Raw genomic sequence first — 55,168 nt, forward strand, 5'->3', positions numbered from 1 at the left:
GCGATCGCCGGCCAGGCCCTCAGCGCGGTCGCGCCCGGCATCGTGTCGGCGGCGCTCGCACGCGGGATGACGGGGCTGTTCGAGGGGATGCTGTTCGTCGTCGTCGCGTCGGGCGTGTCGCAGCGCGCATCGACCGACCGCCTGTGGGGGCAAATCAACCTGCTCGCGGGCATCGTCAACGGCGGCATCCTCGTGCTGATCTCCGCGCTGCCGGCCGCGTGGCTCGGGCGCTGGGTGTTCGCGCTGCTGGCCGCCGTCGTCGCCGTGCTGGCGCCCGCGATCCGCGGCATCGACGCGTTCGCGAGCGCGCCCGCGCAGGCCCGCTTGCGCGCCGGCACGCTGCCGTGGCGGCCGGTGCTCGCGATCTGGGTCGTGACGGCGCTCGTCTATGGCGTGCAGGCGTCGCAATGGGCGATCGCCGGTTTCGTCGGCGAGCGTGCCGGGCTGTCGCCCACGACGATCGGCGTGCTGCTGTCGGTGTCGTCCCTGCTCGGCTTCGTCGGCGCGGCGATTCCGTCGCATCCGGCCAGCCACCGGCACCGCCTCGCGCTGATCTGGGCCGCGCAGCTCGCGATGATCGCGTCGATCGAATGGTTCTTCGGCGCGCGCGGCGGCAGCGCGTACTTCCTGAGCCAGTTCGTGCTGAACAGTGCGTTCTTCGTGATCGTGCCGTTCCTCACCGGCATGCTGTCCGACGTCGACCCGGACGGCTCGCTGGTCGCGCGCACGCTCGTCATCACGTTCTTCGCGGCGGGCATCGGCACCGCGCTGTCGGGCGCGCTGCTCGGCCGCTTCGGCGGCACGCGCGTCGCCCACGTGCTGTGCGTGGCCGTGCTGGCCGCCGCCCCGTTCGTGCGGCTGGCACTGCGCCGCGCGGCACCCGGTGCCGTGGCCGGCGCGGCGCCCTGACCGCATTGCGCCATGCCGTGGCCGCGACGCACCACGAGAATGGCCGCCGCGGCCTTGGCCCGCGCAAATTTGGCTTTCTACAGTCGTTCCCGACGGCGCGAGCCGTCCATCCCCAGCTCGATGCGGAGTCCAGAAGAATGAATCGTCACGATAGCGTTCGCGCCGCGTGCTGCGCGATGATGGTCCTGGCCGGTACCGGTGCGCACGCGCAAGGCAACGTGACGCTGTACGGCGTGATCGATGCGGGCATCCGCTACGAAACGCACGGCGTGTCCTACGGCGCCGACGGCACGCCGGTGTCGACGGGCCGCAAGATCTCGATGGCCGACGGTGGCGGCCTGACGGAAAGCTACTGGGGGCTCAAGGGCAACGAGGATCTGGGCAGCGGGTTGTCCGCGCAGTTCAACGTCGAAAGCCACTTCGGCCCGAACAGCGGCGCCATCGTGCCGGCCGGCTCGCCGAACTTCTTCCAGGTCGCGTACGTGGGGCTGACGTCCACTACGCTTGGCCAGCTCTCGCTCGGGCGCCAGTACAACGTGCCGTTCGAGATGGCGTCGCTGACCTTCGGCTCGAACCTGTGGGCCGGCCCGCAGGACCCGTACTTCAACCTGTTCAAGCCGGAGCAGACGATGCTCGCGGGCGCGCGCACCAGCAACATGATCCAGTACGGCGCGCAACTCGGCAGCTTCTACCTGCTCGCGCAATATGCGCCGGGCGGCCACGCGGGCGGCGGCGTGCGCGGCGGCCAGCTCGGCGCGGCCGCCGCGTATGCGCCGGACAAGGGGCCGTTCACGGTCGGCGCATCGTTCATGCGCAGCTGGGACGACGTCACGCACGGGAAATTCGACATCTACACGGGCGGCGGCTCGGTGACGATCGGCAACGCGACCGTCAACGCCGGCTACATCGAGAACGCACGCGACAACGACTTCACGTCGTTCGAGAACGGCCCGTTCAGCCCGACCGATCTGGCGGGGCTCGGCATCATCTCGCCCGCGCAGGTGGTCGACCCGACCGTGCCCGGCGGGTTCCGCCGCCGCAAGATGGCGCTCGCGGGGCTGACCTACCGCTTCACGTCGGCGTTCACGGCGGCCGTCAACGCGTGGTGGACGCAACAGTCCGGCTATACGGCGGATTTCGACGGCCGTGCGCGCCAGTTCCAGGTGATCGCCGGCTACAGCCTGTCGAAGCGCAGCATGCTCTATGCGGAAGTCGACTACGCGATCTACCGCGGCGGGCTGGTCGGCGCGCAGCTGGTCGGCGTGAACGGGCAGGCGCCGAGCACCGGCACCACGCAACTCGGTGCGACGGTCGGCCTGCGTCACTACTTCTGAAGCGGGGCCGCGCGGGATGTGGGCGATCGCGGCCGGGGCGGCACTGGGTCTCCGGCCGGGCGGGACGAGTACAATCCATGGAAAAAAATACGGAGCATCCATGGACGATACCGACCGTTATACGACGGCGAATCTGCCGGTCCATCTGTTGCGGTGCCTCGCGGAGACAAGCAAGGAACTGGGCATCGACCCCACGCGGCTGTGCCTCGGGCTCGGCTTCGACGTCGCCGACCTGTCGAATCCGTCGTGCCGGATTTCATTGCGCCAGGCGAGCACGATGATCCGCCGCGCGCTCGAGATGGCGCCGGGGCGGGCGCTCGGCCTCGAACTCGGCACGAGCGAGACGATCGCGTCGATCGGGCTGGTCGGCTATGCGATGCTGACGAGCCCGACGCTGAAGGACGCGATCGTGACCGGTATCGGGCTGCAGCGCCACACGGGGCCGCTGATGCGCTTCGACGTGATGTCGGATGCGCGCACGCTGTCGGTTCGCGCGACCAACGTCTTCCTCGAGCCCGACATCGAGGCGTTCCTCGTCGAGGAGGCGTTCGGCAGCTTCATGAAGATCGGGCGCTCGCTCGTCGGCCCCGCGTTCCAGCCGAAGGTCGTCGATCTCAGCTACCCGCCGCCGGCCTATGCGGAGCAATACGCCCGCGTGTTCCCGTGCCCGGTGCGGTTCGAACAGGAGCAGAACCTGTTTTCGTGCGACGCCGCGCTCGGCAACCGCCCGATCGCGACCCACGATCCGCTCGCGCATCGCCAGGTGCTCGAGTTCCTGCAGGACGCGCTGCCGCCCGAACCCGAAGGCACCGAATTTCTCGAATCGATCGAGCGGATCATGCGGCGCGACCTGCGGCATGCGCCGTCGCTCGCCGAGATCGCCGCGCAGCTGTGCATGAGCGAGCGCACGCTGCGGCGGCGGCTGGCCGATCAGGGCGTGTCGTACCAGACGGTGATCGACACGATCCGCCGCAAGCGCGCGTTCACGCTGCTGAGCAATCCGCGGCTGTCGATCGAGGACGTCGCGCACGAAGTCGGGTTCAGCGACGCGCACAACTTCCGGCGCGCGTTCAAGCGGTGGACGGGGCACGGGCCGAGAGAGGGGCAGCGGGCGGCGGTGTAGCGGCGCGGGGCGCCGGCACGACGCGATGACCGTTCGCGTGCGGCGTGCGACTACGCGTCCACGGCCCCCTGCTGCAACAACACCGCGTCGCGCTTCTCCAGCAGATGCCGCCGCAGGATCGCCGCGAGCGCCTTGCCGTCGCGCGCCTCCAGCGCCTTGATCATCTCCTCGTGATCATGCACCGCGCGATCCCACTTCTCGACGTGCTGGTTCGAGCGGAACCGCATCGACATGATCCGGCGATTGATCGACTGGTACGTGGCGCGCAGCGCCGAGTTGCGCGCGGCCTCGTTGATGCGGTCGTGGATTTCCTGGTTGCGGCTGTAGTAGCCGGGCAGGTCGTTCTGCAGCCGGCACGCGAGCATCGAGTAATGCAGCGCCTTGATCTCCGCGAGCTCAGCGTGCGTGATGCGCTCGCAGGCCAGCTCGCCTGAAAACGCCTCCAGCCCCGACATCAGCTCGAACGTCTCGCGGATCTCCGATTCGCTCATCCGGTACACGCTCGCGCCGCGATTCGGCGACAGCACCAGCAGCCCCTCGGCCGCCAGCACCTTGAACGCCTCGCGCAGCGGCGTGCGCGAGATGCCGAGCGTCTCGCACAGCTCGCGCTCGTTCAGCCGCATGCCCGGCGTGAGCACACCTTCGACGATGAATTTGCGCAGGTGCTCGACGACCGTGTCGTGCAGCCGCTGCCGCTCCAGTTTCGGCAGTGCCGGCGCGCCGCCGGCCTGCTCCAGATCATTCAAATCTTGCATGCAAAATCCTTCCTTCTTGCTTCACGCGATTCTACTTCAACTCGCCCGACCCGAATATCTCCCCGTCAACGCCGGGTAAACACCGGCATTTTCGGTGAAATCAGTGCTTGGGTTTGCCGCGATCGCTCTGCTAAAGTATTTTGCATGCAAAATTCAAAATGCAACCAAGGAGACAGAACGACCATGCTGCAACTCGACTTTCATCCGTCCGGCCGACATTTCCTGCAGATTCCCGGGCCGAGCCCGGTGCCCGACCGCATCCTGCGGGCGATGAGCTATCCGACCATCGACCACCGTGGCCCCGAATTCGGCGCGCTCGGCCTCAAGGTGCTCGCCGGCATCAGGAAGATCTTCAAGACCACGCAGCCGGTGATCATCTATCCGGCGTCGGGTACCGGTGCATGGGAGGCCGCGCTGACCAACACGCTGAGCGCCGGCGACACCGTGCTGATGTACGAGACCGGCCACTTCGCGACGTTGTGGAAGAAGATGGCCGACGCGCTCGGCCTGAAGCCCGAATTCCTCGGGCTGCCGGGCATCGAAGGCTGGCGCCGGGGCGTGCAGCCCGACATGATCGAAGCGCGCCTGCGCGCCGATACCGCGCACGACATCAAGGCGGTGTGCGTGGTGCACAACGAAACCTCCACCGGCGTCACCTCCGACATCGCGGCCGTGCGCCGCGCGATCGACGCGGCCGGCCACCCGGCGCTGCTGATGGTCGACACGATCTCGGGCCTCGCCTCCGCCGACTATCGCCATGACGAATGGGGCGTCGACGTGACGGTGTCGGGTTCGCAGAAGGGGCTGATGCTGCCGCCCGGCATCAGCTTCAACGCGGTGTCGCCGAAGGCGCTCGCGGCGAGCGGGCACGCGACGCTGCCGCGCGCGTTCTGGAGCTGGCACGAGATCATCGAGGCGAACAGGAACGGCTACTGGCCGTACACGCCGAACACCAACCTGCTGTACGGGCTCGCCGAAGCGCTCGACATGATCCTCGGCGAAGGGCTCGACGCGGTGTTCGCGCGCCACCAGCGGCTCGCGGAAGCCACGCGCCGCGCGGTGCGCGCGTGGGGCCTCGAGATCCAGTGCGCGGACCCGGCCGTCTACAGCCCCGTGCTGACCGGCGTGATGATGCCCGACGGCGTCGACGCGGACGCCGTGCGCAAGCTGATCTACGAACGCTTCGACATGTCGCTCGGGCAGGCGCTCGGCAAGATGCGCGGCAAGATGTTCCGCATCGGCCATCTCGGCGACTGCAACGACCTCACGCTGATGGCCACGCTCGCCGGCTGCGAGATGGGGCTGAAGCTCGCCGGCGTGCCGGTTGCCGCGAGCGGCGTCGTCGCGGCGATGGACACCCTCGCATCGAACACGCACGCCCCCGCGCTGCGCGCGGCGGCCTGAGCGCCGGCGGGCGGCGCGCACGTTTCCCGCACGCCGCCTGACGCGCCCTTTCCGCTTCACGGGCGGCCGCGCGGTCGTCGCGACACGCACCGGCCGCTGCCGGCGCCCGCCCCGCTTCATCGGCACGACCACCTCGATGCCGGCCTCGACGCCGGCACGGGCAGCCAGCCAGACAACATCCAGGAGACGAAACATGAAGCTGTTCCGAGCGACCGGCATCGTGCTGGTGATGCTGTGCGTGATGTACTTCATCACGTACCTCGATCGCGTGAACGTGAGCACGGCCGCTGCCGGGTTCGGCAAGGAATTCGGGCTGAACAGGACGGAGATCGGCCTCGTGTTCTCCGCGTTCGCGTATCCGTATCTCGTATTCCAGATCATCGGCGGCTGGGTCAGCGACCGCTTCGGCGCGCGCCGCACGCTGCTCGCCTGCGGGCTGCTGTGGGCCGTCGCGACGCTGCTCACCGGGATGGCCGGCGGCCTCGCGTCGCTGCTCGCCGCGCGCCTGCTGCTCGGGCTCGGCGAAGGCGCGACGTTCCCGGCGGCCACGTCGGCGATGTCGCGCTGGGTGCCGCGCGAGAAACGCGGCTTCGCGCAGGGCGTCACGCACGCGTTCTCGCGCGTCGGCAACGCGGTCGCGCCGGCCGCCGTCGTCGCGGTGATGGCCGTGTACGGGTGGCGCGAATCGTTCTACATCTGCGGCGTGATCAGCATCGTGTGGGTCGCGGTGTGGGCGCTCGTCTATACCGAACACCCGAAGGACCACCCGCGCATCACGCAGGCCGAACTCGACGCGCTGCCGCAACCGAAGCCGAAACCCGCCGCCGTGCCCTGGGGCCCGTTGTTCCGCCGGATGATGCCCGTCACGATCGTGTACTTCTGCTACGGCTGGACGCTGTGGCTGTTCCTGAGCTGGATTCCGCAGTACTTCCTGCACAGCTACGACCTCGACCTGAAGAAATCGGCCGTGTTCGCGTCGGCGGTGTTCTTCGCGGGCGTGATCGGCGACACGCTCGGCGGGATCGTCACCGACCGCATCCTCACGCGCACCGGCAGCCTCAAGCGCGCACGCAGCCGGATGGTGTCGATCTGCATGCTGCTCACGCTGCTGTCGCTGCTGCCGCTGCTGTTCACGCATCACCTGTACGTGTCGATGGCGTGCCTCGCGGCCGGCTTCTTCTTCGCCGAAATGACGATCGGCCCGATGTGGGCCGTGCCGATGGACATCGCGCCGCAATACTCGGGCACCGCGAGCGGGATGATGAATTCCGGCTCCGCGCTCGCGGCGATCCTGTCGCCCGTGATCTCCGGCTTCGTGATCGACCGCTTCGGCAGCTGGGAGCTGCCGTTCATCGGCAGCATGGTGCTGATGGGCGTGGGCGTGCTGCTCGCGTTCCGCATGCAGCCGGAAAGCCGCTTCGCCGACGCACCCGCCGAACAACCGGCCGCCAATCGCTCGCCGGCCTGATGCCAACTGGGCGCTGCCGTTCGCGGCGCCCGCCTTTTCCCCGACTGCAACGATGACCCAGGCTACCCACGACCTCGCCATCCGGCTCGCCGCCGGCTGGCAACACGGCATCGCGTTCGCCGCGCTGCCTTCAGCCCTCGTCCCCGCCGATGCCGACGCCGCCTATGCGGTGCAGGCGCAACTGCTCGCCGAGCGCCGCGCCGCGATCGGCGCGTGGAAGGTCGGCGCGAAACAGCCCGACGGGCCGATCCAGGGCGCGCCGCTGCCGGACGACTGCCGCCATGCGAGCGGCGTCACGCTGCCGCGCGGCGCGTTCCGGCCGCTCGGCCTCGAACTGGAGATCGCGTTCCGCTTCGGCCGCGACTTCGCGCCGCGTGCGCCTGCCTATGCCGACGATGAAGTGTTCGACGGTATCGCGCAGATGGGCGCCGCGATCGAGATCGTTGCGAGCCGCTTCCGCGAATGGCCGGACGTCGCGCCGGCAGCCCAGCTCGCCGACCTGCAGAACCACGGTGCGCTCGTGCTGGGCGAGATGACCGGTTATCGCGCCGATTTCCCGTTCGTCGCGCCGGCCCCGGCGTTCACGTTCGACGGGCACGACATCGCCGGCACCTCACCTGGCACCAACCCGGCCGGCGACCCGCGCCGCCTGCTGCCGTGGCTCGTGAATCACGCGTCGCGACGCGGCATCGCGCTGCCGGCCGGCACCGTCGTCACGACCGGCTCGTACACGGGCATGCATTTTCCGCGGGCCGCGGGCACAGCCGTCGGCCGCATCGCGGGGCTGCCGCCCGTCAGCGTCACGCTCGCCTGATCCCTCACCCGATCCTCGCCCGATCCGTTCCCACCCGATACCGACCGCCGCCATGACATCCGCCGTCTCGCCTTCGCTGGTTCGCCCCGTCCATCTCGTGCCTTCGCAAGGCGCCGCGCTGTCGCCGCTGTTCGAGCGGCTGCGCCGTGAAATGCGCGGCGACGTCTACGCCGATCGTGCGAGCCGCGGTCGTTATGCGACCGACGCGTCGATCTACCAGATCATGCCGCTCGGCGTGGTCGTGCCGCGCGACCAGGACGACCTGCGGATCGCGCTCGACATCGCGCGCGACCGCAAGATTCCCGTGCTCGCGCGCGGCGCCGGCACCAGCCAGTGCGGGCAGACGGTCGGCGAGGCGCTCGTCGTCGACAACAGCAAATGGCTGAACCGGATCGTCGCATTCGATGCGCAGGCGCGCACCGTCGCCGTCGAGCCCGGCATCGTGCTCGATCACCTGAACGCGTGGCTGAAACCGCACGGGCTGTGGTTTCCGGTCGACGTGTCGACGGCCGCGCAATGCACGATCGGCGGGATGGCCGGCAACAACTCGTGCGGGTCGCGCTCGATCGAGTACGGCAACATGGTCCACAACGTGCTCGCGATCGACGCGATCCTCGCCGACGGCAGCGAATGCCGGTTCGGTTCGCTCGCGCAGCCCGTCACCGATCGCCGCACGCTCGACCTGCTGCACGGTGTCGAACGCATCGCGAAGCGCGAGCGCGACGAGATCGTCGAGCGCGTGCCGAAGGTGCTGCGCCGCGTGGCCGGCTACAACCTCGACCTGTTCGACTGCCAGAACCCGCGCGCCTACACCGACGACGGCCATGCGAATCTCGCGCACCTGCTCGTCGGCTCGGAAGGCACGCTCGCCCATAGCCGGCAGATCACGCTGAAGCTCGCGCCGCTGCCCGCGCACAAGACGCTCGGTGTCGTGAACTTCCCGACCTTCTATCAGGCGATGGACACCGCGCAGCACATCGTGAAGCTGAAGCCGGTGGCCGTCGAGCTGGTCGATCGCACGATGATCGATCTGTCGATGGAAAACCCCGCGTTCCGGCCCGTGATCGAACGGGCGCTGGTCGGCCGGCCGCAGGCGATCCTGCTCGTCGAGTTCGCGGGCGAATCGCGCGACGCGCAACACGCGCAGCTCGACCGGCTCGCCGAACTGATGGCCGATCTCGGCCTGCCCGGCAGCGTCGTGAAGATGACCGATGCCGGCGCGCAGAAGGCGCTGTGGGAGGTGCGCAAGGCCGGGCTGAACATCATGATGAGCATGAAGGGCGACGGCAAACCGGTGTCGTTCATCGAGGATTGCGCGGTGCCGCTCGAACACCTCGCCGAATACACGCGCCGCCTGACCGACGTGTTCCACAGGCACGAGACTGAAGGCACGTGGTACGCGCACGCGAGCGTCGGCACGCTGCACGTGCGGCCGATCCTCGACATGCGGCGCGACGGCGCGACGCGCATGCGCGAGATCGCCGAAGAAGCGGCGGCACTCGTGCGCGAGTACAAGGGCGCGTATTCGGGCGAACACGGCGACGGGCTGTGCCGCGGCGAATGGGTCGCGTGGCAGTACGGCCCGCGCCTGAATGCGGCGTTCGCGGAGATCAAGAAGCTGTTCGATCCCGACAACCGCTTCAACCCCGACAAGATCGTCAATCCGCCGAAGATGGATGCGCGCGAGCATTTCCGTTTCGCGCCCGGCTATGCGGCGCTGCCGCTGCGGCCCGCGCTCGACTGGTCGGCATGGAACGTCACGCGCAATCCGCTGACCGGCGAAGAAACCGCCCCCGGCTCGGGCACCGACGTCACGCACGGGCTCGCGTCGGCCGTCGAGATGTGCAACAACAACGGCCACTGCCGCAAGTTCGACGCGGGCACGATGTGCCCGAGCTACCGCGTGACGCGCGACGAGCAGCACGTGACGCGCGGCCGCGCGAACACGCTGCGGCTCGCGGTGACGGGCCAGCTCGGCGCCGACGGCCTCGCCGGCGACGACGTGAAGGCCGCGCTCGACCTGTGCGTGTCGTGCAAGGGCTGCAAACGCGATTGTCCGACGGGCGTCGACATGGCGCGCTTCAAGATCGAGGCGCGGCACGCGTGGAACCGCAAGCACGGCACGACGCTGCGTGAACGGCTCGTCGCGTATCTGCCGCGTTATGCGCCGTGGGCCGCGCGCATGCGCGGCGCGATCGCGTTCGTCAATGGCGTGCCGGTCGTCGCGTCGTCGATCAAGCGATGGATCGGCCTCGCGCCGCAGCGTGCGCTGCCCGGGTTCGCGCGACCGTTTCTGGCGGATGTGGATGCCGGTGCGGGTGCGGGTGCGGGTGCGGGTGCGGGTGCATCAACACCCACGCAAACCGGCTTGGCCACCCGCGAAGTGCTGCTGTTCGTCGATACGTTCAGCAACTACCAGGAGCCGGACAACGCGCGCGCCGCGCAGGCCGTGCTCGAAGCGGCCGGCTACACCGTGCATTTCAACGTGCGCGCAGGCGCGCGGCCACTGTGCTGCGGCCGCACGTTCCTCGCGGCCGGGCTCGTCGACGAAGCGAAATCCGAGGCCAGGCGCACGCTCGACGCGCTGCGGCCGTACCTCGAACGCGGTATCGCGATCGTCGGGCTGGAGCCTTCGTGCCTGCTGTCGATGCGCGACGAGTTTCTTGCCTACGGTTACGGCGACGAAGCCACACGGCTCGCGAGCCACGCGTTCCTGTTCGAGGAGTTTCTCGTGCGCGAACACGAGGCCGGCCGGTTGACGCTGCCGCTGCACGCGATCGACGCGAACGAAGCGCTCGTGCACGGCCACTGCCATCAGAAGGCGTTCGGCGCGTTCACGCCGGTGCAGACGGTGCTGCGCTGGATTCCGGGGTTGAAGGTATCGCCGGTCGAATCGTCGTGCTGCGGAATGGCCGGCAGCTTCGGCTATGAAGCCGAGCATTACGCCGCATCGCAGGCGATGGCCGAGCTGTCGCTGCTGCCTGCCGTGCGTGCGCGGGCGGAAGGCGCGATCGTCGTCGCGGACGGCACGAGTTGCCGGCATCAAATTCAGGACGGCGCGCAAGCGCAGGCCGTGCATGTGGCGAAGGTGCTGGCGCGGGCATTGCGAAGCTGACCGTCGCCGCGTGCGCCTCACCGCGGTTCGCCGATCCCGCCCATCAGCGTCACCAGTTGCTCGCGCAGCCACCGGCTGCCCTGATCCTGATCCGCGCTGCGATGCCAGTAGCAGAAGTACTCGAGCGCCGGCATCTCGAACGGCAGTTCGAGAATCCGCGCCGGATAACGCTGCAGCAGCCGCAGCGGTGCCGTCAGCGCCAGGTCGCCGCGCATCGCGATCAGCGGCGCGACCATGTAGTGCTGCACGCGCATCTGGATGGTGCGGCGCAACCCGAGGCGCGTCAGCTCCGCGTCGACGTGCCCGCTGCCCTTGCGGCGGCTCGACACGTGGATGTGCCCCATCGACAGGTAGTCGTCCATGGTGAGCGTGTCGCCCTTGAACGGGTGATCGTCGCGGATCATGCACGCATAACGATCGCGCACGAGCAGCGCCTGATGCAGGTGCGGATCGCCGATCAGCGGCGCGTCGATCGCGATGTCGACGGAGCCGTTCGCGAGCGCGGTCGCGACTTCGCGGCGGTCCATCGTGTAGCTGCGCACGTGCATGCCGGGCGCATGCTTCTGCAGCAGCTCGCCGAGCGCGGGCAGCAGCAGCGCTTCGGTCAGGTCGCTCATGCTCATCCGGAACACGCGCGTCGACGACGCCGGATCGAACACGTCGCCTTCGTGCGCGCTCGAATCGAGCAGCTGCATCGCCTCGCGCACACGGCCGACGATGTTCTCGGCCAGCGGCGTCGGCATCATCCCGGCCGGCGTGCTGACGAACAGCGGATCGTTCAGGGTCTTGCGCAGCCGCGCCAGCGCGTTGCTGACGGCCGGCTGCGTGAGATTCAGCACCTCGGCCGCGCGCGTCAGGTTGCGCTTGGTGTAGATCGCGTCGAATACGACGAACAGGTTCAGGTCAATCTTCGAAAGGCGCATCGCCGGATCTCCTTGCCGGCATCTTACGGCGTGCGCCACCCGCTCGTCCACGGCCCTGCGCATCCCGGCGCGACGCTCAGGCGCGCAGCGGCGGCGTCAGGTACGGCGCCGTCGAACCCGGCTCGCCGTCCTTGATTTCCATCCGCGCGATCGCCTGCAGGTGCACCTCGTCCGGGCCGTCGGCGAAGCGCAGCGCGCGGCCCCAGGTCCAGAGGTCGGCGAGCGGCGTATCGGGGCTCAACCCCGCCGCGCCGAACACCTGCATCGCGCGGTCGCAGACGTTCGCATAGACGGTCGGCACCAGCGCCTTGATCATCGAGATTTCCTTGCGCGCGGCCTTCGCGCCGACCTTGTCGATCATCCACGCGGCCTTCAGCACGAGCAGGCGCGCCTGCTCGATCTCGATGCGCGAGCGCGCGATCCATTCGCCGACCGTGCCGTGCCGGTTCAGCGGCTTGCCGAACGCGACGCGCGACTGCGCGCGGTCGACCATCAGCTCCAGCGCGAGCTCGGCCGCGCCGATCGACCGCATGCAGTGGTGGATGCGGCCCGGCCCGAGGCGGGCCTGCGCGAGCGCGAAGCCGCTGCCCTCCTCGCCGAGCAGATTGCTCGCCGGCACGCGCACGTTGTCGAACGTGATCTCGCAGTGCCCTTCCGGCGCGTAGTGATTGACCACCGTGATGTTGCGCACGACCGTCACGCCCGGCGTGTCGCGCGGCACGAGAATCATGCTCTGCTGCTGGTGCGACTCGGCATCGGGATCGGTCTTGCCCATCACGATGAAGATCTTGCAGTTCGGATGCGCGGCGTTGGTGATGAACCACTTGCGGCCGTTGATCACGTACTCGTCGCCCACGCGCTCGATGCGCGTCGTGATGTTCGTCGCATCCGACGATGCGACATCGGGCTCCGTCATCGCGAACGCCGAACGGATCTCGCCGCGCAGCAGCGGCTTCAGCCACTGCTCGCGCTGCGCGGGCGTCGCGAACATGTGCAGCAGCTCCATGTTGCCGGTGTCCGGCGCGTTGCAGTTGAACACTTCCGACGCCCAGCCCACGCGCCCCATGATCTCGGCGAGCGGTGCGTATTCGAGGTTCGTCAGGCCCGTGCCGGGCTCGTCGTCCTTCAGGTGCGGCAGGAACAGGTTCCACAGCCCTTCCGTCTTCGCACGCTCCTTCAGTTCCTCCATGAACGACACGGGATACTGGCCCGCGTGCACTTCCTCGTTCCACTGGCGGATGCGCGGCACGATGTGTGCATCCATGAATGCGCGCACGCGGCTGCGCAGTTCTTCCACTTTCGGGGTGTAGCCAAAGTCCATGATCGACTCCTCGATTCCGTTCGTCCGGTTCCGTCAGAAGGCCGAGACACCACCGTCGACGGCGACGGCCTGCCCGGTCAGATAAGTGTTTTCCTTCGCGCACAGCGTCAGCATCGTCGCGACGATTTCCTCGGGCCGGCCGAGCCGCTTCATCGGCGAGCCCTGCGCGAGAAAATCCTGGCGGTCGCCGATATCGCTGTCGGTGACCATCGGCGTCGTGCTGTAGAACGGGCACACCGCATTCACGCGAATGCCGTGGCGCGCGTATTCGATGGCCGCCGTCTTCGTGAGCCCGACCACCGCATGCTTCGACGCCGCGTAGGCGGCCAGCTTCGGCGCGCCGCCGAGCCCGGCCATCGACGCGACGTTCAGGATCACGCCTTCGCGCTGCGCGAGCATCTGGCGGATCTGGTGCTTCATCCCGAAGAACACGCCCTTCGCGTTCACCGCGAAGCTCAGGTCGAGATCGGCTTCGTCGGTGTCGATCAGCGCCTTCATCGGCGGCGCGATGCCCGCGTTGTTGATGCCCACGTCGAGCCGGCCGAAACGCTCGGCCGCCACGTGCACCAGCGCGGCGACGTCCGTTTCGACGCGCACGTCGCAGCGCCGCGCGATCACGTCGGCGCCGGCCGCGCGCAGCGGCGCGGCCACGCGTTCGAGCGCCTCGCCGTTCAGGTCGCCGAGCGCCAGCCGCGCGCCCATCGCGGCGAGTTCGCTCGCGAGCAACGCGCCGAAGCCGCTCGCGGCGCCGGTGATCATCACGGCCTGGCCGGCGTAGCTGTCGATCTTCATCGCGCGCTCAGATCGTCAGGCCGCCGTCGACGACGATGCATTCGCCGTTCGTGTAGCTCGCCGCGTCCGACACGAGGTACAGCACGGTGCCGGCCATTTCGCGCGGTTCCGCGTGGCGGCGCAGCGGGATCTTCGCCTTCCACGTCTCGTAGATGTCCTTGTCGGCGAACAGCGCGCCCGCGAACTTCGTCTTCGTGAGCCCCGGCAGCAACGCGTTCACGCGGATGCCGAACGGCCCGCACTCCTTCGCGAACGCCTTCGTCATGTTGACGACGGCCGCCTTCGTGATCGAGTAGATGCCCTGCCGGTCGCCCGGCTGCAGCGCATTCACCGACGCCGTGTTGACGATCGCGCCGCCGCCGTGTTCCTTCATCAGCTTGCCGGCCTCGACCGACATGAAGAAGTAGCCGCGGATGTTCACGTCGACCGTCTTGTCGTAAGCGGCGAGATCGGTATCGAGGATGTGCCCGAAATACGGGTTCGCGGCCGCGTTGTTCACGAGGATGTCGAGCCGCCCGTGCTTGCCGCGGATATGCTCGAACGTCGCGGCGATGTCTTCCAGGCGCCCGACGTGGCAGGCCAGCGCCTCGGCGCGGCCGCCCGCCGCGACGATCGCGTCGGCCACGGCCTGGCAGTCGTCGAGCTTGCGGCTCGACACGATCACGTGCGCGCCCTGCTCCGCGAGCAGTTTCGCGATTTCCTCGCCGATGCCGCGGCTCGCGCCCGTCACCAGTGCGATCTTGCCCGTCAGGTCGAACAGATTCGTTGCCATGTTGCTGTGCTCCTCCATTGATGTGGTGTCGTGCCCGGCGATGTCAGCGATGCGCGTCGATCACGCCGACGGCCATCTCGGCGAGACGCCCGGCCATCGCGCCGACGCGCAGCGCCTGCTCGCTCGATGCGTTGCCCTGCAGCGCGCGCGCCTTCACGCCCTGCGCGATCGCCGCGAGCCGGAAGAAACTGAATGCGAGGTAGAAATGCCAGTCGCGGATCGGCTCGATGCCGCGCAGCTCGCAATAACGCGCAACGATCGCCGCTTCGTCGGGAATGCCGAGTTCCGCGCGATCCTGGCCCGCGAGCCCGCGCACCTGGCCGCCCGACGGCAGCCTCAGGCACATGCAGAAGTACGCGAGATCGGCGAGCGGGTTGCCGAGCGTCGACAGTTCCCAGTCGAGCACGGCCTGCACGCGATAGCTGTCGCGCGCGAACATCAGGTTGTCGATCCGGAAATCGCCGTGCACCAGAGTCGGCCGGCCCGTGTCGGCCGGGCACGCCTTCGGCAGCCAGTCGATCAGCGTCTCCATCGCGTCGAGGCGCTCCGTTTCCGCCGCGCGGTACTGCTTCGTCCAGACGCCGATCTGGCGTTCGAAGTAGTTGCCGGGGCGGCCGTAGTCGGCGAGGCCCACCGCGTCGACATCGACGTCGTGCAACGCGGCCATCGTCTGCAGCAACGCGTCGTAGCACACCGCGCGATCGGCCTTCGGCAGCTCCGGCAGCGCGGGATCCCAGAAGATCCGGCCGTCCTCGAAGCTCATCACGTAGAACAGGCTGCCGATCACGTCGCGGTCTTCGCAGAGGTGATACGGATGCGCGACCGGCACCGCGGTGCCCGACAGCGCGCTCAGCACGCGGAATTCGCGGTCGACCGCGTGCGCGGATTTCAGCAGTTCGCCCGGCGGCTGGCGGCGCAGCACGTAGCGGCCGCTCTTCGCATGCAGCAGGAAAGTCGGATTCGACTGGCCGCCGGCAAACTTCTCCATGTCGACCGGGCCTTCGAAGCCCGGCACGTGCGCTTCCAGATAGCGCATGAGGCGGGCTACGTCGAGTTGCTGGGTAGGGTTCGTCATCGTCGCGATCGTTCGTGGGTCAGCCGTAGGTTCGCAGCGCGTGTCGTTCGGGATCCTCCAGATGCGGGATGCCGTTGAACGACGCGAGATGGAATGCATCGGCGTTGAAGAAAAACTGCGAAAGGCTGCTGTTGCGGATCTGCAGGTTCAGCGCGATCGCGCTCGACGGCGGGGCGGCCAGCACCTGCTGCACGGTGACCGCGATCGGGCCGCCGGAGCTCACCGTCAGCACGCGCTGGCCGCCGCCGTGGCGGATGGCCGCGCGGGCCTCGGCCACGCGCTGCTGGAAGTGCGCCCAGGTCTCGGGGGCCGAGTCGCCGAGCCTGTCTTCCGACCAGAGCTGCAGCACCTGCCGCAGCGCGCGGAAATGCTCCTTCATCGAGCCGGCCGCGAGGCGGGCGATGTCCGGGTAGTCGTGCGCGGCGGCGGCGAACAGGCCGTGGAAGTCGTATTCGTTCAGGCCGGGATGGCGGTCGATCTCCGCGCCCTCGCGGCCCATCCCGCGCAGGATCGCGTCGACCGTCTGCGCGTGGCGGTTCATCGTGCCGCAGATCACGCGGTCGAACGCCAGGCCTTGCCGCGCAAAGTATTCGCCGAGCCAGACGCCCTGCTGCTCGCCTACCGGGGAAAGCCGGTCGTAGTCGTCCGTGCCGAAGGACGCCTGCCCGTGCCGTACCAGAAAAAGTTCAGCCATCGCATGCCCGCCAGATCAGAAGGATTCAGCATAGGGGGCGGGGATGCATTTTCAAACTTTATTTTCTGAATCGGCGGGTATTCATCGGGTGAATTTCAGGCATGCCAACCGTGCGCTTGCGCCGGCTTTCGGCCGCCCTCGCCGCGGCACGCGAATTGCGGCGGGAGGCACCGTCCATTCACGACGTCAGGAGGGGTGCGATGCTCGGTACGATCCTCATCATCATTCTGATTCTGCTGCTCATCGGGGCATTTCCGGCGTGGCCGCACAGCCGAAGCTGGGGCTACTGGCCGTCGGGCTCGGTCGGGTTGATCGTCGTCATCGTCGTGATACTCGTGCTGCTGGGTCACATCTGAGTCCGGCGCCGTAGCTTCTTTACAAACGCAAGCAAGGGCGGGACATCCGTCGGCCGGGCGCGAATCGCGTCGCGCCGCGCCGTCCCCCCGCCTCCGTTCGATTGCGCCGGCCGTGCGGTAGTATGGCGACCTGATGGAACCCCCTGATGGATCTGAACGAGTGGCCATGCCCGAATCTTCTTCATCGCCCGGCGCCGGCCAGAACGCCCAGGCGCTCGTCCTCATCGCCGAAGACGAACCCGAGATCGCCGAGATCCTGACCGCCTATCTCGCACGCGGCGGGCTGCGTACCGTGCACGCTGCCGACGGCCGCCGCGCGCTGGAGCTGCACCTGCAGCTCAAGCCCGACCTCGTGCTGCTCGACGTGCAGATGCCGCACGTCGACGGCTGGAAAGTGCTCGCCGAAATCCGTCATCGCGGCGACACGCCCGTCATCATGCTGACCGCGCTCGACCAGGACATCGACAAGCTCACCGGCCTGCGCATCGGCGCCGACGACTACGTGGTGAAGCCGTTCAATCCAGCCGAAGTCGTGGCGCGCGCGCAGGCGGTGCTGCGCCGCTCGATGGCCGGCGCGCGCCAGGAAGAACAGCGCGTGCTGCGGGTCGCGCCGTTCGAGATCGATCTCGAACACCACGAAGCCACGCTCGAAGTGGGCAGCGAACGGCACACGCTCGTCCTGACGCTCACCGAATTCAAGCTGCTCGCGCAACTCGCGCGCGCGCCGCGGCGCGTGTTCAGTCGCGCCGAGCTGATGGCCACCTGCCTGCCGGAAGGCGACGCGCTGGAACGCACGGTGGACAGCCACGTCAGCAAGCTGCGCAAGAAGCTGGACGACCTCGGCGTGCAGGGCGTGCCGGTCAGCGTGCGCGGCGTCGGCTACAAGCTCTGGAGCTGAGCATGAAGCTCGAGGGCCTGAGCCGGCAGATCGCGCTGACCATGGCGGGGATGGCGTTCGGCGTGACGCTGCTGATGGTACTCACCGCGTACGTCTTCTACTACTTCGCGTTCAATTACTGGCCCGCACATTTCGACACGAAGAACCTGCTGCCGACCGCGCCGGAATGGGTGTGGCTCGTCTCGACCACGTCGGTCGGCCTCGCGCTGTCGGTCGCGGTCGCGGTCAATCTCGCGCGCCGCATCCTCGTGCCGCTGAACTCGGTCACGGACAGCATTCGCCGCGTCGCGCGCGGCGATCTCGACGCGCGCGCCGTCGCGGGCGACCGCTCGCTGCACGAAGCCGCGCTGCTCGCCGACAACTTCAACGCGCTCGCCAGCGAGCTGCAGCGCGTGACCAACGAGCAGGCGATCTGGAACGCGGCGATCGCGCACGAGCTGCGCACGCCCGTCACGGTGCTGCGCGGGCGCCTGCAGGGGCTCGCCGAAGGCGTGTTCAAGCCCGACGAAGCGCAGTTCCGCAGCCTGCTCGCGCAGGTCGAGGGGCTGACGCGGCTGATCGAGGATCTGCGCGTGGTCAGCCTCGCGGACAGCGGCCACCTGAGCATCGAGATCCGCGACGCCGATCTCGCGTCGGAAGCGCGTGCGGTGGTTGACATGTTCGAGCCGGCGCTGCGTGCCGCCGGCCAGCATCCGGTGCTCGATCTCGACACGCGGCGCATGTGCTGCGACCCGGTGCGCATCCGCCAGGCGCTGCTGGCGCTGCTGGAAAACGCGCGCCGCCATGCGGTGCCCGGCGCGATCCGCATCGAGACGCGCATCGAACAAGGGATGTGCCGGTTGCGCGTCGGAGACGACGGCCCCGGCATCCCGGCCGATTTCGCGCCGCACGTGTTCAAGGCCTTCCGGCGCGCCGACGATACGCAGCCGGGCGGCAGCGGCCTCGGGCTCGCCGTCGTCGCGGCGATCGCCCATGCGCATCATGGCGAAGCTGTCTGCATGCCGAGCCGCACGGGCGGCACGCTGTTCGAAGTGCAGTGGCCCGACAACCTCACGCCGGCGCCGGAACACGCGCGCTTTCCGGCCTGAGACACCGCCTTTGGGTCCGACCTGACGCCCGCCTTTACCGCGCCACGTGCGGTTCGCGCCCGACCTGTTCGAGCGGCGGGTTGAACCCGAGCACCGTGTACTCCAGCACGGACACCGTCCCTTTCCCGGCCGCGCCCTGCACGACGACCGCGCGCACCGCGCCGGCCCGGTCGAATTTCAGGCGGGTGCCGACGGTCGCGTTGCGCAGCGCCTCCAGTTCCTCGATCCGCGCGATCGCCAGCTTGCGCACCGCGCCGGACACGTACACCGGCAGGAACACCAGCGCGATGAAGATCGACACGGCATCCTTCGATACGCTGTCCAGCACCGCCTGCCCCGACATCACGAGCGACAGCGACGTCGCCGCGACGAAGATCGCGAGCACGGTCGCGCCCACGCCGAGCGACGAGAACCGCTCGGCCGCCTTCTTCATGCGTGCCTTCACGAGCGCGCGCGTGGTCGCGGACGGCACCAGCCATTCGCGCAACGCGCCATGGTATCCGGCGAAACCGAGGAACAGCGTCGCGATCGCGCTGATGCCGATGCTGGTGTACAGCGCATCGAAGATCATGCAGAGGAATTCGAGCACGAACACGATCACCGGCGGCCACAGCAGCAGCCGGAACGAATAGCCGTCGCGGCCGTGCCCGCGAATCCACCATTTCACCGGCGCAAGCTGCCAGAAGCGGCTCTCCTGGTGGAGCGAAAGTTCTTCGTTGTCGGTCAATTTCCCACCTGTCGGATCCTGCGCCGTGTCGGCGCCGGCCGTGAATCGGCACGGCCGCAGCCGCATTCTCCCAGATGCGCGGCGCGGCGCGAAAGGCGCCGCCGCCGGCCTCCGGTTCCCGGTCGACCGACACATCGTGTGTATCGCACACGCACGCTCGCTTGACCCGGCCCTTGGGATCGCCTTTATGCTGGGCGCAACGAATCGACAGCAAGGAGAGTGACGGATGAGCACGTCCACGCCCCGTTTGAACGCGTCGGCCGCCGCCGCGCGGCTCGGCGTCTCGATCAAGGCGCTGCGGCTGTACGAGCGGCACGGCCTCGTCACGCCGGAACGCACGCCGGCCGGGTACCGTGCGTACGGCCCGGACGATCTCGCCCGCGCGGCCGACATCGCCGCGCTGCGCGCACTCGGCCTCGGTCTCGCGCAGGTGGCGAGCGTGCTCGACGGCGACGCGCGCAGCCTGGACGACGCACTGGCCGCTCACGAAGCGGCGCTGGATCACGGCATTCAGGATCTCGTGCGCAAGGTCGATCGCGTACACGCAATCCGCGCCGGCCTCGCGCGCGGCCGGATGCCGGCCGACGGCGAACTGACCCGGCTCGTCGACGACAGCAGCGCCGGCGTGGCATTCAGCCTGCCGTGGCCGTGGGGCGGCGAGTGGTTCGAGTGTCGCGATATCCGGCCGCTGAACTACATCATCGGCCCGCTCGGCAGCGGCAAGACGCGGCTGGCGCTTCGGCTCGCCGACGCACTGCCTGGCGCCGCGTTCGTCGGCCTCGACCGGCTGGAGAACGACGGTGCGGCGACGCACGACGTGCTGCGTGCCCATCCTGCATTGAAGTCGCGCGTCGACCGTGCATCGGCAGCGCTCGCCGCCCGAGGCGCGACGCCGTCGGCGGCGCTGGCCGCGCTGCTCGTCGCCCTCGAAGCCGAAGGCCCGCGCACACGGGTCATCGACATGATCGAACAGGATCTCGATCGCCCCACGCAACAGGCACTGATTGCCCGTCTGCGCGAACAGGCCGCCGCCGGGATGCGGCCGCTGTTCCTGCTGACGCGTTCGTCGGCGATCCTCGACCTGTCGGCGGTCGGCCCGCATGAAGCGATCATCCTGTGCCCGGCCAATCACAGTCCGCCTTCGCGCGTGGCGCCTTACCCGGGCTCGCCCGGCTACGAAGCGGTTGCCACGTGTCTTGCGTCGCCCGAGATCCGGGCGCGGATCGCGCATCCCCCGGAAGCGGCGTAAGCCGTCGTCACGGCGCCATCCGCCCCATCCTGCGCGCCATCGCCGGGCTGACCGCATGCACCGGATCGAACCCGAAGAATTCGAGCACGTGGCGCGCGACGTCGTCGCGATCGTTGTCCGCGCAGATCATGTGGTAGCTGTTCTCCAGCACGATCCCGCGTGCGTCGGGCATCTTCTCGAGCAGGAAATCGGCCGAGCGCAGGCTCGTCAGCTCGTCCTCGCGCGCATGCAGCACGAGCGTCGCGCACGGCGTGCTGGCAGCAGCCTCGAGCGCCCAGTCGCGCATCCGGTCGACCTGGCGCACGCACGCGAGCGGCACCCACGCATAGTGGAAACTGTCCTCGCGCTCGAACTTCTTCTTCACGATCGCGCGGATCGTCGCGTTCTTGATGCCGAACGGATCGCCTTCCTCGACGCGCATCCGCTCCGCGACACCCGGCACGCGATACAGCACATGCCGCAACGCCCGGTACCACGGCGTCGACCAGCCGTCGATGAACACCGGCGTGGCCAGCAGCGCGAGCCGGCCGCGCGCATGCTGCACGCGATGGCACAGCAGCAGCGCGACCAGCGCGCCCATGCACATGCCCGCGACATGCACGGTGTCGTACTCGTTCTCCAGCGCGCGATACTGCTCGGTCACCGCGTCGAGCCATGCCTCCGCGCGCACGCCGACCAGATCCTCGGGGCGCGTGCCGTGCCCCGGCAGCGTGATCATGTGCGGTTCGCCGCCCGCGCGCCGCACCGCCTTGTGCAGCGAACCGAGATCGTATTGCGTGCCGCCGAGCCCGTGGATCAGCAGGACGCCCGTGCGGCCCGTCATGACGCGTCCCCGCTCATTCGTCCGCCGGCCACACGCGCTCGAGCTGCCAGACCCCTGCCACCACCGTCACGTCGACATTCGAGTCGAGCAACGGCGCGCCGTGATCGGTGATCGTCCGCGTGCCGCCGTCGCGCTGCACGATACGCAGCGACAGCGACGCACGATCCTCGCCGGCGATCTCCGCGTTCCAGTAGTCGCTCAACGCATCGCGGTCGCCCGGCTGCACACGTTCGAGCACGAGCGACACGCTCGCGATCTGCGCCGCGTCGACGCCGACACCGAACACGCGCTCGACGTCGCCGCTCCACTCGATCCGCCCCGATTCCGGATCGAGCACGTACGCGATCTGGCCGGCGCTCGCGAGCGCGAGCTCCATGTTGTTCTGAAGGACCGCCGCATGCTCGTGCACGCGCTCGCGCGTCGTCTTCAGCGTGCTCACCGTCAGCACCAGCAGCGACGCGACCGCCAGGTAAAGCTGCGCCTCGAGCAGCGAACTGCCGTAGTGCTCATGGAACGACGCGAACGGGCCGTCGCCCTGCGCGGTCTGCTCGATCACGATCAGCGCGAGCACCAGCACCGACGACGAACCCGCGCGGCCGCCGAGCAGCAGCGTCACCGCGACGGTCAGGAACAGCGGGATATACGTCAGCGCAAAGCCGGCGCCCGTGCCGAATTTCTTCGCCGTGTCGCCGTCGAAGATCACCAGCGCGCCGATCACGAGCAGCGCGAACGCGACGATGCCGAGTACCAGGTCGAAGCGCTCGTGGTCGCCCGAGCGGTGCGCGCGAAAGCGCGACCATGACGCGAGCACCGGCGTGACCAGCAGCACGCCGACGAAATCGGACGCGGCCCACACCGACCACACGTCGAGGAACGGCGCGCCCTTGACCGCCGTGTACCACGCCGCGCCGCCGATCGCGCCGATCACGCCCGCGATCAGGCCGGCGAGGATCACCGAGCGGAGGAAATACAGCCCTTCGAGCGAGAACCGCACGCGCTGGACGAGCCACACAGCGAGCGCGGCGGCGCCGACCTCGTCGACCGTGAACAGCACCGCGTTGACCAGGCTGCCGTGTTCGATGCCGGTCAGCGCGAGTTGCCCGGCCAGGAACGCGCCGGCCAGCGTCAGCCATTCGCGCATCGGCCGCAGCATGAACGCGCCGACCGTCACGCCGGCCGGCAGCCAGATGTAGCCCGTCAGCCGGACGGGGCCGTTGAACTCGTGCGAGATATAGCCGGTCGCGAGATACAGCGCCGCCCAGAGCAGCGCGGCGACGAGGCCCGGCCGCGATCGTTTGGTGTCCATCGAGAATCCCTGTGTGCTGCGCCGTGCAGGCAGACGCACCGCCGCGTCGGAAGCGGCGGCGCCTGCGGCCGGCAGGTGCGCGATGTGCGAATGATATGCGGACAGGGCAGACGGAGGAATACCGGTGGGGAGGCACGGGAAGCCGCGGCCTTTGATCCGGCTCGCCGGGCCGGCGGCGGCGGCTTGCGCGGGCCGGCGGAAATCGCGTGTGGCGCCGGCTACCCGGCGCGTGCCGGAACGGCCGCGATCACGGCCTCACGGCCGCATGCGTCACGGATCGAACGGCCTCCCGGTTCACTCCTTTCGCCGCCACACCGAGATCGGAATGTCGCCGTTGGCACGCGGCGGAACGCGGTAGCTCAGCTCGCCGTCCTTCAACCGATAGGTTCGCGTCTGCGTTTGCCCGGCCCAGTTCGGGTACGACGCATTGCTGATGTGAAACGCCAGCGTGTGGTTCGCGGGATCGACGCTCAGCGTGCCGTAGTGGGTACTCGAGCCGAGCACGGCGTCACGGAATTCCTCCGGCGTGCCGGTCGCCTTGTCGTTCGACGCGAAGCGCGGGCGTTCCGACTTGAAGATCTGCAGCGAATAGTTCCCGTGCGCGTCGATCATCAGCAGGCCCGCCGGATCGGCACCGTAGTCGCGGCCGATCGTGCCGTCGGGATGTTGGACGTCCGCCGCGACCAGCGTCCACGTCCCCGCGAGCGACGGCGCGGCCGATGCGTCACCGGGAATCATCGACGCGGCCAGCAGCATGCCGGGAAAGCCTTGGCGGAATATCGAGCCGATTTTCATTCAATGTCCTTGTCGGAAAGAAAAGAAGCCACCTCACGGACATCCGCAGCCGCGTATCCAGCCGCTTATCCAGCCGCATATCGCGCGCATCCCCGTGAACCGAAACGACCGGTTCACTCGATGGTAGCGACGGGAATCTGCAATCAATACGATAATTCGAAATCGACTTATAAGAAAAACCGAATCATGACGCTTCCGAATCTCGACATGGATGCGCTGCGCACGCTGATTGCCGCGGATCGGCTCGGCAGCCTCAACCGCGCCGCCGACCGGATCGGCCGCTCGCAGTCGGCGGTCAGCCAGCAGATGCGCAAGCTCGAAACGCAGATCGGCCAGCCGCTGTTTCGCCGCCAGGGGCGCGGCCTCGTGCCGACCGAAGCCGGCGAGCTGATGCTGTCCTATGCGCGCCGCATCCTCGAACTGAACGACGAGGCGATCGGCGCGATCCGCGGCGCGGCAGTCGACGGCGCCGTGCGATTCGGACTGCCGGGCGATTTCGCCGAATCGTGGCTGCCCGTCGCGCTCGGCCGGTTCAAGCGCACGCATCCGGGCGTGCGCGTCGACATCGTCGTCGACGGCAACGGCGCGTTGCTCGACCGGCTCGATGGCGGCGAACTCGACATCGTGCTCGCGATGGGGCGCGGGCATCGCGCCGACGCCGAACACCTGGTCACGCTGCCGATGGCGTGGATCGGGCCGCAAGACATCGACGTGCGTCCGCGTGCCGGCGCACCGCTCGATCTTGCGCTGTACAAGCCGCCGTGCCTGTTCCGCAAGGCGGGCACCGACGCGCTCGACAAGGCCGGCATCCCGTGGCGGCTCGCGTACACGACCGGCAGCCTGCAAAGCCTGTGGGCCGGCGTCGCCGGCGGCCTGGGCATTACCTCGAGAACGATGGCGGGTGTGCCGCCGGCGCTGCGGCAGCTCGGCGAGCGCGACGGCCTGCCGCCGCTGCCGTCCGTCGACGTGTGCCTTCATGCGGGCGCAAGCGATGCGCCTTCGGCGCTCGTGAGCCTGAAGCGCGTCGTGATCGACACGCTGATCGCCAATCTCGCCGATGTGCACCCGCACTCGGGCCGGCGCGCCGGATGATCGGCCACGCATGCGCGCCGGATTCGGCGTTGCGCCCTTTGACCGGCTTCCCGTCATCGCGGATGATGCGCTGCGGGGTGCGACCTTCCCGTCGGCGCTCCCGTCCCGAACGAACGTACGAGTCCGCACGATGACACCCGCAATCCGCCTGCGTCCGGCATGCGCCGCCGACCTGCCGTTCCTGCTGACTCTGCGTCGGCTCACGATGACCGTGCACCTGCAGCGCGTCGGCGCGCCCACCGACGACGAAGCGCACGACCGGCGCATTCGCGCGAACTTCGACGATGCGATGATCGTCTGCGACGTCGACGACGCCATCGGCTTGCTGAAGGTGACACGCGCCGCCGACGAGTGGCACGTTCACCAGATCCAGATCCTCCCCGATCACCAGGGCCGGGGCATCGGCGAAGCCGTACTGAACGCGTTGCTGGCCGACGCGGCGCGCGCGCACGTGCCGGTATCGCTCAGCGTGCTGCACGGCAACCCGGCGCGGCGGCTCTACGAACGGCTCGGCTTTCGCGTCGAATCGGCAACCGACACGAGCGCGAGCATGATCTGGCGCGCGTGACGCGCGGCGTTGCGACGCTGCCGCGTTACTGCGTGATCTTCGCGTCCTTCAGCAGGTTGCCGATCATCTGCGCGCTCGCCTTCTCCACGGCGGCCGCCTGCAGTTGCTGCTGCAGCGCCGGCTTCGCGGTCGCGAAACCCGGCACCTGCGTCGGCCGCTTCGCATCCAGCTTCACGATCGCCCGCACGCCGTCGACCGGGATCGAATCCTTCGTCGCGGCGCCGACCGTCAGTTTCTCGAGCGCCTGCGCGACCGGCAGCGGCAAGCCGGACGTCTTGCCTTCCGCCGCCGGCGTGTGGAAGCTCACCCACGGCAACTCGCCGCCGCTGTCGCGGCTCGGCGCGATGCTGTACTGGCGCGCCAGCCCGTCGAACGACTTGCCCGCCTTCAGCTCGCTCAGCACCGTCGCGGCCGTCACCGGATCCTGGACGACGATCAGGCGCGGCTTGTACTCGTTCTTGCCAAGCGACGCCACGAGCTCGTCGTAGCGCGCCTTGACCTGCTCGTCGGTCACCGGCTCGGGCTTCACGTTGTCGCGCAGGTAAAGCTGCACTTCGGCATTCGCCTTCGCCTGCTGCACCGCCGCCTTGACCTCGGGCTTGTCGGCATAGTTCGCCTTCTCGGCGGCCTGCTGGACCAGCACGCGCGTAATCAGCTGATTCTTGATCGCCTGGCGGACCTGCGGCGAGTCGGGTTGCCCGGACGCGCGCAGCAACGTGTCGACGTCGGCCTGCGTGATCGGCGTGCCGTTGACCGTCGCAACGGTCGCGGCGGCCGCCGGCGTCTCTGCGTGGACTGGGCCGCTCATCGCGCCGGCCAGTGCGGCGATCAGGAACAGGCGGTTCGGTGTCGTTTTCATCTTCATCGTTTCGTCACTTCGGCATAAAAAACGCGGCATGGGGCATGCCGCGCGAGTTCACCGGCGCTGCAATGCGCCGGCGCAACCCATCAGTCGATCCGGTTCATCGTCGTGGGCACGCGCAGTGCCTGCCGGTGCCGCTGTCATTGTGCCCGGAACCGCTTTTCCGCGTCGTGAGGTTTGGACGGCCGCCCGGCGGGCGGTGAGGCGCGCGTTGCGCACGCCGCTCATGACGAACGCGTGATGTGGAAATTGCGTGGATGCGCGGTGGAAATCCCGCGAAATCGCGACGAATACGGTGAGGCGTTCGCGAGCGCGGCCGCCGGTCGACGCGGCCGCGCGTTCATCAAGGCGTCCACCGGTACACGGTGATGCTGTTGCCTTTCACGTTGTTCTTCATCACCACGTACTCGCCGTTCGAGCGGCGGTACGCGCGAATGCTGTACATCGCATCGATCGCACTGCTGGTATCCACGGTCGCGGGGCTCGCGTTCACCAGCGTCGTGTCGAGAGTGCCGGTCGTCAGGTTGAACGCGTCGACGTTCGGCCACAGCGGCCCGCTGCTGCTGAACCAGTAGCCGACGAACAGATGGTTGCCCACCGCGTCGATCGATTTCGCGCCGCTGTGCGGCAGCGTGATCACCGGGTCCGGCTTCGTCGTATTGCCCGCGCTCCAGCCGTGATACACCTCGATGCGCGTGCCGATCGACGTCCAGTCGTTGGTCCCGATCGCGCCTTGCGCGAGCACCATCGTGTCGCTGTCCGCGAGATAGACGATGCGCGTGAGCGGCTGGATGCTGTCGGGCACGCGGGTCGCGACACCCGGCCCCCACGACGGCTTGCCGCTCGCGTCGAAGGCGGTCAGCGGGTAGTGGGTAATCGCGCCGGTCTTGTCGAGGCCGGCCCACACGCCGCCGTTGCTGTCGATGCTGAAGCCGCCCGTCACGCGCCGCGTCGTGTTGAACGCGGGGCCCGGGATCGCGCCGTCCGGAATCGCGACATAGCCGTTCGCCGCGTTGAAGTGGAAGAAGTAGAAGACCGGCGGGTTCTGGCCGGCCGCGACGAAAATCCGGTTCGCGCCCACCGACGTGAGCAGGCCGAAATGCTCGTCGCGCTGCGTGTCGTTCATGTCGATGCGCGGATCGGCCGGGTACGTGAACGGATCGACCGTGTTCGCGATGAACCTGCCGCCCGCGCTGCCGCCGTACACGTGCGTGCCGCCGTAGAACAGCGCACCGTCCGTGACCGGGTCCGGCGCGGCGATGCCTTCGAAGTTCAGCGACTGCAGCGTCCACCGCAGGCTGCCGGTGCTGCTGTACGCATGAATGTCGGTCGCGCCGTTGCGGCCGAGATCCCAGCTGCCGCCCCATGGATTGTTGAGCACGTAGAGATTGCCGCCGGTGTCCTTGCCGATCCCGACGATGCGCGTGAAGCGCTGCGCACCGACCTGCCCCTTGACGCCCGTCGTCGTGTCGAGATAGCCGCCGCGCACGCCGAAGGTGCCGGCCAGCGCGGGCCGGCCCGACACCGTATAGCGCTTGATGTTCTGGTCCGGGCCTTCGTCGCCCACCAGCAGTTGCCCGGCCGCCGCATCGAAATACAGCGCCGACGGCTGCGACCCGGACGGCATCCGGATCGTGTTCAGCAGCGCACCGGCCGGGCTGAAGCCGACGATCGAGCCTGCGCGCTTCTGCGCCACCCATACGTTGCCCGCTGCGTCCAGCGCGAGCGCGCCCGGCTCCGATACGCCGATATCCCGCTGCCACACGCCGTCGGTGGTGAACACGCGCACGCGATTGCCGTAGAAGTCGCTCGCATAAAGCAGCGAGCCGGCCGTCGCGAGCCCGGTGACGACGTCGATGCGCGGCTGGTTGGTGGCCGCGCTGACCTGGATCACGCGGTCGCGATACTTCGTCGCGCGGTTGTAGCGCCCCACCGCGCCGCTGCCGTACGTCTTGCCGGGCTGCAGCGCGACGAACAGCGAGGTCGCGTTGCCCGTGATCGCGCTGCCCTGGAACTCCGAGTGCGTGCCGATCGAGCCGACGCTCTTGCCGTTCTGGTAAATCGCGACACCGCCTTCGTCCTCGTCCCACATCGACGCCGTATAGATCACGCCTTCAGGCGCGACCCACATCGCACGCGCGACGTTGCCGACGTGGGCCGCGAGCGTGCCGTACGTGTTCGCCAGCCAGTCGGTGGTGTTGCTTGCTTGAACGGGCGGGGTAATCGCGGCGATCGCCGCGGCGAGCAGTGCGGCCTGGAACCGTTGTCTGGCGACCATGACGGATGCACTCCTGAATGGTGCGAACACTCATATGAAGGGCCGGCCGGACGGCTGAAAACCGCAATACGTCAATTCTTCCGCTGAAGCATCCGGCGCAGTCGGTATTACGTACGGCATGCGTTCGATCATGCGCAGCGCGAGAATAGCGTTATATAAATCGAAAAAAATTGCGGATCGCGCGCCATTGCGCTTTTCGCAGATGCGGTTTCGACCGCGTCGCCCGTGGCGCCCCTGCGTGCCGGCGGCACGCGTGACTGCGCGACAGTGAATGGTCACTTACGCGTCGAATCGGGGATCGGGAAATTCAGGCTCATGCCTGCGGGAATATCGCCGCCGGTTCAGCGACGATCGATTGAAACGGCGAGTGCCTGTTTCAGAGAATCGGGAAAAACCGCCGCATTCAACGCGGCTTCATTGCACCCGGCAAATCGCCGGCCTGAATCCATTGCGAATCCAGGCCGGCGATCGTCCGTTACCGCGGGGCAGGCAACGCGCCACTGACGCCGCGCTGCCGCACCGCGGCACTGCCACGCGTCAAGCCGATGCCGAAGTCTCCGGCACCTTCACCTTCATCACGCGTCCGTTGTCCGGATCGTTGTCGTCGCGCGGGGCGTCGAGTTGCCCTTCCCACTTCGCGACCACGGCAGCCGCGATCGAGTTGCCGACGGCGTTGGTGGCCGAGCGCCCCATGTCGAGGAACATGTCGACCCCCATGATCAGCAGCAACCCGGCTTCGGGCATGTTGAACTGGTTGAGCGTCGCCGCGATCACGACCAGCGACGCACGCGGCACGCCCGCCATCCCCTTCGACGTGACCATCAGCATCAGCAGCATCGTGATCTGCGTGCCCAGCGGCAGATGGATGCCGTACACCTGCGCGATGAACAGCACCGCGAACGTGCAGTACATCATCGAGCCGTCGAGGTTGAACGAATAGCCGATCGGCAGCACGAAGCTCGAGATCTTGCGGTTTACGCCGAAGCGGTCGAGCGCATCCAGCAGCTTCGGATAGGCGGCCTCGGAACTCGCCGTCGCGAACGACAGCAGGAACGGCTCGCGGATCAGCCGGATCAGCGTGAACGCGCGCTTGCCGAGGAACGTCACGCCGGCGAGCGTCAGCACGCCCCACAGCAGCGCCAGTGCCAGGTAGAAGCTCGCCATGAACTTCGCGAACGTGAGCAGGATGCCGAGCCCCTGGGTGGTGATCGTCGACGCCAGCGCCGCGAACACCGCGACCGGCGCGAACCACATCACGGCGCCCGTGACTTTCAGCATCACCTGCGCGAGATCGTCGATCACGCCGGTCAGGCGCTTGCCCGATTCGCCGAGCGCCGACAGCGCGGTGCCGAAGAAGATCGAGAAGACGACGATCTGCAGGATTTCGTTGTTCGCCATCGCTTCCGCGATCGACTTCGGCACCAGGTGGACCACGAAATCCTTCAGCGTGAAGGCGCCCGTCTTCAGGTTGAGGGCTGCGTCGGATGCCGGCAGCGGCAGGCTCAGATGGCTGCCCGGTTGCAGGATCGTTGCGGTCAGCAGGCCGAGCAGCAACGACGTAAACGAAGCGATGAAGAACCAGCCGAACGCCTTGACGCCGACACGGCCTACCGCGCTGCCGTCGCCCATCTGCGCGATGCCGACGGTCAGCGTCGCAAATACCAGCGGCGCGATGATCATCTTGATCAGGCGCAGGAACACGTCGGACAGCAACGACACGTACCCGGCGACTTCCTTCGCCATGGCCGGGTCGGGAAATGCGCTATGGCAGGCGTAACCCACGGCGATACCAAGAATCATCGCGACAACGATGTACTTGGTGATGTTGTGCTTCTTCTTCATTAGTATTCCAAATCACAAAGCGTATGTTGCTAACGGCTGGCTAACTTTCGCGCCCGGCTACGAATCGAAACCCACGTCTCTCTGGGTGCGACGAGTCCGCCTTTGGCGGTCACCATGGCGGACAAGGGGGGGCATTCTAACGCAAATGGCCCCTCGGCTTTCAAATCTGAAAGTCAGCCGGCTTGATTTGCGTCCGGATGTCGTCGAAAAACCGGGTTTTGTCGCGATCCTGCCCGCTTTCTGCCCGCTTCCTGATCGCTTCCTGCCTGCTTCCTGCCCGCTTCGGGCGTGTTTTCCGGCCCGGTCGGCGAAGGTACCCGGGCCACACCACCGTTCGCGCCGGAATTCCCCCTCCCCCACTGCGCCGTCGCACGATGTGACGACACTGCAAACGATCGCGACACATCCTCACAAAGATGCGCAGACCTCGACACTACGGCACGTAATGCGTCTGTAATATTTCGAAACGTTTCGCGGTGCCCCCTTCCGGGCATCGGTGCGCAATCACGCACCGGCAATGCGGAACCGGGTTCGAGCCATTGCTTTCAACACGTTGAGGCATTCATTTTCTCAGCAGTCCTGCCAAATGAATGATCGAGGAAAGGCAGCATCGTGATGAACATTCTGTATACCAACTTCCACGGCGACTACGGCGGCGGCCAGGACACCTACGTCCGCGACCTCGCCGCCGCGATGAGCCGGCACCATCGCGTGACCGTCGCGTCGCCTGAAGGGAGCCGCCTGTCGCGACTGCTGAAGGACAGTCCCGACGTGGCGATCTTCGACATGGAATTCAAGCCGCGCTGGAACCGGCTGTGCCAGGAAATCGTCCGGCTGCGCCAGCGGATCCGCGCCGAGCGCTTCGACATCATCCACGTCAACGGGTCCGCCGATCACCGGCAGGTGATGCTCGCGCTGCTCGGCTGCCGGTATCGGCCCGCGGTCGTGCTCACCAAGCACAACACCTATCGCGCCGACAGCTTCGGCAACGTGCTGCGCGCCCGGCTGGCAACCGACCACACCATCGCGGTCAGCGACTACGTGGCGAGCATGCTCGCGCTCCGGTCGCCGTACGGCAACGTCACGGTCGTCAAGCACGGCGTGCGCCGGCAGGCCGCGGAACAGCTGGCCGGCGACGAAATCCGCCGCCGCAAGATCGCGCTGTTCGGGCCGTCGGGCGCGGATGCGATCGTGCTGGGCAGCAGCGCCGGCACCGCGCCGGAGAAAGGCTGGATGGACCTGATCGCGGCGCTGGGCCGCTTGCCCGAACACGAGCGCGAGCGGTTTCGCGTGCTGCTGGTCGGCGCGGAACCGTCCGGCGAGCAACGCGAGCAGATCGAGCGGCACCACATGGCGTCACGCACCGCCTTCACCGGGCGCCTCGACGATGTGCGCGCGCCGTTCTCGATCATCGACGTGTCGTTCGTGCTGTCGTATCACGAGAGCCTGTCGTATGCGTGCCGCGAGGCGATGTCGCTCGGCTGCCCCGCGATCGTGACGCGCGTGGGCGGGCTGCCCGAGAACGTCGAGCCGGGCGTGGACGGCTGGGTCGTCCCGCCGCGCGAGCCCGAGGCGATCGAGGCCATCCTGCGCGAGATCGTGCGCGAGCCCGCGTGCGTGCGCGCGATGGGGCGCAGCGCGCGGCTGAAGGGCAAGCGCGAGTTCTCGTTCGAACGGTTCGTCGATGCAACGTTGTCCGTCTATCAGAAATCGATTCGACACAACCCCTATCGCAGGGTGACATCCATGAGGTCCGTTTAATGGCTATGAACATCTGGAAGAAGTACTGGGACCTGCGCACGCAGGAGTGCCCGTGCGACGTGCACTTCGTCGAATGGCTGGAATCCGCTCGTCTCAACGGCATCCGCATCTATCACTTCGGCACCGGCGGCCACCACCACGTCGGCGTGGAATGCGCGCGGCCGCACCTGAACAACACCGTCTTCGGCGTGACGGCGTCGCCGAAGGAATACAAGTCGTACGTCGATCTCGTCACGCGGCAACCGGAGGTGAGCAAGACCTACCTGGCCTATTTCGGCGACATCTATACGAGCAATACGGACCTGCTGCCGGCGTTCGACGTCGTCACGCTGTTCCATCTGTGCGAATTCCGCGACGAGACGAACAGCCGCTACGGCGCGAAGACCGACGCCGAAGTGCTCGACCTGTTTGCACGCCATACCGCGCGCGACGGCCACCTGCTGTTCTACAAGGGCTCGTCGGCGTACCGGAAGGCCGAGCCGATCATCGAGCAATGGGCGGCCAATGCCGATTTCACCGAAGTCGGCGACTTCAAGACCCTGCGGATTTTCCGCAAGGCCGCGTAACGCCCCGTTCCCGCGACCCGCTCATGCTGCTGTCCGCCACGCGCTACCCGATCCTGATGTATCACCAGATCCGCACGCTGCCGCCGCCGTCCGACCGGCTGCGCAGCCTGAGCGTCGCCCCCGACGCGTTCCGCCGTCAGATGACGCTGTTCAGGCGGCTCGGCTACCTCGGCCTGAGCGTGCGCGAACTGCAGCCGTACCTGCGCGGCGAGCGCAGCGGGAAGGTCTTCGGCATTTCGTTCGACGACGGCTTTCTCAACGTGCTCACGCATGCGATGCCCGTGCTGGACGCGCTCGGCTTCACCGCGACCTGCTACTTCGTCGCCGGCCGGTTCGGCGGCGAGAACGACTGGGATGCGGGTGCCGATACGGCGCGCTCGCCACTCATGACGTGCGCGGACATGCTCGCATGGCGCGATCGCGGCCACGAAATCGGCTCGCACACGCTCGATCACGTCGCGCTGTCGCACGTGCCGGCCCACGTGTCGGCGGTTCAGATCATCGAATCGAAGCGGCGGCTCGAAGCGTTGAGCGGCCAGCCTGTCGAATCGTTCTGCTACCCGTACGGCGATCTCGACCCGCGCGTGCGCGACCAGGTCGCTGCCGCCGGCTACCGCAACGCGACGACGACCCGGCGCGGTTGCGCCGGGGCGTCCGACGATGCGTTCCTGTTGCCGCGCGTTCCGGTGGCGGGCGGGGTCGGTGCGATGCGGCTCTGGTTCAAGTGTGTGAAGGCGCGCGTTCGGACGCGCAGGTAGCTCGCGCTGGATCGACTGCATTGATGACTATTGTGGCCACCGGCTGCGGAAGGCGAGCAGGCCGGTCAGTGCGATCACCATGAACATGACCCATGCCGGCGCGAGCACCGTCCAGCGTGCGGCTGCGCTGCCGATGAAGTTGCCCAGCATCCCGCCGATCGCCCACGAAATCGCCGACGCACCGAAATAACGGCCGGCGTTGCCGTCCGTCGTCAGGCTGGCGAGCGCGATGTTCGACGCGGGAAGAATCAGGCTTTCGCCAAACGTGAATACGATCGCGAACACGATCAGGATCACGAGCGACGCATCTGCGCCCCGATCGCGGGCGACCAGCCATGCCGCAAGCGCAAAACAGCCGCACAACGACGCATACCCGATCACCATCATCGATCGCCAGCCCGTACGCTGAAACCAGCCCATGCCGAGCCAGGCGGTGGCGATTCCCATCAGCGCATTCGTGATGTAGAACGGCCTCACGCCGTTGTAGCCGTGTGCGCCATGCGAAAAGGTCAACGGGATGAATACGTAAATCTGCGTATACACGGTCCAGAACGGGACGAGCGACCAACATAGCCGGCGAAACCGCCGGTCGCCAAACGCGACCAGCACGCCACGCAGCGGATGCGCGTCGACTACGTCGTGCCTGCTTCGCCCCGCGATCCACGGTGCAACCAGCGCGAGCGCCGTGAAGACCGCACCGCTCACCAGAAACGGCAGCGCCCCGTTCGTGTTCGGCACGACAATCAGCAGCGCCGGACCGATCAACGCACCGAGATTCAGCGCCAGGTTGTTCAGCGCGAACACCTTGGGACGCACGGCGCCATCGAGCGAGCCGAAGATCGAATACGCGGTCGTTTCGTAAAGCGCGGCTCCAAGCCCGGACAGACACGCCCACATCAACAGGCCCGGAAGCGATCGCGCAAATGCGAATCCTGCGAACCCGGCCGCACGGCATAGCAGACCGAGCGTGGTCAGCACGCGGCTGCTGAAGCGATCCGCCGACGCACCCAGCAGCAGTGGCAACAGCCGGCTCGCCAGCAGATTCACCGTCAGCACGCTGGCGACGCTGCTCGCGTCCAGATGGCGCTCCATGTCCAGGAACGCGGCAAGCAGCGGCAGCGACCCGAACACCGACAGATTCACCAGGAACTGGAAGACCAGCAGGATCCGCGTCGACGCCGGCACGCCTTCCACGAATCCGCTGAGCCATGCGGCCGGGTTGTTGTCCTTCTGGCGAAACGAGCCGACTCTGTCGCCGGACACTCGGCGATCGCAATCATCCATCATGTTCTCCGCTGACGTTCGATGCCGGCCAAACGGAGCATGAAAAAAGCCCCGTCCGTTTCCGGCGGGGCTTGGGGTGAGTTCGACACACCGACCTACGACGCGCAACCTCCTCCCGGCCCGCCATTGGCGGTCGTGGTGGTGGTCGTAGTCGTGACGAAAAGTGCGTTCATGCGAAGAATCTAGCCAACCTGCTGTCGGCCGTCAATACGGGAGCCGTGTGACCGATCAAACAGGCAATCCGTAGAAACCACGGAAATCGCTCGGCCATACCCGATATCGCGCGGCCGCCGAACCCTACAACCCTCCACGCAGCTCGCGCCGCCCCCTTCGGCCATACGCTCACCGCTGGAAAGCCCTGCGCATCTGCGCGCCGGCCACGTCGAATACCTGGCGGGCTGCCGACGTCACGCCGGCCAGATGGATGCACGCATGGATCATCCCCGGCAGCACGACGAAATCGGCCGCCACACCGGCCTCCCGCAATCGCTCCGCATACGCGTGCGCGTCGTCGCGCACCGGGTCGTACTCGCAGGCCAGCAACGTGGCCGGTGGCAAGCCCTCGAGCGAAGCCGCCTGCAGCGGCGATACGCAGGGTGACACGCCGTCGGCCGGATCGGTCAGGTACATGTCGAAGCAATACCGCATGACATCCTGCGTCAGGTAGTAGCCCTGCCCGCAAGTCCGATAGGACGTCGTGCTCATCGACGCATCCAGCGGCGGATACAGCAACAGCTGATGCGCGATCGACGGGCCGCCCCGCCCACGTGCGACCAGACACGCAGCCGCCGCAAGGTTTCCTCCCGCACTGTCGCCGCCGACGGCGATGTGCGCCGGGTCCAGCCCCAGGCCGGCCGCCTCGCGGAGCACCCAGTCCAGCGCATCGCAGAAATCCTCCAGCGGCACCGGAAACCGGTGCTCCGGCGCAAGCCGGTAATCGACCGACAGCACGACGCATTGCGTCGCGTTGGCCAGCGCGCGGCAGGGATTGTCGTATAGCTCGAGCGTGCCGAGGCACCACCCGCCGCCGTGTGCATAAACGAGCGCCGGCCGGCGCGCCGCGCTTTCCGAAGCGACCGCTGGCCAATAAGCCCGCACGCGAATCTGCTGCCCGTCGCGCGTGGGCACCGCGAAGGTTTCCGTATGGTCGACCGCTTCCAGCGGTCCATGCCAGCCCCGCAGTGTCGTATCGGTCGCCTGGCGCAACGCGTCCAGCGACGCAGGCGCCTCGGTCACGGCCAGTCGCTCCAGCAGTGATGCGATGTCGGTGTCGATCGGCATGTTCAGCGGCTCCGCTCCAGGAAAGGCAGCAGATGGCCGATGAATGCGTCGGGGGCCTCTTCCATGATGAAGTGGCCGCAAGCCGGGACCACCGCGCCCTGCAGATCGGTCGCATTGTCGCGCATCGTGACCAGCGGCGCATCGCCGGTGGCATGCTCGGCACCGATGGCGAGCACCGGCATCGTCAGCTTGCGCTGCGCCCGCGCCTGGTTCTGCCGGATCGTCTCCGGAATCGCACGGTAATAGGAAAAGCCGCCGCGCAAGCCGCCCGGTGCCGCATAGGCATCGATATACACATCGACGGCCACACAATCGCGCCGGAACGACCAGCGGTTGAACATGAACTCCAGATACGCCCGCTCGCGGCCCGCAATCAGCGTCTCGGGCAGGTCGGCCAGCTGGTTGAACATGAAATGCCACAGGAAGATGTTTTCTTCCGGCGGGGCGAAGATCGACGGCGCGGGCGCCAGCCCGGGGATCACCGCCTCCGTGAGCGCCAGCGACTTCACGGCGTCGGGCCGGTCGCTCGCCAGCGCATAGGCCACCCACATGCCGACGTCGTGGCCGGCCACCTGGTAAACATCGAAGCCGAGCTGCGCCATCACGCGATGCAACGTCGCCGCCGTGTGCCCCGTGTCGTAACCCGCATGCGGCCGATCGGAATAGCCGGTACCTGGCGGATCGACCGCGACGGCCATGAAGCCGCGCGCGGCGAGCGCCTGCATCACGTGACGCCACGCGTACCAGGTTTGCGGCCATCCCGGAATCAGCAGGACCGGGGTACCGGCGCCTGCCGTGACGCAATGGATGCGCTGGCCGTCGATGCGTACGTATTGGTGAGCAAAGCCTTGAGCGTCGGCAGACGACGACTGAAGTTGAGCGGACATATCGATGATTCCTGGCAGTGGGGGGAAACGGCTCAAGCGATGCCGAGCATGTCGTGGATTTGCCGTTGATTGACCGCGGCGCCGGCGAAATCGTCGAAGATGCGCTCCGTCACCCGGATGATGTGGTCGTTGATGAACGCGACGCCTTCGCGCGCGCCGTCCTCCTGATTCTTCAGGCAGCACTCCCATTCGAGGGTGACCCATCCTGTGTAGTCGTACTGAGCAAATTTCGAAAAAATCGCCTTGAAGTCGACCTGACCGTCGCCAAGCGAACGGAAACGGCCGGCGCGCTCCAGCCACGAACTGTAGCCGCCGTAGATGCCCTGGCGCCCCGAAGGCAGGAACTCCGCGTCCTTCACATGGAACATGCGGATGTGGTCGCGGTAGATATCGATGTACGCCAGATAGTCCAGTTGCTGCAGCACGAAATGGCTGGGATCGAACAGCATCTTGCAGCGCGCGTGCTGGCCGACCAGCGCATGGAAGCGCTCGAAACTGACGCCGTCGTGCAGGTCTTCGCTGGGGTGAATCTCATAGCAGAGGTTGACGCCGTTTTCGTCGCAGGCGTCGAGAATCGGCCGCCAGCGACGCGCCAGCTCGTCGAAGGCCGTCTCGATCAGGCCCGCGGGCCGCTGCGGGAACGGAAACAGGTAAGGCCACGCGAACGAGCCCGAAAAGGTGCCCATGTCGGTCAGCCCCAGGCGGCGTGAAGCCCGTGCCGCCAGCTCGAGCCGATCCAGCGCCCATGCGGTGCGCGCGGCCGGGTTGCCGCGCACGGCCTCGGGTGCGAAGTTGTCGCACATGGCGTCGTACGCCGGATGCACGGCAACCAGCTGCCCGAAGATATGCGTGGTCAGTTCGCTGATCTCCAGCCCATGTTCGGCCAGCATGCCCTTCAGGTCATCGCAATAGGCCTGACTGTCCGCGGCGGTCTCCACGTCGAACAGCCGACCGTCCCACGCGGGAATCTGCAGCGCCTTGAAGCCGACGCCGGCCGCCCATTGCGCGATATGCGGCAGGCTGTCGAACGGCGCCGCATCGTCGGCGAACTGCGCGAGATGAAGACTGGGGCCCTTGAGAGTACGCATGATCGATTCCAATTGTTTGTTGATCGACAAAGAATAGAATGCGGGAACGGCGCGTGTCAACACGGCGCGCGATAAAATCGGCGCACGATGTGACGACGGACGAAAGGGATATGGCGGGACGACCGAGAGAATTCGATCGCGACATGGCGCTGAAACGCGCAATGCTTGCGTTCTGGCGGCGCGGCTACGAAGGCACGTCGATGTCCGACCTGGTCGAAGCGATGGGCATCGCGTCAGCGCGCATCTACGCCGCGTTCGGCAGCAAGGAAGCCCTGTTCCACGAGGCCGTGGCGCTCTACGAGCAAGGCGAAGGCGGCTTCGCCGATCGTGCGCTCGGCGAGGAAACCGATGTCCGCGCGGCCATCGAACGGATGCTGCGCGATGCCGTCGCCGCTTATACCAGGCGCGGCCAGCCGCACGGCTGCATGGTGGTGTCCGCCGCGACCAACTACTCGGCCGAAAACGAAGGTGTCATGGAATGGCTGGCCGCCCACCGGCGCGCACGCACGCAATCGATCACCCAGCGCTTGCAGCTCGCGGCCGAACAGGGGCAGCTCGCGCGGGGCACCGACATCAAGGCGCTGGCCGATTTCTATGCAACGCAGTTGCACGGCATTTCCGTTCAATCCCGCGACGGGGTATCGAAGGAGCGCCTGCTCGCGTCCATCGGGCCGGCGATGATGCCGCTCGCGATGGCGGTGCGTGACGGCGCGTAACCCGGCCGGTCGACCGACAGGACGGCCGTTTCGAACTCGGGCAGATCGACCGGAAAAACAACGCGGCGGACGACGCGACGCCCGTCGACAATCCGGTGCATGACCGCAACGAACCACGAGCTCGTCGTCTTCAGGTCAGATCTCCCCGACGATGCGCTCCCTGTCGGCAAAGGACAGGTGATGGAGCACACCCTGAAAACAATCGGGGAAGTGGAAGATATCGCGCCCGGCAAGCGCAAGCGCATGTCATTCAAGCTCACGCCTGGCCACGACGCGCTGATCTGCAACAAGCCGGGCCACTATGACGCGGGGATACATACGGCACTTGTCGTGACGCCGTAGATCGTTCCGCCGGACCGAAATCCGGCCCGCAGCACCTGGGCGTCGCCTACCTCGTTCCGCATTACGCGGTCACTCATCCGACCTCACCCGAGCGAGGCGCGGCGCTTTCTTGGCGCGCCTCGTGCGAGCGGCACCCCTCGCACACCCTGGCTACCTGCCGGGAGCGCGTGCGGGACGACACGCGATCACTCAAATAAATTTTGTAGAAAACATAACCGAGACGTAGAATTCGCTACATGGAATCCCTTTCTACATGGTCGCTGCTTGTTCTGACCCTTCCGACGGAAAACGCGACGGCCCGCATGCGGTTCTGGCGCGCGCTCAAGGCGAAAGGCTGTGCGGTGCTGCGCGACGGTGTTTACCTGCTGCCCCAAACCGAAGCGCACGAAGAGACGCTGCGTGAACTCGCGGGCGCGATTGCCGAGAGCGGCGGCGCAGCTCACCTGTTGCGCGCACCGAGTCTCGACCGGTCCCAGGAACAGGAATTCCGGGCGCTGTTCGACCGGGCCGACGATTACGCAACCTTCACGCGCGCGCTCGCCGACGTGCGCAAGACGCTCGACGGGCAATCAGCCGCCGAGCTCACTCGCCTGTTGCGTCGCCTGCGCAAGGATCTCAACGCCATCCGGGCGATCGACTATTTCCCGGGTGATTCGGCCACCCGCGCCGAAGTCGCCCTGCAGGATTTCGGTGCGCTGGTCGACACGGTGCTGTCGCCGGGCGAGCCGCATGCCGCGGACCGCGTCATTCGTCCGCTCGCGATCGGCGAGTACCAGGGCCGCGCCTGGGCGACGCGGCAGCGGATGTGGGTCGATCGCGTCGCCAGTGCGTGGCTGATCTGCCGATTCATCGACGCGCAAGCGCGCTTCATCTGGCTCGCGTCGCCGGCCGATTGCCCGGCTGACGCGCTGGGCTTCGATTTCGACGGCGCGACTTTTACGCACGTGGGCGAGCGCGTGACATTCGAAGTTCTGCTGGCCAGCTTCGGGCTCGACAAGGACCCGGCACTGATGCGTGTCGGCGAGATCGTGCACGCGCTCGACGTGGGCGGTCCCGCCGCGCCTGAAGCAGTGGGCTTCGAGGCCGTGATGGCCGGCACGCGCCAACGGACGGAGAACGACGATCAGTTGCTCGAGCAGATGGGCGCCGTACTCGACTCCCTGTATGCGCACTTCACATCGAACGGCAAGAGCGAAACCCCAGCCAGATCATGACGACGACCATCGCCACGACCGAACCGACCTACTCGCTTGGCGAGCTGGTCGCCTACATGCTGCGTCTCGGCACGTTCGGTTTCGGCGGACCGGTCGCGCTCGCTGGCTATATGCGTCGCGATCTGGTCGAGCGACGCGGCTGGATAACCGAGGCCGACTACAAGGAAGGGCTCACGCTGGCCCAGCTCGCACCGGGGCCGATGGCGGCCCAGCTCGCGATCTATCTCGGGTTCGTCCACTACCGCCTTCTCGGGGCGACACTCGTCGGTATCGCATTCGTGCTGCCGTCGTTCCTGATGGTGCTCGCGCTCGGGTTCGCGTACGCGCATTTTGGCGGGCTGTCGTGGATGCAGGCCGTCTTCTACGGCGTCGGTGCCGCGGTGGTCGGCATCATCGCGATGAGCGCTTACAAGCTCACGACCAAGACCGTCGGCAACGACAAGCTCCTCTGGGCGATCTTCCTGACGCTGGCTGCGGTGACCTTCGTCACGGAATCGGAAATCGCATGGCTTTTCGTTGCCGCAGGCCTGATCGGCTGGCTGTGGCGCGCGCCGCCCAGGTGGCTGCAGCGGGGCGGGCTGAATGCGGTTGCCGCCGCCAACTTGCCGGCGGCCAGCGGGCTACTGAGTGGCATCGACCTGCCGCAGCTCGTCCAGATCGGTGCGTTCTTCATGAAGGCCGGCGCGTTCGTGTTCGGCTCAGGACTGGCGATCGTGCCGTTCCTCTATGGCGGCGTCGTCACCGAACATCACTGGCTGAACGACAAGCAGTTCGTGGATGCCGTCGCGGTCGCGATGATCACGCCCGGCCCGGTCGTGATCACTGTCGGCTTTATCGGGTACCTCGTGGCGGGCCTGCCTGGCGCATGCGTCGCCGCGCTCGGGACATTCCTGCCGTGTTACCTGTTCACGGTCATTCCCGCGCCCTACGTGAAGAAGTATGGGCACCGTCCAGGCGTCAAGGCATTCGTCGACGGCATTACGGCTGCGGCAGTCGGTGCGATCACGGGCTCCGTCCTCGTCATCGCGAAGCGATCGATCGTCGACGTCCCGACCGCACTGCTCGCCGTCACGACCGTGCTGCTGCTGTGGCGCTTCAAGAAGCTCCAGGAACCGGTGATCGTGACGGCGGCCGCCGTCATCGGACTCGTGGTTTTCCCGCTTCTGCACCATTGACTCGCGTCACCGGGAAACGAACATGACGTGCCAGGCCAGGACGTTGCCATGCGATCGTCGTTCTCATGTTCGAGAAAGCGACGCGATAGAGCGTGGTGCGCAGCATCGGCCGCCAGGTGGAACGACACCGGGCGGTGATGACCAGGATCAGCAGTACGCGGAGCTTGAAGCTCGCGTCTCGAGACCTCAACATCGAGCTCGAGAAGCTGCTCGGCAACCCTTACGAAAGAACCCGGCCTTGTCGGAAGGGTCATAAGTGGCATTTTCCCAGCGATTGCTGGTGTTTTGGGTACAGTCTCGTCATTTCTCTCCGGAGCAGTTGAGCCGGCCGGCACGGTCTTCACTCCGTTTGGCACGGCCGCAATGGATCAGGCTCAGTACGCTTGCACGTGTCCCAATTCAGCATTCAAGAAATGAGAAACCCATGCCGTTGATCACCATGCAACGAAGCCGATATTTCCCGGATGCCATCGGTTTGCTTGTTCTCATGATCCTTGTGGCAATCCTGTCGACCTTTGTATCGGCCTCCGAAATTTCGCGACCCTTGTGGGTTCCAATCTATGCCGCGTGGGCTGCGAGCGCGATTTTTGCCTGGCGCAAGGTTGAACCGGAAGCGAAATCCTGGCTCAGGATCGGATTGTGTTCGATTGGTGGCGCACTTCTATGGTACGCCGTGACCCGAACTGCCAGTCACCGGATTTTTGGGGCCACGGAATCCGAGCTTTCCAAGGTCTTCGACCTACTGATTGCACTGATACTTTCCCCCGGTCTGACGTTTGTTGCGATCACTGGTTGGGTGCGTGCGCTTATACGGCGGAAACAAGATTGATCTCGGCCGGTGTGCAACTTGTTCACCCCGGCCCGCCCAAGGAGTCTATTTGACGGGTGCTCGGATCGGTACGAGATTTGAACCAATTAGACAGGACGTCGTCGGCAAGCTCGGCAGGTGTATACCGGCTATGAGAGGCTACGACTTGACGGTCCGTTACAACGCCTGAATCGGTCTTGCGAAGGCGAGGTCACAACGCGAGCAACGGTGTTGGAACGGTGGGGACCTAGGCCGTCGCCAAGCGATGGCAGACGCATGAGCGATGGTAGAAAAAATGCAAACAGCTGATGACGGGCGTTTGGTGATGGGACATATTAGGCGGGCTTTTTCCGAGAGGAAAAAGCCGATGTCGGTCGTTCCAACCGTCTCACCCGACACGAACGAGTACTACGACGCATTGCACTTCTCAAACCGGCTCTGGGACGAGACGACTGCTTACGACTGGACAAACTACGCAGACGCGGTCTACAGATTTACTCCCGAAGCGTTCTGCTACTTTTTGCCCGGAATCATGCGCGTCTCGATCGAAGACAATCAGGTCGCGTTGACGGTCATCGAGAGCTTGATGGGGTCGTTGGACAGGTCGCCGGTTGTGGAATACTGGGACGACTATTTTCTGCAGCGTTGGCCCAAGCTGACAGACGTCGAGTGCGACGCTGTAATCGAATGGCTTCTCTGGCTCAACGAACATCCGCTCTCGCCATTCTCGAAAGACACGATTCTTCGTGCGTGCGAGACGCTGGAACTGGTAAAGAAGCATCGGACGGAGTAGCAGCTACATGATGGCTATTGTTCGCAAGGGCGATTTGACGAACCGCTTTCGTCCCACATTGAATGCAGCCAATTATTCAAAGACAACATATTGAGACTGCGGGCATCTTTTCTGAGAACCAAGAACACACGTCAACAACCGCCCCACAGCACCCCCTCCCCCGTACCGGCAATCGTCAATCAAACTGTACCGGTACTGTACAGAAAACCGTCGCTAAACTGACCTCCATCCCAGTCCAGAACAGAATGGAGAATCCGCGATGGAATTCCTCACCCTGAGCGCGCTGCCCGCCGGCATGCTGTTTGCGCTCGTCACGTCGATCACGCCCGGCCCGAACAACACGATGCTGCTCGCATCCGGCGTCAATTTCGGTTTCCGCCGCACCGTGCCGCACCTGTTCGGCATCAGCACCGGCGTCGCGATCCTGATGCTCTGTGTCGGCTTCGGCCTCGGCGAAGCATTCAAGCGCCTGCCGCTGCTCTATACGATCCTCGAAGTCGCGAGCGTCGCGTACCTGCTGTACCTCGCGTGGCGCATCGGCACGTCGGGCGAAGTGAAGGCACACGGCGGCAAGCCGCGGCCGATGACGTTCATCGAAGCCGCCGCTTTCCAGTGGATCAATCCGAAGGCATGGATGATGGTGCTGACCGCCGCGACGACGGTCCGCCTGTCCGGCGACTACGGGATGAACGCCGCGTGGATGGCCGTCGTATTCATTCTGATCGGCTTTCCGTGCATCAGCCTGTGGGCCGCGTTCGGGCTCGGCCTGCGCCGCTTCCTGTCGAATCCCCGCGCGCTGCGCCTCTTCAACGTGACGATGGCCGTGCTGCTGATCCTGTCGCTGTACCCCCTGATCGCGCACCTGCTGCCGCAGTGAGCGCTCACAGCGTGCCCGTTGAGATTCGTGCCATGCAGGCGTACCCTTTTGGTACGGGCGCGCGCAACCGCTTCGCCGGTTGCGCCGCTGCTGCCGGGAGAGTGCCGATGAAGCCACTGCTGAGGGCGGGTGAACACATCGAGGGGATGCACTGGATCGCCGAGTATCGCCCGCTCACGCACGAGATTCGTGTGTTGCGCGAAGACATCGAGATCGGCATCTATTGCGCGCCGCCGACGATGTTCGGCGAAGAGGAAGACATGGGCGCCGCGAACCTCTCCGATCATCGCAGCCGGGAGGCTGCGCTGCGCGCGTATCTGCGCAATTTCGTGAAGGAACACGACGCGGAAGAATAACCGGCGGCCCGACGGCCGCCGTATCGGCGGGCCGGCGCATCGCACCGGCCCGCGCTTCGCTCAATGCCCGAGCGATTCGATCTTGCCTGCCGGCTGCGTCACGCCATGCGGCCGCGCCATCTGCTTGATCAGCAGCGCGACACACGCGAGCAAGCCCGCGACGGCGATCGTCGCGAACACGCCCGCGAACGAAAAATGCCGGCGCGTCAGCTCGGCGACGAGGAACGATCCCGCAATCCCGCCGAAGCGGCCGACGCCGAGCATCCACGCGACACCCGTGCCGCGCCCCTCGGTCGGATAGAACGCGGCGGCGAGCGCCGGCATCGACGATTGCGCGGTGTTCATCAGCACGCCGGCCACGAACACGACCAGCACGAGCAGCCCGACGTTGCCGGCCGCCTGCCCGATCGCATACACGCTGACGGCCGTCAGCGCGTAGCACACGGCGATCACGCGGTTCGCGTTGAAGCGGTCCATCAGCACGCCGCACAGCACGGCACCCACACCGCCGAGCGGGAACAGCGCGGAGATCAGCGTCGCGCTCTTCGGCGTCAGCCCGGCATCCTTCAGCAGGATCGGCATCCAGTTGATCGACGCGTAGAAGATCACGAGCCCCATGAAGTACGCGAGCCACAGCATCACCGAGCCGACGATGTACGAGCGCGACAGCACGACGCCGAGGCCTTTGCTGCCGGTCTGCGGCGCGGCTTCGGTCATCGCGAACGAACCGGCGTTCAGCGCGTCGCGCGAGATCCGCGCGAGCGTGGCGCGGACCTTGTCGACATGCTGGCCGCTCGCGACCATGAAGCGCACCGATTCCGGCATCTTCAGCAGCAACAGCACGCCGAGCAGCAGCGGCGTCACGCCGCCGAGGATCAGCACGCTGCGCCAGCCGAAATGCGGAATCATCCACGCGGCGAGGAAACCGCCGAACGCGGCGCCGAGCGGGAAGCCGCAGAACATCAGGTTGATCACGGTCGCGCGGCGCTTGTCCGGGCAGAACTCGCCCATCATCGTGACCGCGTTCGGCATCGCCGCGCCCAGCCCGACGCCGGTGATGAAACGCAGGATCGTCAGGTGCCCGATCGTATTCGAGAAAGCGGACATCAGGCATGCGACGCCGAACAGGAATACCGAGCCGAGCAGCAGCGAACGGCGGCCGAGCCGGTCGGATAGCGGGCCCGACACGAGCGCGCCGCACGCGAGGCCGAACAGCGCGGCGCTGAGTACCGGTGCGAGATCGGGCTTGGTGAGGTTCCATTCGCCGAGCAGCGACGGCGCGATGAAGCCGATCGCGGCCGTATCGAAGCCGTCGAGCAGCACGATCACGAAACACATGAGGAACACGAGCCATTGAAAGCCGCCGAACGGCTGCTCGTTGATGAAGGTCTGGACATCGACCACGGGTGCGCGATTCATCGCTAGTCTCCTGTGTCGATCCAGGTTCGCGCCTTGGCGTCTACCTGGATTCCATGCGTCGTGGTCGACCGGCGTTGGCGCGTCAGCGCTTACTCCGGTCCCCAGCAACGCTAATAATGTATGAGCAATACGGCATGGCAGCCGCGCCCTTCCTTTGTTCGTCCACCAATCATCCGGTGTGCCGTGCGCCGATGCTCTGCCGGCGCGTTCATCGATTCCGTCGTCGACGGCCCGCTTGCGACAGCGGGCCATGCGATCGGTTGCGGCCGCCCTCAGCCGGCCGCTCCTGACCGACCGTCTTACGCGGCCGCGTCCTGTTCCTTGAAGATCTTGTCCGCGAGATGGAACGCGGAATTCGCGGCCGGCACGCCGCAATAGATCGCGGTCTGCAGCAGCACTTCCTTGATCTCGTCGCGGGTCACGCCGTTGTTGCGCGCGGCGCGCAGATGGAGCGCAAGCTCCTCGCCGCGATTGAGCGCCACCATCATCGCGATGGTCAGCAGGCTGCGCGTATGGCGCGGCAGGCCGTCGCGCGTCCAGATCTCGCCCCATGCATAACGCGTGATCAGGTTCTGGAATTCGTCGGTCACCTCGGTACGGTTCTCGATCGAACGATCGACGTGCGCGTCGCCGAGCACCGCGCGACGCACCGTCATCCCTGCTTCGTAACGTTCCTGGTCGTTCATCGCCGGTACCTCACGCGGTCAGGAAATCGAGCAGCGCGCGGTTGAAGCCGTCGGTGCACTCGATGTTCGAAATATGCGCGGCGTCGAATTCGACGTGCTGCGCACCCGGAATCGCGGCGGCGAGCGCGCGGCCCTGGTCGGGCGGCGTCGACATGTCCTTCGCGCCGGTCACGACGAGCACCGGCAGCGCGATGCCTTTCACCTCTTCGCGCAGGTCGGCGGCATTCAGCGCGTCGCAGTTCGCCGCATAACCGTCCTTGTCGGTATGCACGAAGGTGTCGCGGATCGCATCGAATAGGCGCGGCTCACGCTCGACGAATGCGTCGGTGAACCAGCGCGGCAGCACGGCGTCGGCGAGCGCGGCCATCCCTTCGGCGCGTGCCTTCTGCGCGCGCGGCGCCCACACTTCCGGCGAACCGATCTTTGCCGCGGTGTTCGACAGCACCGCACGCACGATGCGCGACGGGTAGCGCGCGGCCAGCGCCGCGCCCGTCAGCCCGCCCATCGAGATCCCGCAGAAATGCGCGCGATCGATGCCGACGTGGTCGAGCAGGCCGATCACGTCGCCGGCGAGCTGCTCGATCGTGTACGAGCCGGCCGGTGCTTCGGAGTGGCCGTGGCCGCGCGTGTCGTAGCGCAGGATGTTGAAGTGCTGCGTGAGCGGACGGATCTGCGGTGCCCACATCTGCAGGTCGGCGCCGAGCGAATTCGAGAAGACGAGCCACGGCGCGTCGGCGCGCGCGGCACGGTCGATCCGGTAATGCAGTTTCACGCCGTTGACAGTGGCGAAAGGCATCTCAAGGTTCTCCTGGTTATTTCGCGCCCGCGTGCAGCGCGAGCACGGCGTCGACATAGGCCTGCGCCTCGCCGACGTAATGTGCGGGATCGAGCAGCCGCGCGAGCGCGTCGCGCGACAGGTGCGCCGACACGGTCGCATCCGCGGCGAGCACGTCGAACAGCGTCGAGCCCGTGCGCACGGCTTCCTTCGACGCATGCTCGACGACGTGATGCGCGTCGAGCCGGCCGATCTTGTCGCCGAGCGCGAGCATCACCGCTTCGCCGAGAATCAGCCCGCGCGTCAGTTCGAGATTCGCGGCAAGGCGTTCGGTGTTCACGTCGAGGCCCGCGACGATCTGGGCGATCTGCGCAAGCGCGCCGCCGGTCAGGCGCGCGAGATCGGGCAGCGCATCCCATTCGGCCTGCCAGCCGCCGAGCGCACGTTCATGTTCTTGGACCATGCCCGCGAACACCGTCGCGACGAGGTTCGGCGCGCGCACCGCGGCGGTGAGCACCGCCGCGCAACCGACCGGGTTGCGCTTGTGCGGCATCGTCGACGAGCCGCCCTTGCCGGCGGCGGCCGGTTCGCCTAGCTCGCCGACTTCGGTCTGCATCTGCAGCGACACGTCGCGCGCGATCTTGCCGAGCGTACCCGTCAGCATCCCGAAGCAGGACGCGGCTTCCGCGATGCGGTCGCGCTGCGTGTGCCACGGCACGGCCGGTGCGGCGAGCTTCAGGTCCGCCGCCAGCGCGGCCGTGACGCCAGCCGCGTGCTCGCGCAGGCTCGCGAGCGTGCCGGCCGCGCCGCCGAACTGCAGCACGAGCGTGCGTTCGCGCAATTCGGCGAAACGCGCGCGATGGCGCAGCAGCGCGTCGAGCCATTGCGCGAATTTCAGGCCGAGCGTGATCGGCAGCGCCTGCTGCAGCCACGTGCGGCCGATCATCGGCGTCGCGCGATGCGTGCGCGCGAGCGCCGCGAGCGACGCACACGTTTCGTCGAGCATCGGCTCGAGCACGTCGAGCGTGTCGCGCAGCTGCAGCACGGTCGCGGTATCGATGATGTCCTGGCTCGTCGCGCCCCAGTGCACGAACTTCGCGGCCTCGGGGTCGTCGGCCTTCACTTGTGCGGTGAGCTGCTTGACGAGCGGAATCGCGAGATTGCCGCCGAGCGCCGCGCCGTGCGCGAGCGCGTCGGCGTCGAGCCGGCTTGCGTCGCACGCGCGTTCGATCGGCGCGACCGCGGCGGCGGGAATCACCTGCTGCGCGGCGAGCGCACGCGCGAGCGCGGCCTCGACGTCGAGCATCCGCTGGATCGTCGCGCGGGGCGACCAGATCCGGTTGAGCGGCTCGGTGCCGCAGATGAGGGAGGTCAGGCGGGCGCTGTCTTCGAGCATGGCATCAGATTGGGGAAACGGCGTGCGCCTATTGTCCACCCAAGCGCGCCGGCATGCGCGCAAACGCACGCGCCGGCACGTCGGTGGTTCAGGCAGCCGCCTTTTGCGTCGCGTCGATCAGCGGCACGCCGGTCAGCTTCTGCAGTTCGTCGAACGACAGGTCGGTGAAGATCTCGCTCACGGCCAGCCCGTCGGCCGTCACGTCGAGCACGGCGAGATCCGTATAGATACGGCTCACGCATTGCACGCCGGTGACCGGATACGAGCACTGCGCGACGATCTTGCTTTCGCCCTGCTTCGTCAGGTGCTCCATCATCACGAACACCTGCTTCGCGCCGATCGCGAGGTCCATCGCGCCGCCGACCGCCGGAATCGCATCGGGTGCGCCCGTATGCCAGTTCGCGAGGTCGCCGTTCGCCGATACCTGGAACGCGCCGAGCACGCAGTAATCGAGGTGGCCGCCGCGCATCATCGCGAACGAATCCGAATGGTGGAAATATGCGCCGCCGGTGAGCAGCGTCACGTGCTGCTTGCCGGCGTTGATCAGTTCGTCGTCTTCCTCGCCGGGCGCGGGCGCGGGGCCCATGCCGAGCAGGCCGTTCTCGCTGTGCAGGAAGATCTCCTTGCTCGGGTCGAGGTGGTTCGCCACCAGCGTCGGCACGCCGATGCCGAGGTTCACGTACGCGCCTTCGGGGATGTCCTGGGCGACGCGCTTGGCCATTTCATCGCGGGTCAGTCGTTTCATCTGAATATCTCCCTCAAGCGGCTTGCGATGCAGCATGTTCGGCAGCCAGCTCGGCCGCATGCGCGGCCTGCGGCACCTCGACGACGCGCTGGACGAAAATGCCCGGCGTCACGATGTGTTCCGGGTTCAGCGCGCCGAGCGGCACGACTTCCGACACCTGCACGATCGCGACCTTCGCGGCGCTGGCCATGATCGGCCCGAAGTTGCGCGCGGTCTTGCGATACACGAGATTGCCCCAGCGATCGCCCTTGTACGCCTTCACGAGCGCGAAATCGGCGTGGATCGGCGTCTCGAACACATACGGCTTGCCGTCGATCACGCGCGTTTCCTTGCCTTCCGCGAGCTTGGTGCCGTAACCCGTCGGCGTGAAGAAGCCGCCGATGCCGGCGCCCGCCGCGCGGATACGCTCCGCGAGGTTGCCCTGCGGCACGAGTTCCAGCTCGATCTCGCCGGCGCGGTACAACCCGTCGAACACCTGCGAATCGCTCTGGCGCGGAAACGAGCAGATGATCTTGCGCACCTGCTTCGCCTTCAGCAGCGCCGCGAGGCCCGTCTCGCCGTTGCCCGCGTTGTTGTTGACGATCGTCAGGTCGCGCGCGCCCTGTTCGATCAGCGCGTCGATCAGCTCGGACGGCATGCCGGCCGTGCCGAAGCCGCCGATCATGATTGTCGCGCCGTCGTGGATGTCGGCCACCGCCGACTGAAGCGATTCGAAAATCTTGTTGACCATGTCTCTTCCTGATACGAACCCGCGGCTCGATGCGCGGCCTGTCGAGGGGACACGCGCGTGCCGCGTGTCGCGCCGGGGCCGATCTCGATCCCGGTATTTGTTCGCTAATCGAACCTAGATTCGATTAGCGAACGATGGGCCGATCATAGAGTCGCGCACAGCGCGTTGTCAAGGCGGGTTCCCTCGGGGGCCGTCGCGTCGTCGAACGGCAGCCCGACGTAGTTTTCGGCGAGCGACTGCGCGGCGGCCCGCGAGCGCGTCACGTATTTCAGCTCGGCAAACTTCAGGCGATTGACGAACGGCGAATCCTCCGGCGACGAGTGCAGCATGTTCGTCATGAAGTACGAGAAGTGCTCGGCCCGCCATACGCGTTCGAGGCAGGTCGCCGAATACGTGTTGAGCAGCGTCGCGTCGCCGTTGCGGTAGCGCGCGCCGAGCGCGCGGGACAGCGCGCGGACGTCGGCCACCGCGAGGTTCATCCCCTTCGCGCCGGTCGGCGGCACGATGTGCGCGGCGTCGCCGGCGAGAAAGAGGCGCCCGTGCTGCATCGTCTCCGACACGAAGCTGCGCATCGGCGTCACGCTTTTCTGCGTGATCCGGCCCTCGGTCGGCGTCCAGCCCGTGTCGTTCGAGAAGCGCGTGTGCAGTTCGTCCCAGATCCGCGCATCGGACCATTCAGTGAGGTCCTCGTCGGGCTTGCACTGCAGGTACAGCCGCGTGACCGTCGGCGAGCGCATCGAGAAGAGAGCGAAACCGTTGTCGTGATGCGCGTAGACGAGTTCGTCGAGCGACGGCGCCGCGTCGGCAAGAATGCCGAGCCACGCGAACGGATACACGCGCTCGAACGTGTTCAGCCGCTCGGCCGGGATCGTCTGGCGCGCGATGCCGTGGAAGCCGTCGCAGCCGGCGATGTAGTCGCAGTCGATGCGGTCTTCGCGGCCGTCCGCATGCTTGAACGTGACGAACGGGTGTTCGCCTTCGACGTCGTGCAGCGCGACGTCGCTGACTTCGAAATGCATCTGGTGGCCATGCTCGACGCCCGCCGCGATCAGGTCGCGCACGACTTCATGCTGGCTGTAGACGGTGATCGCGCGCCCGCCGGTCAATTCGGACAGGTCGATGCGATGGCGCTGCCCGGAGAACAGCAGCTCGATGCCGTGATGCTCGAGCCCTTCGCGGCGCATCCGCTCGCCGAGGCCGGCGTCGTTCAGCGTATCGACCGTGCCCTGCTCCAGCACGCCGGCGCGGATGCGGTTCTCGCAGTATTCGCGCGAACGCGCTTCGACGAGGATGGAATCGACGCCTTGCAGGCGCAGCAGATGGGAAAGCAAAAGGCCGGACGGGCCGGCGCCGATGATGGCGACCTGGGTGCGCATTGTTCGTCTCCTGAACATTAATTCGAATCGTCGAACACATTTGAGCGCTTTCCCGACTATGCGGCAACGCGATTCAGGAGATATGTTGTATACGTTTTCAAGATACTGGCCTGGCGATGGAAGCGCTCGATCTGAACCTCATTCCCTACCTCGTCGCGCTCGACGACACGCGCAACGTGAGCCGTGCCGGCGACCTGCTCGGCGTAAGCCAGCCGCGCGTGAGCACGGCGCTCGGCCGGCTGCGCGAGTACTTCGGCGATCCGCTGTTCGTGCGCACGTCGCGCGGGATGGAACCGACGCCGCGCGCGCTCGCGCTGCTGCCGGCCGCCCGCGACGCGCTCGCGCAGATCGAGCGCGGCCTCGTCGCGCCGCACGACTTCGACCCGGCCGCGAGCACGCATACGTTCTCGATCGCGCTGTCGGACGTGGGCGAGATCGTGTTCCTGCCGAAGCTGCTGCAGGCGTTCGCGACGCTGGCGCCGCACGCGAACCTGCGCTCGGTCTCGCTCGCGCACGACGAAGTCGGTCGCGGCCTCGAAGCCGGGTCGATCGATCTCGCGGTCGGCTACTTCCCCGATCTCGACGGCAACAACTTCTTCCAGCAGCGGTTGTTCACGCACCGGTTCGTCTGCCTGATGCGGCGTGGCCACCCGTTCGAACAGGCGCCGCCGTTCACGGTCGAACAGTTCCTCACCTGCGGGCATGCGGTGGTGCGTGCCGAAGGGCGCAGCCAGGAGGTCCTCGAGAAATATCTCGCGAAGCAGCGCATGCAGCGCCGCGCGGTGCTCGAGACGCCGCATTTCATGAGCCTGCCGTTCATCCTGAGCCGTACCGACCTGATCGCGACGGTGCCGCATGCGATCGGCTATGCGTATGCAGCCGAGCACGCGTTCATCGTGCCCGTCGAGCCGCCGCTCGCCCTGCCGCGCTTCGACCTGAAGCAGCACTGGCATCGCAAGTACCACAACGATCCCCGCACCGCGTGGCTGCGCGGCGTCGTCGCGTCGCTGTTCAACGACGAGCAGGACGAGTGGCCGAAGTGAGCGCCGGGCCTCGCACGCGACCTGCGAAAGCATGAAACAATGCCCGGATTCCGCGCCGCCCCGGCGGCGGCATTCGATGGAGCAGATAGATGGCTAAAAAGAAGTCCGCGCGGCCCGAACCGGCCGCATCCCGTCCGAGCCGCGAAGAAGCGGAAGACGCCGTTCGCGTGCTGTTGCGCTGGGCCGGCGACGATCCCGCACGCGAAGGCCTGATCGACACGCCCGCGCGCGTCGTGCGCGCCTACGAGCAGTTCTTCGCCGGTTACGCGCTGGAGCCGCGCGACATCCTCGCGCGCACGTTCAGCGAAGTCGACGGCTACGACGAAATGATCGTGCTGAAGGACATCCGCTTCGAGAGCTACTGCGAGCACCACATGGTGCCGATCATCGGCCGCGCGCACGTCGCGTATCTGCCGAACCATCGCGTGGTCGGCATCTCGAAACTCGCGCGCCTCGTCGACGCGTTCGCGAAGCGCCTGCAGATCCAGGAAAAGATGACCGTGCAGATCGCCGACACGCTGTTCGACGTGCTGCAGCCCAAGGGCGTCGGCGTGATCCTCGAAGCCGCGCACCAGTGCATCTCGACGCGCGGCGTGCACAAGCCGGGCGTCGAGATGGTGACGTCGCGCATGCTCGGCACGTTCCGCACCGATCCGTCGACGCGGCGCGAATTCCTGTCGATCGTCGCGAATCCTTCTTCAGTCAACCTGACGAATACGTAATGGAGTCGACGAAGCAAACGGCGCACGCGCCCGTCGTGCTCGTGACCGGCGCCGCGCGCCGGGCCGGGCGCGCGTTCGCCGAGTATTTCGCCGCGCACGGCTATCGCACCGCGGTGCACTACGACCGTTCGGCCAATGCGGCGCAGGCCGCGGCCCGCGCGATCGCCGAACGCGGGCACGATTCGGTTGCGTTGCAGGCCGACCTGTCGGATGCCGAACAGATCACCGCGCTGATCGACCAGGTGTATGCGCGCTTCGGCCGCCTCGACGTGCTCGTCAACAACGCGTCGGTATTCTGGCAGGATCATTTCCCGAGCTTCGACCTCGCGGCGTTCGACCAAGCGTGGGCCGTCAACTGCCGCGCGCCGATCCTGCTCACGCGCGCGTTCTACGAACGGGCCCGCGCGGCCGGCACGCAGGGTGTCGTCGTGAACGTGGTCGACCAGAAGATCAAGGAAAACTTTCACCGCGACCATTTCAGCTATACGGTCGCGAAGGCCGCGCTCGGCAACCTCACGCAGATGCTCGCGCTGTCGTCCGCGCCGGTGCTGCGCGTGAACGCGGTGTTCCCGGGGCTGATGCTGCCGAGCGACGACCAGACGCCGGCCGACTTCGAACACGCGAGCCGCGCATCGACGCCGCTCGCGCGCATCGCGGGCCCCGACGACGTCGCGAGCGCGATCCTGATGCTGACGGGCAACGCGTACAACGGCGTGGATTTCGTCGTCGATGCGGGGCAGAACCTGATCCGCGTCGACCAGGACGTGCTGTACAAGCACCGCGCGCCCGACAGCAAGCACTGACCGACGCGCGCGGCGGCGGGCGGCCGGCGCCCGCGCGCCGCGTTACGGCTTCTCGGTGCTCCCGCCTTCGCGAACCTTGCCCTGCGCGACGCTCGTGCCGGGCGGCACGCTGTGCGTGAGCCACACATTGCCGCCGATCACCGAACCGCGCCCGATCGTCACGCGGCCGAGAATCGTCGCGCCCGCGTAGATCACCACGTCGTCCTCGACGATCGGGTGCCGTGCGTTGCCCTTGACCAGCGCACCGTCGCCATCGGCCGGGAAGCTTTTCGCGCCGAGCGTGACGGCCTGGTACACGCGCACGCGCTCGCCGATGATCGCCGTCTCGCCGATCACGACACCCGTGCCGTGGTCGATGAAGAAACTCGGGCCGATCTGCGCACCCGGGTGGATGTCGATGCCGGTGGCCGAGTGGGCGATTTCATTGATGAAGCGCGCAAGCAGCGGTACGCCAAGCTGGTGCAGCGCGTGCGCGAGCCGGTGGTGCATCATCGCCAGCACGCCGGGGTAGCACAGCAGGATCTCGGTGATGTGCTGCGCGGCCGGATCGCCCGCATAGGCGGCCTGGATATCGCTGACGAGCAGCGCGCGGACCGCCGGCAACTGCCGGCCGAATTCGCGCGCGATCTCGAACGCGCGTTCGTCGAGCTCGGCGAACGGCGTATCGGCATGTTCGGGCAGGAACGGCAGCGCGCGGCGAATCTGTTCGGACAGGATGCGCAGCGTGCTTTCGAGCGTGTGGCCGACGTAGAAATCGACGCTTTCGTCGGTCAGGTCCGGTGCGCCGTAGTGCGTCGGAAACATCGACGCGCGCAGGCCGGTCACAATCTTGCAGATCGCATCGCGTGACGGCAGTTCGCGGATGCCGCGCGGATGGCGCGTGCGATGGAGTTCCTCGCGCGACTCACGCAAGCCGGCGACGATTTCTTCCAGGCCCCACTGACGGGCGGGTGATGTCGACATATATCAATGCAGGCGGCCGCGCTCGGTCGCACGGCCGCTAATAAAGTGACGGGTTCCGCAAGATTACCGCGTTTTGTGCCCGCCAGCGGCACGCCGGGGATCGGCCGGACGGCCGTGGGCACCGAATCGCGGCGACGTCAGATCGTGATGCTGCTGGCGTCGATCCATCGCACGGCCCAGTCGCGCGCGTGCGCGATCGCGTCGCCTTCGTCGTTGAACTG

Annotated in this window: 53 protein-coding genes and 2 pseudogenes (2 of these 55 only partly in view); 27 read left to right on the forward strand and 28 right to left on the reverse strand. The window is 67.0% G+C overall.

Annotation, left to right across the window (positions count from 1 at the left end):
* The 3 genes from FOZ70_RS06655 to FOZ70_RS06665 all read left to right on the forward strand — a co-directional run.
* Window positions 1-909 carry the 3' portion of an MFS transporter gene (locus tag FOZ70_RS06655; RefSeq protein WP_219705261.1) on the forward strand. 276 nt of this gene lie to the left of the window's left edge, so 909 of the gene's 1,185 nt are visible here — the last part of the coding sequence; its start codon lies beyond the left edge, outside the window; it ends in the stop codon at window positions 907-909.
* Between the two features lie 137 nt (window positions 910-1,046).
* Window positions 1,047-2,243, forward strand: a complete 1,197-nt coding sequence (locus FOZ70_RS06660) for a porin (RefSeq protein WP_219705263.1) — start codon at window positions 1,047-1,049, stop codon at window positions 2,241-2,243.
* Window positions 2,244-2,343: 100 nt separating this feature from the next.
* Window positions 2,344-3,366 (forward strand): AraC family transcriptional regulator, encoded by a 1,023-nt coding sequence (locus FOZ70_RS06665; RefSeq protein ID WP_048021314.1) that lies wholly within the window; start codon window positions 2,344-2,346, stop codon window positions 3,364-3,366.
* A gap of 50 nt (window positions 3,367-3,416) precedes the next feature.
* On the opposite strand, the gene FOZ70_RS06670 is transcribed toward FOZ70_RS06665, so the two are convergent.
* Entirely contained in the window at window positions 3,417-4,121 is a 705-nt protein-coding gene (locus tag FOZ70_RS06670) for a GntR family transcriptional regulator (protein ID WP_048021312.1), read from the reverse strand.
* 183 nt (window positions 4,122-4,304) lie between these two features.
* Between FOZ70_RS06670 and FOZ70_RS06675 the strand changes: the two genes are divergently transcribed.
* From FOZ70_RS06675 to FOZ70_RS06690, 4 genes are all read left to right on the forward strand, one after another.
* A complete protein-coding gene (locus tag FOZ70_RS06675; RefSeq protein ID WP_219705265.1) occupies window positions 4,305-5,525 on the forward strand; it encodes an aminotransferase class V-fold PLP-dependent enzyme in 1,221 nt (406 codons plus the stop codon).
* A gap of 193 nt (window positions 5,526-5,718) precedes the next feature.
* Window positions 5,719-6,993, forward strand: a complete 1,275-nt coding sequence (locus FOZ70_RS06680; protein WP_059489642.1) for an MFS transporter — start codon at window positions 5,719-5,721, stop codon at window positions 6,991-6,993.
* A gap of 52 nt (window positions 6,994-7,045) precedes the next feature.
* Complete coding sequence (locus tag FOZ70_RS06685; RefSeq protein WP_219705267.1) at window positions 7,046-7,807, forward strand: 2-keto-4-pentenoate hydratase; 762 nt, start codon at window positions 7,046-7,048, stop codon at window positions 7,805-7,807.
* Window positions 7,808-7,859: 52 nt separating this feature from the next.
* Window positions 7,860-10,922, forward strand: coding sequence for an FAD-binding and (Fe-S)-binding domain-containing protein (locus FOZ70_RS06690; RefSeq protein WP_219705270.1), 3,063 nt, complete (start codon window positions 7,860-7,862; stop codon window positions 10,920-10,922).
* 17 nt (window positions 10,923-10,939) lie between these two features.
* Here FOZ70_RS06690 and FOZ70_RS06695 read toward each other — a convergent pair whose 3' ends face one another.
* The 6 genes from FOZ70_RS06695 to FOZ70_RS06720 form a co-directional block, all read right to left on the reverse strand.
* On the reverse strand, window positions 10,940-11,845 hold the full coding sequence (locus FOZ70_RS06695) for a LysR family transcriptional regulator (protein WP_027790054.1): 906 nt from the start codon (window positions 11,843-11,845) through the stop codon (window positions 10,940-10,942).
* Between the two features lie 76 nt (window positions 11,846-11,921).
* On the reverse strand, window positions 11,922-13,166 hold the full coding sequence (locus FOZ70_RS06700) for an acyl-CoA dehydrogenase family protein (protein ID WP_021158039.1): 1,245 nt from the start codon (window positions 13,164-13,166) through the stop codon (window positions 11,922-11,924).
* A gap of 33 nt (window positions 13,167-13,199) precedes the next feature.
* Window positions 13,200-13,958 carry a glucose 1-dehydrogenase gene (locus FOZ70_RS06705; RefSeq protein WP_219705271.1) on the reverse strand — a complete coding sequence of 253 codons (759 nt, stop codon included), beginning with the start codon at window positions 13,956-13,958 and terminating at the stop codon, window positions 13,200-13,202.
* A 7-nt stretch (window positions 13,959-13,965) separates the two neighbouring features.
* Complete coding sequence (locus tag FOZ70_RS06710) at window positions 13,966-14,730, reverse strand: SDR family oxidoreductase (protein ID WP_027790057.1); 765 nt, start codon at window positions 14,728-14,730, stop codon at window positions 13,966-13,968.
* A gap of 43 nt (window positions 14,731-14,773) precedes the next feature.
* On the reverse strand, window positions 14,774-15,805 hold the full coding sequence (locus tag FOZ70_RS06715; RefSeq protein WP_060221002.1) for a phosphotransferase: 1,032 nt from the start codon (window positions 15,803-15,805) through the stop codon (window positions 14,774-14,776).
* 19 nt (window positions 15,806-15,824) lie between these two features.
* The gene (locus tag FOZ70_RS06720) at window positions 15,825-16,499 is read right to left on the reverse strand and encodes a histidine phosphatase family protein (protein WP_219705272.1); all 675 of its coding nucleotides are present in this window, start codon (window positions 16,497-16,499) and stop codon (window positions 15,825-15,827) included.
* A gap of 200 nt (window positions 16,500-16,699) precedes the next feature.
* On the opposite strand from FOZ70_RS06720, the gene FOZ70_RS06725 reads away from it, so the two are divergent.
* From FOZ70_RS06725 to FOZ70_RS06735, 3 genes are all read left to right on the forward strand, one after another.
* On the forward strand, window positions 16,700-16,855 hold the full coding sequence (locus FOZ70_RS06725) for a DUF3309 family protein (RefSeq protein ID WP_021158044.1): 156 nt from the start codon (window positions 16,700-16,702) through the stop codon (window positions 16,853-16,855).
* Window positions 16,856-17,021: 166 nt separating this feature from the next.
* The gene (locus FOZ70_RS06730) at window positions 17,022-17,753 is read left to right on the forward strand and encodes a response regulator (RefSeq protein WP_021158045.1); all 732 of its coding nucleotides are present in this window, start codon (window positions 17,022-17,024) and stop codon (window positions 17,751-17,753) included.
* 2 nt (window positions 17,754-17,755) lie between these two features.
* Window positions 17,756-18,841 carry an ATP-binding protein gene (locus FOZ70_RS06735; protein ID WP_021158046.1) on the forward strand — a complete coding sequence of 362 codons (1,086 nt, stop codon included), beginning with the start codon at window positions 17,756-17,758 and terminating at the stop codon, window positions 18,839-18,841.
* A 34-nt stretch (window positions 18,842-18,875) separates the two neighbouring features.
* Here the strand turns inward: FOZ70_RS06735 and FOZ70_RS06740 are convergent, their stop codons facing one another.
* Window positions 18,876-19,568, reverse strand: a complete 693-nt coding sequence (locus FOZ70_RS06740) for a hypothetical protein (protein ID WP_219705273.1) — start codon at window positions 19,566-19,568, stop codon at window positions 18,876-18,878.
* Window positions 19,569-19,794: 226 nt separating this feature from the next.
* Here FOZ70_RS06740 and FOZ70_RS06745 point away from each other — a divergent pair, with 226 nt between their 5' ends.
* A complete protein-coding gene (locus tag FOZ70_RS06745; RefSeq protein ID WP_219705274.1) occupies window positions 19,795-20,817 on the forward strand; it encodes a MerR family transcriptional regulator in 1,023 nt (340 codons plus the stop codon).
* 7 nt (window positions 20,818-20,824) lie between these two features.
* Here the strand turns inward: FOZ70_RS06745 and FOZ70_RS06750 are convergent, their stop codons facing one another.
* The 3 genes from FOZ70_RS06750 to FOZ70_RS06760 all read right to left on the reverse strand — a co-directional run bounded on the left by FOZ70_RS06750 (window position 20,825) and on the right by FOZ70_RS06760 (window position 23,741).
* Window positions 20,825-21,640: an alpha/beta fold hydrolase gene (locus FOZ70_RS06750; RefSeq protein WP_219705275.1), complete on the reverse strand. Its 816-nt coding sequence runs from the start codon at window positions 21,638-21,640 to the stop codon at window positions 20,825-20,827.
* 13 nt (window positions 21,641-21,653) lie between these two features.
* The gene (locus FOZ70_RS06755; RefSeq protein ID WP_060049947.1) at window positions 21,654-22,946 is read right to left on the reverse strand and encodes an MASE1 domain-containing protein; all 1,293 of its coding nucleotides are present in this window, start codon (window positions 22,944-22,946) and stop codon (window positions 21,654-21,656) included.
* A gap of 294 nt (window positions 22,947-23,240) precedes the next feature.
* Window positions 23,241-23,741 carry a lipocalin-like domain-containing protein gene (locus tag FOZ70_RS06760; protein ID WP_219705277.1) on the reverse strand — a complete coding sequence of 167 codons (501 nt, stop codon included), beginning with the start codon at window positions 23,739-23,741 and terminating at the stop codon, window positions 23,241-23,243.
* Between the two features lie 186 nt (window positions 23,742-23,927).
* Here FOZ70_RS06760 and FOZ70_RS06765 point away from each other — a divergent pair, with 186 nt between their 5' ends.
* Together FOZ70_RS06765 and FOZ70_RS06770 are read left to right on the forward strand one after the other, a co-directional pair.
* Window positions 23,928-24,833 carry a LysR substrate-binding domain-containing protein gene (locus FOZ70_RS06765; protein ID WP_219705278.1) on the forward strand — a complete coding sequence of 302 codons (906 nt, stop codon included), beginning with the start codon at window positions 23,928-23,930 and terminating at the stop codon, window positions 24,831-24,833.
* Window positions 24,834-24,963: 130 nt separating this feature from the next.
* On the forward strand, window positions 24,964-25,401 hold the full coding sequence (locus FOZ70_RS06770) for a GNAT family N-acetyltransferase (RefSeq protein WP_059489793.1): 438 nt from the start codon (window positions 24,964-24,966) through the stop codon (window positions 25,399-25,401).
* A 25-nt stretch (window positions 25,402-25,426) separates the two neighbouring features.
* Here the strand turns inward: FOZ70_RS06770 and FOZ70_RS06775 are convergent, their stop codons facing one another.
* The 3 genes from FOZ70_RS06775 to FOZ70_RS06785 form a co-directional block, all read right to left on the reverse strand.
* A complete protein-coding gene (locus tag FOZ70_RS06775; protein WP_060057830.1) occupies window positions 25,427-26,266 on the reverse strand; it encodes a peptidyl-prolyl cis-trans isomerase in 840 nt (279 codons plus the stop codon).
* Window positions 26,267-26,606: 340 nt separating this feature from the next.
* Window positions 26,607-28,541 (reverse strand): SMP-30/gluconolactonase/LRE family protein, encoded by a 1,935-nt coding sequence (locus tag FOZ70_RS06780; protein ID WP_219705280.1) that lies wholly within the window; start codon window positions 28,539-28,541, stop codon window positions 26,607-26,609.
* A gap of 537 nt (window positions 28,542-29,078) precedes the next feature.
* On the reverse strand, window positions 29,079-30,383 hold the full coding sequence (locus tag FOZ70_RS06785; protein ID WP_048021285.1) for a dicarboxylate/amino acid:cation symporter: 1,305 nt from the start codon (window positions 30,381-30,383) through the stop codon (window positions 29,079-29,081).
* 615 nt (window positions 30,384-30,998) lie between these two features.
* On the opposite strand from FOZ70_RS06785, the gene FOZ70_RS06790 reads away from it, so the two are divergent.
* Genes FOZ70_RS06790 through FOZ70_RS06800 form a run of 3 tightly spaced genes read left to right on the forward strand, consistent with a single transcriptional unit; the run spans window position 30,999 to window position 33,468 of the window.
* On the forward strand, window positions 30,999-32,144 hold the full coding sequence (locus tag FOZ70_RS06790) for a glycosyltransferase (RefSeq protein WP_219705517.1): 1,146 nt from the start codon (window positions 30,999-31,001) through the stop codon (window positions 32,142-32,144).
* Window positions 32,144-32,710 carry a hypothetical protein gene (locus FOZ70_RS06795; protein WP_226113248.1) on the forward strand — a complete coding sequence of 189 codons (567 nt, stop codon included), beginning with the start codon at window positions 32,144-32,146 and terminating at the stop codon, window positions 32,708-32,710. Before FOZ70_RS06790 ends, FOZ70_RS06795 begins: the two co-directional genes overlap by 1 nt.
* 23 nt (window positions 32,711-32,733) lie before the next feature.
* On the forward strand, window positions 32,734-33,468 hold the full coding sequence (locus FOZ70_RS06800; RefSeq protein WP_219705282.1) for a polysaccharide deacetylase family protein: 735 nt from the start codon (window positions 32,734-32,736) through the stop codon (window positions 33,466-33,468).
* 27 nt (window positions 33,469-33,495) lie between these two features.
* Here FOZ70_RS06800 and FOZ70_RS06805 read toward each other — a convergent pair whose 3' ends face one another.
* From FOZ70_RS06805 to FOZ70_RS06820, 4 genes are all read right to left on the reverse strand, one after another.
* Window positions 33,496-34,731, reverse strand: a complete 1,236-nt coding sequence (locus tag FOZ70_RS06805) for an MFS transporter (RefSeq protein WP_219705284.1) — start codon at window positions 34,729-34,731, stop codon at window positions 33,496-33,498.
* 363 nt (window positions 34,732-35,094) lie between these two features.
* Window positions 35,095-36,033 (reverse strand): alpha/beta hydrolase, encoded by a 939-nt coding sequence (locus FOZ70_RS06810; protein ID WP_219705286.1) that lies wholly within the window; start codon window positions 36,031-36,033, stop codon window positions 35,095-35,097.
* 2 nt (window positions 36,034-36,035) lie between these two features.
* Complete coding sequence (locus tag FOZ70_RS06815) at window positions 36,036-36,920, reverse strand: alpha/beta hydrolase (protein ID WP_059651812.1); 885 nt, start codon at window positions 36,918-36,920, stop codon at window positions 36,036-36,038.
* A 32-nt stretch (window positions 36,921-36,952) separates the two neighbouring features.
* Window positions 36,953-38,008 (reverse strand): sugar phosphate isomerase/epimerase family protein, encoded by a 1,056-nt coding sequence (locus FOZ70_RS06820; RefSeq protein WP_219705520.1) that lies wholly within the window; start codon window positions 38,006-38,008, stop codon window positions 36,953-36,955.
* Between the two features lie 110 nt (window positions 38,009-38,118).
* Between FOZ70_RS06820 and FOZ70_RS06825 the strand changes: the two genes are divergently transcribed.
* The 4 genes and pseudogenes from FOZ70_RS06825 (at window position 38,119) to FOZ70_RS06840 (ending at window position 41,455) form a co-directional block, all read left to right on the forward strand.
* Window positions 38,119-38,724, forward strand: a complete 606-nt coding sequence (locus FOZ70_RS06825; RefSeq protein WP_060221011.1) for a TetR/AcrR family transcriptional regulator — start codon at window positions 38,119-38,121, stop codon at window positions 38,722-38,724.
* A gap of 114 nt (window positions 38,725-38,838) precedes the next feature.
* Window positions 38,839-39,066 (forward strand): annotated as a pseudogene (locus FOZ70_RS06830) (hypothetical protein); the annotation flags it as partial.
* A gap of 236 nt (window positions 39,067-39,302) precedes the next feature.
* The gene (locus FOZ70_RS06835) at window positions 39,303-40,280 is read left to right on the forward strand and encodes a chromate resistance protein ChrB domain-containing protein (protein WP_219705287.1); all 978 of its coding nucleotides are present in this window, start codon (window positions 39,303-39,305) and stop codon (window positions 40,278-40,280) included.
* On the forward strand, window positions 40,277-41,455 hold the full coding sequence (locus FOZ70_RS06840; RefSeq protein ID WP_059857956.1) for a chromate transporter: 1,179 nt from the start codon (window positions 40,277-40,279) through the stop codon (window positions 41,453-41,455). Before FOZ70_RS06835 ends, FOZ70_RS06840 begins: the two co-directional genes overlap by 4 nt.
* 79 nt (window positions 41,456-41,534) lie before the next feature.
* Here the strand turns inward: FOZ70_RS06840 and FOZ70_RS38505 are convergent.
* Window positions 41,535-41,621: pseudogene (locus FOZ70_RS38505) on the reverse strand (paraquat-inducible membrane protein A); the annotation flags it as partial.
* Between the two features lie 258 nt (window positions 41,622-41,879).
* On the opposite strand from FOZ70_RS38505, the gene FOZ70_RS06845 reads away from it, so the two are divergent.
* The 4 genes from FOZ70_RS06845 (at window position 41,880) to FOZ70_RS06860 (ending at window position 44,289) form a co-directional block, all read left to right on the forward strand.
* Window positions 41,880-42,284, forward strand: coding sequence for a hypothetical protein (locus tag FOZ70_RS06845; protein WP_048021272.1), 405 nt, complete (start codon window positions 41,880-41,882; stop codon window positions 42,282-42,284).
* 346 nt (window positions 42,285-42,630) lie between these two features.
* Entirely contained in the window at window positions 42,631-43,056 is a 426-nt protein-coding gene (locus FOZ70_RS06850) for a hypothetical protein (protein ID WP_060307026.1), read from the forward strand.
* Window positions 43,057-43,315: 259 nt separating this feature from the next.
* Window positions 43,316-43,933: a LysE family translocator gene (locus FOZ70_RS06855; RefSeq protein ID WP_048021269.1), complete on the forward strand. Its 618-nt coding sequence runs from the start codon at window positions 43,316-43,318 to the stop codon at window positions 43,931-43,933.
* 107 nt (window positions 43,934-44,040) lie between these two features.
* The gene (locus FOZ70_RS06860; RefSeq protein WP_027790093.1) at window positions 44,041-44,289 is read left to right on the forward strand and encodes a hypothetical protein; all 249 of its coding nucleotides are present in this window, start codon (window positions 44,041-44,043) and stop codon (window positions 44,287-44,289) included.
* 60 nt (window positions 44,290-44,349) lie between these two features.
* Here the strand turns inward: FOZ70_RS06860 and FOZ70_RS06865 are convergent, their stop codons facing one another.
* The 7 genes from FOZ70_RS06865 to pobA all read right to left on the reverse strand — a co-directional run bounded on the left by FOZ70_RS06865 (window position 44,350) and on the right by pobA (window position 51,416).
* Complete coding sequence (locus FOZ70_RS06865; RefSeq protein ID WP_021157591.1) at window positions 44,350-45,708, reverse strand: MFS transporter; 1,359 nt, start codon at window positions 45,706-45,708, stop codon at window positions 44,350-44,352.
* Window positions 45,709-46,007: 299 nt separating this feature from the next.
* Complete coding sequence (gene pcaC / locus FOZ70_RS06870) at window positions 46,008-46,394, reverse strand: 4-carboxymuconolactone decarboxylase (RefSeq protein ID WP_021157590.1); 387 nt, start codon at window positions 46,392-46,394, stop codon at window positions 46,008-46,010.
* A 10-nt stretch (window positions 46,395-46,404) separates the two neighbouring features.
* On the reverse strand, window positions 46,405-47,190 hold the full coding sequence (gene pcaD / locus FOZ70_RS06875) for a 3-oxoadipate enol-lactonase (protein ID WP_048021267.1): 786 nt from the start codon (window positions 47,188-47,190) through the stop codon (window positions 46,405-46,407).
* 16 nt (window positions 47,191-47,206) lie between these two features.
* Entirely contained in the window at window positions 47,207-48,565 is a 1,359-nt protein-coding gene (locus tag FOZ70_RS06880) for a 3-carboxy-cis,cis-muconate cycloisomerase (RefSeq protein ID WP_219705288.1), read from the reverse strand.
* Between the two features lie 88 nt (window positions 48,566-48,653).
* Complete coding sequence (locus FOZ70_RS06885; protein WP_006482308.1) at window positions 48,654-49,310, reverse strand: CoA transferase subunit B; 657 nt, start codon at window positions 49,308-49,310, stop codon at window positions 48,654-48,656.
* Window positions 49,311-49,323: 13 nt separating this feature from the next.
* On the reverse strand, window positions 49,324-50,040 hold the full coding sequence (locus FOZ70_RS06890; protein ID WP_021157587.1) for a 3-oxoacid CoA-transferase subunit A: 717 nt from the start codon (window positions 50,038-50,040) through the stop codon (window positions 49,324-49,326).
* 143 nt (window positions 50,041-50,183) lie between these two features.
* Window positions 50,184-51,416 carry a 4-hydroxybenzoate 3-monooxygenase gene (pobA, locus tag FOZ70_RS06895; RefSeq protein WP_219705290.1) on the reverse strand — a complete coding sequence of 411 codons (1,233 nt, stop codon included), beginning with the start codon at window positions 51,414-51,416 and terminating at the stop codon, window positions 50,184-50,186.
* Between the two features lie 116 nt (window positions 51,417-51,532).
* Between pobA and FOZ70_RS06900 the strand changes: the two genes are divergently transcribed.
* The 3 genes from FOZ70_RS06900 to FOZ70_RS06910 all read left to right on the forward strand — a co-directional run bounded on the left by FOZ70_RS06900 (window position 51,533) and on the right by FOZ70_RS06910 (window position 53,984).
* Window positions 51,533-52,459, forward strand: a complete 927-nt coding sequence (locus FOZ70_RS06900) for a LysR family transcriptional regulator (protein ID WP_059857953.1) — start codon at window positions 51,533-51,535, stop codon at window positions 52,457-52,459.
* Between the two features lie 89 nt (window positions 52,460-52,548).
* Window positions 52,549-53,181 carry a GTP cyclohydrolase I FolE gene (gene folE, locus FOZ70_RS06905; protein WP_021157584.1) on the forward strand — a complete coding sequence of 211 codons (633 nt, stop codon included), beginning with the start codon at window positions 52,549-52,551 and terminating at the stop codon, window positions 53,179-53,181.
* Window positions 53,181-53,984, forward strand: a complete 804-nt coding sequence (locus tag FOZ70_RS06910) for an SDR family oxidoreductase (protein ID WP_219705292.1) — start codon at window positions 53,181-53,183, stop codon at window positions 53,982-53,984. The genes folE and FOZ70_RS06910 overlap by 1 nt, the downstream gene beginning before the upstream one ends.
* Window positions 53,985-54,026: 42 nt before the next feature.
* On the opposite strand, the gene epsC is transcribed toward FOZ70_RS06910, so the two are convergent.
* Both epsC and FOZ70_RS06920 read right to left on the reverse strand, forming a co-directional pair.
* Window positions 54,027-54,947 (reverse strand): serine O-acetyltransferase EpsC, encoded by a 921-nt coding sequence (gene epsC, locus FOZ70_RS06915; RefSeq protein ID WP_021157582.1) that lies wholly within the window; start codon window positions 54,945-54,947, stop codon window positions 54,027-54,029.
* Between the two features lie 137 nt (window positions 54,948-55,084).
* A protein-coding gene (locus FOZ70_RS06920; RefSeq protein WP_011356723.1) for a hypothetical protein crosses the window boundary here: on the reverse strand, window positions 55,085-55,168 show its end. It continues 150 nt past the right edge of the window; the window shows 84 of its 234 coding nt (coding positions 151-234); its start codon lies beyond the right edge, outside the window — the gene reads right to left on this strand; its stop codon occupies window positions 55,085-55,087.

This window comes from Burkholderia sp. COPS (assembly GCF_019425585.1).
Lineage (GTDB): Bacteria > Pseudomonadota > Gammaproteobacteria > Burkholderiales > Burkholderiaceae > Burkholderia > Burkholderia cepacia.

Coding starts and splice junctions, on each gene's coding strand:
- FOZ70_RS06660 (WP_219705263.1), top strand. CDS start 1,047: ATGAATCGTCACGATAGCGTTCGCGCCGCGTGCTGCGCGATGATGGTC.
- FOZ70_RS06665 (WP_048021314.1), top strand. CDS start 2,344: ATGGACGATACCGACCGTTATACGACGGCGAATCTGCCGGTCCATCTG.
- FOZ70_RS06670 (WP_048021312.1), bottom strand. CDS start 4,121: ATGCAAGATTTGAATGATCTGGAGCAGGCCGGCGGCGCGCCGGCACTG.
- FOZ70_RS06675 (WP_219705265.1), top strand. CDS start 4,305: ATGCTGCAACTCGACTTTCATCCGTCCGGCCGACATTTCCTGCAGATT.
- FOZ70_RS06680 (WP_059489642.1), top strand. CDS start 5,719: ATGAAGCTGTTCCGAGCGACCGGCATCGTGCTGGTGATGCTGTGCGTG.
- FOZ70_RS06685 (WP_219705267.1), top strand. CDS start 7,046: ATGACCCAGGCTACCCACGACCTCGCCATCCGGCTCGCCGCCGGCTGG.
- FOZ70_RS06690 (WP_219705270.1), top strand. CDS start 7,860: ATGACATCCGCCGTCTCGCCTTCGCTGGTTCGCCCCGTCCATCTCGTG.
- FOZ70_RS06695 (WP_027790054.1), bottom strand. CDS start 11,845: ATGCGCCTTTCGAAGATTGACCTGAACCTGTTCGTCGTATTCGACGCG.
- FOZ70_RS06700 (WP_021158039.1), bottom strand. CDS start 13,166: ATGGACTTTGGCTACACCCCGAAAGTGGAAGAACTGCGCAGCCGCGTG.
- FOZ70_RS06705 (WP_219705271.1), bottom strand. CDS start 13,958: ATGAAGATCGACAGCTACGCCGGCCAGGCCGTGATGATCACCGGCGCC.
- FOZ70_RS06710 (WP_027790057.1), bottom strand. CDS start 14,730: ATGGCAACGAATCTGTTCGACCTGACGGGCAAGATCGCACTGGTGACG.
- FOZ70_RS06715 (WP_060221002.1), bottom strand. CDS start 15,805: ATGACGAACCCTACCCAGCAACTCGACGTAGCCCGCCTCATGCGCTAT.
- FOZ70_RS06720 (WP_219705272.1), bottom strand. CDS start 16,499: ATGGCTGAACTTTTTCTGGTACGGCACGGGCAGGCGTCCTTCGGCACG.
- FOZ70_RS06725 (WP_021158044.1), top strand. CDS start 16,700: ATGCTCGGTACGATCCTCATCATCATTCTGATTCTGCTGCTCATCGGG.
- FOZ70_RS06730 (WP_021158045.1), top strand. CDS start 17,022: ATGCCCGAATCTTCTTCATCGCCCGGCGCCGGCCAGAACGCCCAGGCG.
- FOZ70_RS06735 (WP_021158046.1), top strand. CDS start 17,756: ATGAAGCTCGAGGGCCTGAGCCGGCAGATCGCGCTGACCATGGCGGGG.
- FOZ70_RS06745 (WP_219705274.1), top strand. CDS start 19,795: ATGAGCACGTCCACGCCCCGTTTGAACGCGTCGGCCGCCGCCGCGCGG.
- FOZ70_RS06750 (WP_219705275.1), bottom strand. CDS start 21,640: ATGACGGGCCGCACGGGCGTCCTGCTGATCCACGGGCTCGGCGGCACG.
- FOZ70_RS06755 (WP_060049947.1), bottom strand. CDS start 22,946: ATGGACACCAAACGATCGCGGCCGGGCCTCGTCGCCGCGCTGCTCTGG.
- FOZ70_RS06760 (WP_219705277.1), bottom strand. CDS start 23,741: ATGAAAATCGGCTCGATATTCCGCCAAGGCTTTCCCGGCATGCTGCTG.
- FOZ70_RS06765 (WP_219705278.1), top strand. CDS start 23,928: ATGACGCTTCCGAATCTCGACATGGATGCGCTGCGCACGCTGATTGCC.
- FOZ70_RS06770 (WP_059489793.1), top strand. CDS start 24,964: ATGACACCCGCAATCCGCCTGCGTCCGGCATGCGCCGCCGACCTGCCG.
- FOZ70_RS06775 (WP_060057830.1), bottom strand. CDS start 26,266: ATGAAGATGAAAACGACACCGAACCGCCTGTTCCTGATCGCCGCACTG.
- FOZ70_RS06780 (WP_219705280.1), bottom strand. CDS start 28,541: ATGGTCGCCAGACAACGGTTCCAGGCCGCACTGCTCGCCGCGGCGATC.
- FOZ70_RS06785 (WP_048021285.1), bottom strand. CDS start 30,383: ATGAAGAAGAAGCACAACATCACCAAGTACATCGTTGTCGCGATGATT.
- FOZ70_RS06790 (WP_219705517.1), top strand. CDS start 30,999: ATGAACATTCTGTATACCAACTTCCACGGCGACTACGGCGGCGGCCAG.
- FOZ70_RS06795 (WP_226113248.1), top strand. CDS start 32,144: ATGGCTATGAACATCTGGAAGAAGTACTGGGACCTGCGCACGCAGGAG.
- FOZ70_RS06800 (WP_219705282.1), top strand. CDS start 32,734: ATGCTGCTGTCCGCCACGCGCTACCCGATCCTGATGTATCACCAGATC.
- FOZ70_RS06810 (WP_219705286.1), bottom strand. CDS start 36,033: ATGCCGATCGACACCGACATCGCATCACTGCTGGAGCGACTGGCCGTG.
- FOZ70_RS06815 (WP_059651812.1), bottom strand. CDS start 36,920: ATGTCCGCTCAACTTCAGTCGTCGTCTGCCGACGCTCAAGGCTTTGCT.
- FOZ70_RS06820 (WP_219705520.1), bottom strand. CDS start 38,008: ATGCGTACTCTCAAGGGCCCCAGTCTTCATCTCGCGCAGTTCGCCGAC.
- FOZ70_RS06825 (WP_060221011.1), top strand. CDS start 38,119: ATGGCGGGACGACCGAGAGAATTCGATCGCGACATGGCGCTGAAACGC.
- FOZ70_RS06835 (WP_219705287.1), top strand. CDS start 39,303: ATGGAATCCCTTTCTACATGGTCGCTGCTTGTTCTGACCCTTCCGACG.
- FOZ70_RS06840 (WP_059857956.1), top strand. CDS start 40,277: ATGACGACGACCATCGCCACGACCGAACCGACCTACTCGCTTGGCGAG.
- FOZ70_RS06845 (WP_048021272.1), top strand. CDS start 41,880: ATGCCGTTGATCACCATGCAACGAAGCCGATATTTCCCGGATGCCATC.
- FOZ70_RS06850 (WP_060307026.1), top strand. CDS start 42,631: ATGTCGGTCGTTCCAACCGTCTCACCCGACACGAACGAGTACTACGAC.
- FOZ70_RS06855 (WP_048021269.1), top strand. CDS start 43,316: ATGGAATTCCTCACCCTGAGCGCGCTGCCCGCCGGCATGCTGTTTGCG.
- FOZ70_RS06860 (WP_027790093.1), top strand. CDS start 44,041: ATGAAGCCACTGCTGAGGGCGGGTGAACACATCGAGGGGATGCACTGG.
- FOZ70_RS06865 (WP_021157591.1), bottom strand. CDS start 45,708: ATGAATCGCGCACCCGTGGTCGATGTCCAGACCTTCATCAACGAGCAG.
- pcaC (WP_021157590.1), bottom strand. CDS start 46,394: ATGAACGACCAGGAACGTTACGAAGCAGGGATGACGGTGCGTCGCGCG.
- pcaD (WP_048021267.1), bottom strand. CDS start 47,190: ATGCCTTTCGCCACTGTCAACGGCGTGAAACTGCATTACCGGATCGAC.
- FOZ70_RS06880 (WP_219705288.1), bottom strand. CDS start 48,565: ATGCTCGAAGACAGCGCCCGCCTGACCTCCCTCATCTGCGGCACCGAG.
- FOZ70_RS06885 (WP_006482308.1), bottom strand. CDS start 49,310: ATGAAACGACTGACCCGCGATGAAATGGCCAAGCGCGTCGCCCAGGAC.
- FOZ70_RS06890 (WP_021157587.1), bottom strand. CDS start 50,040: ATGGTCAACAAGATTTTCGAATCGCTTCAGTCGGCGGTGGCCGACATC.
- pobA (WP_219705290.1), bottom strand. CDS start 51,416: ATGCGCACCCAGGTCGCCATCATCGGCGCCGGCCCGTCCGGCCTTTTG.
- FOZ70_RS06900 (WP_059857953.1), top strand. CDS start 51,533: ATGGAAGCGCTCGATCTGAACCTCATTCCCTACCTCGTCGCGCTCGAC.
- folE (WP_021157584.1), top strand. CDS start 52,549: ATGGCTAAAAAGAAGTCCGCGCGGCCCGAACCGGCCGCATCCCGTCCG.
- FOZ70_RS06910 (WP_219705292.1), top strand. CDS start 53,181: ATGGAGTCGACGAAGCAAACGGCGCACGCGCCCGTCGTGCTCGTGACC.
- epsC (WP_021157582.1), bottom strand. CDS start 54,947: ATGTCGACATCACCCGCCCGTCAGTGGGGCCTGGAAGAAATCGTCGCC.